The following is a 57671-nucleotide window of genomic DNA, read 5'->3' as shown; positions in this document are numbered from 1 at the left end:
GGCGGGTGGGCCGAGGCCCGTGTCGGGGAGGGTCTGAACACCCTCCCTGACGAGCGAGCCGAGGGCCCGTGCGGGCAGCGAGGGGGAAACCCGGCGCCCCTCCGGCGGATGAGCCGAAGGGGCGCCGGGGGAGGGCCTGGTACCCCTGGCTGGTGAGTCGGGGGCCGCGTCGGGGAGGGGCTGCGCACCCTCCGGCGAGTGAGCCGAAGGGGCGCGCGGGTGTCGAAAGGGAGAACGCGCGGAGGTCCCGAGGAACGAGGGACCGAGCACGATCGACCGTCGACGCACGCTCACAGCGCCCCGGAGGCGAACCGAGCCCCCAAAAAAATCAGCCCAGGTCGCCCGCGCCGATGCGCTCCGCCAGCTTCACCAGGGTGCGGACCGAGGAGCCGGTGCCGCCCTTGGGCGTGTAGCCGTACGGCGCGCCCTCGTGGTACGCCGGGCCCGCGATGTCGAGGTGCGCCCAGGTGATGCCCTCGCCCACGAACTCCTGGAGGAAGAGGCCGGCGACCAGGCCGCCGCCCATCCGCTCGCCCATGTTGGCGATGTCGGCGGTCGGCGAGTCCATGCCCTTGCGCAGTTCGGCGGGGAGCGGCATCGGCCAGGACTGCTCGCCGACCTCCTCGGCGATCTCGTGCACGGCGGTGCGGAACGCGTCGTCGTTCGACATCACACCGAAGGTGCGGTTGCCGAGGGCGACCATCATGGCGCCGGTGAGCGTGGCGACGTCCACGATCGCGTCCGGCCGCTCCTCGGATGCCTTCCACAGGGCGTCGGCCAGGACGAGCCGGCCCTCGGCGTCGGTGTTGAGCACCTCGACCGTCTTGCCGCTGTACATCCGCAGGACGTCGCCGGGGCGGGTGGCCGAGCCGGACGGCATGTTCTCGGCGAGCGCGAGCCAGCCGGTGACATTGACCTCGGCACCGATCCGGGCGGCGGCGACGACGGCGGCGAACACCGCGGCGGCGCCGCTCATGTCGCACTTCATCGTCTCGTTGTGGCCGGCCGGCTTGAGCGAGATGCCGCCCGAGTCGTAGGTGATGCCCTTGCCCACCAGGGCGAGCGTCTTGGCCGCCTTGGAGTGCGTGTAGGTGAGCTTCACCAGGCGCGGCGCGTTCTCCGAGCCCTGGCCGACGCCGAGGATGCCGCCGAAGCCGCCCTTGAGGAGGGCCTTCTCGTCAAGGATCTGGACCTTGACGCCGGTCTCCTTGCCCGCGGCGGCGACCACCGCGGCGAACGCCTCGGGGGTGAGGTCGTTCGGCGGGGTGTTGATCAGGTCGCGCGCGCGGTTGATCTCCTCGGTGAGCACGACGGCGCGCTCGGCCGCGGCCTTGTACGCCTTGTCGCGCGGCTTGGCGCCGAGCAGGGCGACCTCGGCCAGCGGCAGCTTGGGTCCGGACTTGCCGTCCTTCTTGTCGAGGCCCTGGTAGGCGGTGAAGGCGTACGCGCCGAGGAGCGCGCCCTCGGCGATGGCCTCGGCGTCCTCGGACGCCTCGATCGGCAGCGCGAACGCGGCCTTCTTCGCACCGGCGAGGGTGCGGGAGGCGTTGCCGGCCGCGCGGCGCAGCGTCTCGGCGGCGTACGCCTCGTCCTTCTCCGGGACCGATCCGAGGCCGACCGCGATGACGACCGGCGCCTTGAGCCCGGACGGGGAGGGCAGCTTGGTCACCTCGCCCTCGGCGCCGGTGGCGCCGAGGGTCTCCAGGACGGCAGCGAGCTTTCCGTCGAACGCCTTGTCCACGGCCTCCGCGCCGGGCGCGACCACCGGGCCCTTGGCGCCCTTCGCGACCCCGACGACAAGGGCGTCGGCGCGCAGCGTCGCGGCACCGGCAGTGCTGAGAGTGAGAGCAGTCACGGTGGTGAAATCTCGCTTCCGTTGAGTTCGATGGCCTTTGAGGGGCCTTCAGGGGCCTTGGGGGGACAGGTCGACATCCGCCCGGGAAAAGCCTACGCGCGGTCACTTCGCTCGCTCACGGCGGCGGTGGTTCACCCGACCGGGGGGATCGGCCGGCCGCGCGGGCGTGCGAGCCGGTCGTACGGGCCGTCGGTATCGGCCGCGCGCGCCGGGGGTCACAACCGACCTTTGTGGACAGAACAGTTACCCCCATGTCAGTGCCACGAGGGACACCGTCGCCGCCGTCTCGGCGAGGGCTCCGAACACGTCACCGGTCACCCCGCCGAAGCGGCGGACACAGTGCCGCAGGAGTAGCTGGGCCGCCAGCAGACCGGCGATGACGGCGAGCCCGTGCTGGAGGGCCCCGTACCCGCCCCAGGCCGCTCCGACGCCCGCGCAGGCCGCCGTGACCAGTGCGGTGAGTGCCAGGGCCGTGGGTACGGGGATGACCTGGGCGACGGCGGCGCCGAGGCCCTCGGGGCGGGCGGCGGGGACTCCGGTGCGCGAGGCGAGGGTGAGGGCGAGCCGGGCGGTGACGCCGGAGACGACCGCGGCCACCGCCCCGTACGCCCAGCCTTCGTCGTACAGCGCGGCGACCGCAGCGATCTGGGCCAACAGGACGAAGAGCAGGGTGATGACGCCGAACGGGCCGATGTCCGAGCGCTTCATGATCCGCAACGCGTCTTCGGCGGGTTTCGCGCTGCCCAGTCCGTCGGCGGTGTCGGCGAGCCCGTCCAGGTGGAGTCCGCGGGTGAGGACGGCCGGTACGGCGACGGTGGCCACGGCGGCGAGTGCCGGCCCGGAGCCGAGGAGGAGGAGTGCGCCACCCGCCGCAGCGGCGGAGCCGCCCACGACCAGACCGACCAGCGGGGCGCACATCATGCCGGCGCGGGCCGCCTCCCGGTCCCAGCGGGCGACCCGGACGGGAAGGGCGGTCAGGGTGCCGAAGGCGAAGCGCGGACCGGCCGCGCCGCTCGGTTCGTTCTCCCCGGTCACATCGCTCCCCGCCCGTATCGTCGATCGGTACCGCACTCCGCCGTACCGCCCCCGGCCGGGGAGGTCTTCGGCGAGCCCCCCGACCGGCCGGTGCGTGAACGCGTCGGCCGACCGCTCACCCGCGGGGCTCCGGCGCGGCGTTCACCGGCGAAGGTTAGACCGTGTCTGATGGATCTTGCTGGGTCTAGCCCGCCAGCCCGCCTCCGGATCGCCCACGGCGGGGGAGGGGTGGCGGCCGTTCCGGGCGGTAAGTTGCGTATACCGTGCGAATCGGGAGCAACTTACATGGGTCATTGGTTCTCTGCCAATATCGTCGAGCCGGGGAAGCTGCCCACGCTTCTCGCCCTCGCCTCGTTCGTGCTCACCTTCCTCATCACCCGCACCGTCACCCGGCTGATCCGCGCGGGCCGCGGCCCCTTCCGTGACGTCACCCCCGGCGGGGTGCACATCCACCACGTCGTCCCGGGGGTCGTCCTCACCGTCGTCGGCGGTTTCGGCGCGGTCGGCAGCGGTCGGCACGGGCTCACCGCGGCCGTCTGCGCGATCCTCTTCGGCATCGGCGCCGGGCTGGTCCTGGACGAGTTCGCGCTCATCGTCCACATCGACGACGTCTACTGGACCGAGGAGGGCCGTCAGAGCGTCGAGGTCGTCATCGTCGCCGCCGCCCTCGCGCTGCTGGTCCTCAGCGGCTTCTCCCCGCTCGGCGTGGACACGCTCACCCCCGACGAACGGCAGGACCGGGCCACCTTCCTGGGCACCCTGGTGCTGAACTTCGTCCTCGTCCTGGTCACCCTCCTCAAGGGCAAGCTGAGGATGGCCCTCATCGGCACGCTCGTCCCCTTCGTGGCGGTCTTCGGAGCGGTACGGCTGGCCCGGCCCGGATCGCCCTGGGCCCGGCGCTGCTACCGCGGCCGACCGAAGGCGCGGGCCCGCGCCAGACTGCGTTCCTACCGCCACGACCGCCGCTGGGACCGGCCCCGGCGCAGGTTCCAGGACCTGATCGGCGGTACGCCCGACCGGCCGCCGGCCCCCCGGAGCTGATGCCGCCACAGCGCGGGAAGCGCACAGAGCGCCATCGCCGCGGCGATGGCCGCCAGATGCTCCTTGCCCGCGAGATTGGGCTTGACGATCACCTCGACCACCATCGCGGCGACCACCAGCGCTCCGGTCCACCGGGCCCCGAACCGCCAGCAGACACAGATCGCGAGCCCGACGACCGCCGCCGACGGGCCGGTGTCGACCACCCGGGCGTCCGCGGCCGGCAGCCCGAGCGGGCCGCCTGGGCCGAGCGCGATCCCGATCCGCGCGTACAACGTCCCCGCCAGCGTGCAGACATAGACGACGATCAGTGTCCGGGCCCGCCCGAGCGTGATCTCCGCGATGCCGAAGACCAGCAGTACCTGGGCGAGCGCGCCCCACACCGGCAGATGGAGCGCGGGCACGAAGACGGAGAGGGGGGTGCGGAGCAGGGCGAGCCAGAGCGGGTCCTCGGCCCGTACGGAGCCGAGTGCGCTGACGGCTCCGTATCCCCATCCCAAGGTCTGGTTCTGCGCCAGGTGGCAGAGGGCGGTCAGGGCGACCGCCGCCAGCGTCAGTGGGACCGCCCGCCACCGCCGGGTGATCAGGGCCGCGCGGACGGTCGCGTACAGCGGCCCCCACTCGCGCCGCGCGAACCCCCGTACGCCGCGCATCGCCGGGGGGCTCGTCATCGCCGGCTCGCCAGATGCCTGCGGTGCAGCCACTTCGGCAGCCCGGGCGCCTCCAGGAACCCTTCGGCGCGGCCCGCGGCGATCCCGATGCGCAGCAGATCGGCGCTCTCCTCGAAGAGCAGGAAACGGGGCTCCCAGATCGGCCGGTACTTGGCGTTGGCGCGGTACAGGGACTCGATCTGCCACCAGCGGGAGAAGAAGCTCAGCAGCGACCGCCAGAGCCGCAGGACCGGACCGGCGCCGAGCCGTGCACCGCGTTCGAAGACCGAGCGGAACATCGCGAAGTTCAGTGACACCTGGGTGACGCCGATCTCCTTCGCGCGCTGGAGGAGTTCGATGACCATGAACTCCATCAGTCCGTTCTCGGAGTCCCGGTCACGTCGCATCAGATCGAGGGAGAGCCCCTCCGGGCCCCAGGGCACGAAGCTCAGCACCGCCCGCAGCCGTCCGTCGCCGTCGGTGCATTCGAGCATCACGCACCGGCCGTCGCCGGGGTCGCCGAGCCGGCCCAGCGCCATGGAGAAGCCCCGTTCGGTGGCTCCGTCGCGCCAGTCGTCGGCATGCCGGAGCAGGATCGCCAGCTCCTCGGCCGGAATCTCCTCGTGGCGGCGGATCCGGACCTCGTACCCGGCGCGGTTGACCCGGTTGTACGCCTGGCGCACGGTCCGCATCGCGCGCCCCTCCAGGGTGAAGTCAGCGGTCTCCACGATCGCCTCGTCGCCCAGTTCCAGGGCGTCCAGACCATGCCGGGCGTAGACCGTGCCGGCCTCCTCGCTCGCGCCCATGACGGCGGGGATCCAGCCGTGCTCGCGAGCCTGCGTGAGCCACGGGACGATGGCGCCGGGCCAGGACTCCGGGTCGCCGATGGGGTCGCCGGAGGCCAGCGCCACTCCGCCGACGACCCGGTAGGCGATGGCGGCCTTGCCGGTGGGGGACCAGACGACGCTCTTCTCGCGCCGCAGCGCGAAGTAGCCCAGCGAATCGCGGTCACCGTGGCGCAGCAGCAGGGCGCGCAGCCGCTCCTCGTCGTCCTCGGTGAGCGGGTCGACGGTGCGCCGGGAACGGAAGGCCGCGTAGAGCACGGCGAGCAGCAGCAGGGTGGAGAGGACGTTGATGACGACATCGACCCAGTGCGGCGGTGCGATGTCGGCGAAGCGGGTGTCGGCGTCGGCGAGCGAGACGAGCCGCATCAGCCCGTACCGCCAGCGCTCCAGGAAGGTGGAGCCGGCGGTGGCCGTGTTGGTGGCGGTCACGAGCAGCGCGGCCACCAGGGAGGTGACGAGCAGTCCGCCGACGGCGACGGCCGCGGCCAGCCGGGGGTTGGAGCGGTCGCCGATCGCGTAGAACTCCCACCGCCCCAGCAGCAGCGCGCCGACGAAAGCGGCGGAGAGGGTCAGCGACACCCAGTTCTGGGCGTGGGCGCGGACTCCGGCGTCGACGGCGATGGCGAGGGTGAGGAGCAGGAGGAAGAGCCCGCCGAGCACGAGGTTGAGGATCCAGGCGGCCCGTTTGCGGCGGCGCATGGTGATGGCGAGGAAGAGGGTGAAGACACCGGAGGCGAAGCCCGCGGTCAGCAGATAGGGCGTGAAGTAGTCGTCGACGTTGTGCCGGTGGAGGTTCTGGCCGAGGGAGACCCAGACGGCGCTCAGGAGGTTGATGAACGTCACGGCCCGCAGGTACCAGACGGCGAACGCGGCAGCCCGCCGCGAGCGGGCGGTGCTCCGGTCCCCGCCCTGGGACGAGCCCCGGTCCCCGCCCCGGCCCCCGCCCTGGGACGAGCCCCGGCCCCCGCTCGATCCCGATCCTGAGCCTGAGCCGGGGCGCGACCCGGATCCCGAGCCGGAGCCCGAGTCGGGTCTTGGTCTGGAGGTGGAGCTGGTGCTGAACAAGCGGACCTCTCCCATGAAAAGCGATGATATGGGGCATCGCTCTCCATGGCGGCTGCCGGTGTGGCCGCCCTGGTCGATGGCGGTCGCACCGGCGCGTCCGTCAGTCCTTGTCGCTCCCCGTCGGGTCCGCCGTCACGGGCCGTGCCGCCACGGGGCCGGCCGTCGTGCTGGCGGCCGGTTCGACATCCGGTCCGGCTGTCGGTTCGGCTACGGGGCCGACTTCCGGCTCCGTCACCGACTCGGCTTCCGGCTCCGGATGCTCCGGCAGTTCGGCCGCGAACGCCGCCGCTGCCTGAACGAGGGGGAGTGCGAGCAATGCCCCGGTTCCTTCCCCCACAGTGACGCCGTGATCGAGCAACGGGTTGAGCGCCATCCGATCGAGCGCCTTGCTCTGCGCCGGTTCGCCGGTCATCTGACCGGCCAGCCACCAGTCCGGCGCGCGGAACGCCGCCCGCTGTCCGACCAGCGCGCACGCCGCCGAGACGACCCCGTCCAGGATCACCGGCATCCGGCGCACCGCGCTCTGCAGCAGGAACCCGGTCATCGCGGCCAGATCCGCACCGCCCACCGCCGCCAGCAGCTCCACCTGGTCGCCGAGGACCGGCCGGGCCCGCCGCAGCGCGTCCCGGACCGCCGCGCACTTGCGCATCCAGGCCAGATCGTCGATGCCCGCGCCACCGCGCCCGGTCACCACCGAGGCGTCCGTACCGCACAGCGCGGCGATCAGTGTCGCGGCTGCCGTGGTGCCGCCCACGCTCAGATCACCGAGGACGACCAGGTCGGTGCCGGAGTCGGCCTCCTCGTCGGCGATGGCGATGCCCAGCCGTACGGCCTGCTCCGCCTCCTCGATCGTCAGCGCGTCCTCGATGTCGATCCGTCCGCTGCCGCGCCGCACCCGGTGCCGTACGACATCGTCGGGCAGCAGCTCCGGGTCGCAGTCGAGACCGGCGTCGACGATCCGCACGGGGACGCCCATCCGGCGGGCGAGCACGCCCACCGGGCTCTCGCCCTCCAGCACGGACCGCACCAACCGGTGGGCGGCACCGGCCTCACGGCCCGATACGCCGAGCGCGGCGACCCCGTGGTCACCGGCGAACAGCAGGACGCGCGGGCGTTCGATCGCCTTCACCGGGACGGAAGCCTGGGCGATCGACAGCCACTCGCCCAGCTCGTCGAGCCGGCCCAGGGCGTTCGGCGGGACGGCCAGCCGTTCCCTGCGTTCCTCGGCGTCGCGGCGGACGCCGCTGTCGGGGCGCTCGATCAGATCGGAGAAGTCATCGAGATTCAGCCTGCTCATTCGCCGAACAGTACCGGGTGGGTGACGCAGGGGGTCCCGGGGCGTCGGGCCCCCTGCCGGAGAAGCCCCCGGCAGGACCTGCCTCGGTTCCGCGGCTCGCCCCGCCTGGCACTGCGGTCCGACAGCTCGGTCCGGCACCCCGGCCGGTTCCGCGGCTCGCCCCGCCTGGCACTGCGGTCCGGCACCCCGGCCCCGGTACCTCGGTCCGGCACCCCGGTCCGGCACCCCGGCCCGGCAGCTCGGTCCGGCAGCCCCGCCTGGTTCCGCGGCTCGCCCCGCCTGGCACTGCGGTCCGGCACCCCGGCCCCGGTACCTCGGTCCGGCACCCCGGTCCGGCACCCCGGCCCGGCAGCTCGGTCCGGCAGCCCCGCCTGGTTCCGCGGCTCGGCTTGCCTGGCACCCCGGCCCCGGTACCCCGGCCCCGGTACCCCGGTTCGGTACCCCGGTTCGGTACCTCGGTCCGGCAGCCCCGCCCGGTTCCGCGGCTCGCCCCGCCCGGTACCCCGGCCCGGCAGCCCCGCCCGGTACCCCCGCCTGGCACTTCGGTCCGGCACCCCCGCCCGGCACCCCGGTCCGACAGCCCGCCTGGTGTCGCCCCGGCGCGCCCCGTCCGGCCCGACGGGCCACCCGGCCCCCGTCCGCGCGGCTCAGTTCCGCAGCACCAGCGCCTGTCCGGCGACCACGAGCACCACCTGCTCGCACTCGGCGGCGAAGGCCGCGTTGAGCCGCCCCAGCTCATCGCGGAAGCGCCGCCCCGAAGACGTCGCCGGCACCACCCCGGACCCCGTCTCGTTGGTCACCGCGACCAGCGTGCGCTGGGTCTGCCGTACGGCCCCGATCAGCTCGGTCACCCGCTCCCGCAACGCCCGCTCGCCGTCCGACCGCCAGGTCGCGTCGTCCCAGGCGCCCACCCGGTCCATCGCGTCCGTGAGCCAGAGCGCGAGACAGTCGATCAGCAGCGGCGGCCCGTCATCGACGAGCAGCGGGACGAGTTCGCAGGTCTCGGCGGTGCGCCAGGAGGTCGGTCGGCGCTCCCGGTGCAGACCGACCCGGTCCGCCCAGTCGGCGTCCCCCTCCCGGGTGCCGCCGGTCGCCACGTACAGCACATCGGGAAAGGTCTCCAGCCGGCGTTCGCCCTCCACCGACTTGCCGGAACGGGCCCCTCCGGTGATCAGGGTGCGGCGGGGCACGTCCGGTACGGCGTGGTACTCGCCGACGATCAGGGTGGTCCCGTCGGGCACGGCGCGGGCGCCGGCCGCCGCCAGCCGGCGATCCAGCTCCGGGCCCCCGGGCCCGTCGTGATCGAGATGGACCGCGATCACATCGGTGGTCGCGCCGATCGCCCCGGCCGCGCGCAGCCGGGCCACCGCGTCGGGCCGCCCCACCACATCGGCGACGACCATCTCGTACGCCGCGAGCCCCTCCGCGAGTCCGGCCGGTCCACCGCCGGGCGGCAGGTAGAGCAGCCGGTCGCCGTCGGGCGAGGTCACCTCGTACCCGGTGCCGGGGTGGTCCATCGGGACGGCGCGCACCCGGTGCCCGCTGATCAGCGTCAGCACCCGCCCGTCGGGCACCCGCCCGGCCGAGGGGAGCCCGGCCGGCACATCGACCGCCGGGCCGTCGTGGGGGTGGGTGAGCAGTACCTGCCGTACGCCCACGAGCGAATGCCCGGCCCGCGCGGCGGCGAGGGCCGCGCCGGGGGTGAGGTCGAGGAGCAGGGCCCCGTCGACGAGCAGCGCGGTGGCGGCCCGGGCGCGGGGGCCACGGGACACGGCGCACACGGCGCACGGGCAGTCGGGGCGGGGCAGGCCGGCGGGGGCGCCGGTGCCGAGCAGAGTCAGTTCCACATGCCTGATCCTCCCGCGTCACCGCTGCCTGTGCGCGCCCGGCTACGCTGCGGGCAGGACAGAGATCATGTGATGGACCTTGGGAGGCGGACATGGCATGGACGTGGCGGTTCGAGAAGTCCGACGGGACGGAGGTCGAGCCCGCGGTGACGCCGGAGGAGTTCACGACCCAGGGGGACGCCGAGTCATGGCTCGGTGAGGTCTGGAAGGAGCTGCGGGCGGGCGGTGCCGACCAGGTGGTGCTCTCGGAGGACACGACCAAGATCTACGGTCCGATGAGCCTGGACGCCCCGGAGTAGTCGCGCGCCGTCGGGGGCGCCTTCTCGCGTCGACAGGGCCTGGCTAGGCCCTGTCCGGGGAGGCGTCCTCCCTCTCCAGGCCGTCCGAGTGTCCGTTCGCAGGGGGTCGGACCTCACCAGGGTCGGATCTCGCCCATGCCGATCTCACTCAGGTCGGATGTCGTGCCGGGTCAGATCTCGCCCAGGGTCACCCGGGTGGTCTCCGGTTCGCCGTTCCGCACGTACGCGACCACGACCTTCTCCCCCGGACGCTCCGACGCCAGCGCCTCCGCCAGGGAGGTGATCGTCGTGATCTCCATCGAGCCCAGCTTGGTGATGATGTCCCCCTTCTGCAGCCCCGCCTTGTCCGCGGGGCCGCCCTTGACCACCTCCACCACCGCGGCCCCCGACGGCTGGTAGTTGTCGTCCAGCACGGTCCGCGCGGTGATGTCGAGCGCGGCCCGGCCGGAGTCGGTGACCTTGCCCTGGCTGATGATCTGGTCCGCCACCGTCCGCACCATGGAGACCGGGATGGCGAAGCCGATGCCTGGCGCGGCGCTGCCGCCGAGATCCGGATCGGTCGCCGCCAGCGTCGGGATGCCGATCACCTCGCTGTCCAGATTGACCAGCGCGCCCCCGCTGTTCCCCGGGTTGATCGCGGCCGAGGTCTGCACCATGTTGCCGATGGTCGCCCCCGTGCCCCCACCGGCCGCGCTCTCGCTCACCGTGCGGCCGATGCCGGAGACGATGCCCTGGGTGACGCTGCTGGAGAGTCCGAGGGGTGAGCCCATCGCCAGCACGATCTGTCCCACCGCCACCTTCGAGGAGTCGCCGAAGACCGCGGGGCGCAGCCCGGCCGGGACCCGCGCCAGCTTGATGACGGCCAGATCCTGCTGCGGATAGGAGGAGACCAGCTTCGCCGTCAGCGGCTCCTCGCCCGTCGCCACGGTGACCTCGAAGGACGTCTCGGAGCCCACCACATGGGCGTTGGTGATCACATGGCCCTTGGAGTCGTACACGATCCCCGACCCGAGGGAGTCACCCGCCTCGATCTGGACGACCGACGGCAGGACGTCCTTGATGACGGTCTCGTAGTCGTTCTGGAGGTCGTTGTTGTTGGTGTCGTCCACCTTGGGAGCCACCGCCCGCGTCGTGGTCTCCGGTGCCGATGAGACGGCGCTCGAACAGCCGCCGACCAGGGCGAGCGCGCAGATCACCGCGGCGGCCGTGGCCACCGTCCGGCGAACGTGCCGGTGCGGGCCGCGGGACGCGGGGGCAGGGGAGAGATCCATGTCCGGAGTATCCCTTTTGCGCCGGCGGTCGGGCATGTCGTACGCCGCCGATCAGGTGGCCCCCGCCCGGCCCGCACGCCCCGCCCCGCCCGGCCTCTCCCCGGCCTCTGCCCGGCCCGCCGTACGGGAGCGCCCGGCCCCGGCCCGTCCCCGCGCGTACGGAAGGCCCTGGAGCGGCCGGCCGGGGGCGGCCCCGGACCGTACGGGAGTGCCCCTCCCGGCCCGTACCCACGCTCCCGTTCAGATGCTCTCCGGCACCGTCGCCAGGAACTGGGTCGCCGCCAGCTCTCCGTAGAGGGGATCCCCGGCCACCAGCTCCGCGTGGGTGCCGACCGCCCGGACCCGCCCCGCGTCCATCACCACGATCCGGTCCGCCAGGGTCACCGTCGACAGCCGGTGCGCCACCACCAGCACCGTCACCTCGCGGGACACCTCCGTGACGACGTCCCGCAGCGCCAGTTCGTTGACCGCGTCCAACTGCGACGTCGCCTCGTCGAGCAGCAGCAGCCGGGGCCGCCGCAGCAGGGCGCGCGCTATCGCCACCCGCTGACGCTCACCGCCCGACAGCTTGGAGCCCCGGTGCCCCACCAGCGTCTCCAGCCCCTCCGGCAGCCGGTCGACGAGGGCGTCGAGCCTGGCCCGTACGAGCACCTCCTGGATCCGCTCCTCCGTCGCGTCCGGCGCGGCGAAGACGAGGTTCTCGCGCAGCGTCCCCGCCAGCACCGGCGCGTCCTGTTCCACATAGCCGATGGCGGCGCGCAGCTCGGGGAGCGGCCAGTCGCGGACGTCCCTGCCGTCCACCAGGATCCGGCCGCCGGTCGTCTCGTAGAACCGCTCGATCAGCCCGAACACGGTGGTCTTCCCCGCGCCCGACGGCCCGACGAAGGCGGTCATCCCCGGACCCGGCACGGTGAAGGAGACTCCGTGGTGGACGGGGGGCAGATCGTCCCGGTAGCGGAAGACGACGTCCTCGAAGGCCACCGACGCGGGACCGGCCCCGGCCCCGTCGTTGGTCGCCGCGGTCGCCGCGGCCGGTCCCGACAGGGCGAGGGCCTCTGTCTCCAGGCGCTCGGCCTCCGTGATCCGGGCGATGGCCGCCGACCCCGCCTGGTACTCCGTTGCCGCCTCCACCAGCCGCGACACCGGGTCGATCAGATAGAAGAGGAAGAGCAGGAACGCCACCAGGGTCGAGATCGAGATCGCGCCGGACGCCACCCGCGCCCCGCCGATGCCCAGCACCGCCAGGAACGACACCTGGACCGAGAGGCCCACCGACGACGACGCCACGGACTGCCACTTCGCCGACCGGGTGCCGTGCCGCCATGCCTCCAGCGACGCCGCGTCCACGATGGCGGTCTCCCGCTCCTCCGCGCCGGACGCCTTGAGGGTGCGGAACGCTCCGAAGGCCCGTTCCAGCACCGTGGAGATCTCGGCCACCGACTCCTGGGCCTGTCGGGTGGCCTGCGAGATCTTGGGCAGTACCAGCACCATGGCGCCGCCGATGAGGACGATCACGCCCAGGGTGACGCCGAGCAGCACCACGTCCATCACGGCCATCATCACCAGGGTGGCGATGAAGGCGAGGCCGCCGGTCGCGGCGGAGACGATCGAACGGGTGGTGACCGCGCGCAGCAGGGTGGTGTCCGACGTGACCCGGGACATCAGATCGCCCGGCTGGGTCCGGTCCATCTCCGGCACCCGCAGCCGCAGCAGCCGTCCGATCAGGGTGCGGCGGGCGGCCAGCACCACGGACTCTGCCGTGCGTTCCAGGATGTACGCGCCCACCGCCTCGACCACCGTCCCGAGGACCACCAGCGCGGTCAGCGCGATCAGGATCCCGGTGATCGACTCATCGGCGCCGAGCCGGTCGACCAGCTCCTTCGCCGCGAGCGGCTGGAGCAGCGCGGTGACCGCTCCGAAGAGTGCGAACACCGCGCCGAGCGCCACGAGCCAGCGGTGTGGCCGGAAGTGCTTGTACAGCGCGCGCCAGGTCTCGCCGGCCGACAGTTTGAGGGCCGGCCGGTCGCTCTTCTCGGTGGAATCGGGGGTGGTCACATGACAGGGGACGCGAAAGGCGCGTTCGTGCCTGTCCAGGAGCCGCGCGCGCCGACGTGACCTGCGACACGCGGCGCGGGCGCGGTCGGCCGCCCCACCGGCCGCCCGTGCCGATCAGCCGCGCACCTTCACCGGCCGCGCACCTTCACCGGCCGTGTGCGTTCATCGACCGCGCACCTTCACCGGCCGTGTGCGTTCATCGACCGCGTACGGTCACCGGTCGCGTACATCACCGACCGCGCGCGGACCCCGCCGGTGGTTCAGGAGACGGCCCCGCGGCGATTCAGCCGCGTACGCCGCAGAGGTGCAGGAGCGCCGCGAGACCGCGGTAGGGATCGACCCGTCCCGCCCGGTCCTCCGCCGTCAGCAGCCGGGCCAGCTCGTCGGCGTCCGGCATCCCGGTGTCGGGACCCCACTCGGTGAAGACCTGCACGCCGTACCAGGTGTGCAGCGGCGCCGCGATCCCCGCCAGCGCTGAGGTCAGCGCGTCGAGCCGGTCGGCCCGTACGGTCCGCCCGCGCCGGTCGGTGTAGACCTCCGACTCCAGGGCACCCAGCGCCCCGGTCCAGTCGCCGGCCAGCCCCGGCCCCATGGCCAGCGCGCCCGCGTTCCGGACGAGGAGGGAGAGCAGGCCGCCGGGGGCCAGCATCCGGGCCAGGCCCGCGAGCATCGCGTCGGGGTCCTGCTCGGACATCAGCACCCCGTGGCAGAGCACCACGTCGAAGCTGCCCGGCAGGAAGTGGACCCCGGTCTCCCGGCAGTCCCCCTCGATCAACTGGACCCGCTCCCGAATGCCCTCCGGCTCGCCGGCCAGCGACTCGTGCGCGGTCCGCAGCAGTGCCGGGTCCGACTCAAGGCCGGTGACGGCGTGCCCGGCGCGTGCCAGTCGCAGCGCCTGGACGCCGTCGCCCATGCCGACGTCGAGGATCCGCAGCCGCTGCCCGACCGGGTAGCGGCCGGCTATCTGCTCATCGAGCTGCCGCGCGACCAGTTCCTGCCGGACGGTCTCGCGCAGCCCGATGGAGGTATCGGGGCCGCGCGTGCCGTCCGCCCGGGGACCGGGCACGGTCGTGGCGGCCGTGGGCACCGGCGCCCCCGACGGCGCGGACGCCACCGGCCCGTCAGGGGCCGGCACCGCGACGCCGGGACTCTCCGTACTCAGGGTCGCTCTCCGCGCTTGACCTGCGGCTTCGGCAGCCGCAGTCGGCGCATCTGCAACGTGCGCATCAGGGCGTACGCGATGGCACCCCGCTTGGGCTCGTCCGGGAAGCGCTCCCTGAGCTGCTTCTTCAGTCGGAACGCGAGTCCGATCGAGTCCACGACGATCATGACGATGACGCCGAGCCAGATGAGCAGCGCGATGTTCTGCAGCTGCCCCACCCGGATCATGCTCAGCACCAGGATGATCACGGCGAGCGGGAGGAAGAACTCCGCGACGCAGAAGCGGGAGTCGACGAAGTCACGCGCGAACCGGCGCACCGGGCCCTTGTCACGGGCCGGCAAATACCGCTCGTCACCGCTGGCGAGGGCCTCCCGCTGCTTGGCCAGATCGGCGCGGCGGGCTTCCCGCTGGCGCTTCATGGCCTCCTTGCGGTTCACCGGTGTGGTGGCGGCTCGACGGCGCTGACTCTGGGCCACACTCCGCTTGGGAGTGGGACGGCCCTTGGGAGCCTCGGGGTTACGGGTCTGCTGGGAGAGGTCCGCCGTCACCTGATCGGTGGGGGCCTTCTCTGTCTTGGCACGGCTACGGAACACAAAGCCCAAGGGTACGGGGTGCCGCGCATGGACCCAACGCCGGAGGGGAACGATCCCGCAACACCCTGCGTCCGTACGGGCAACACCCTGCGTCTGTACGGAATGGAAACCGTGCCTCCGTACCGGACATACCGTGCCTCTGTACGGGACAGAAGGGGCACACACCCGCGGTCGCCCGAGGGTCTCCCTGACGGTCATCTACTCCTTGCGCCGGATCGGAAGCCCTCCGCAGTCGTCCTTGGGGATGAGCGCATCCGTGCTGGAACAGTGCGGTAATGGATGCAGGGCCCGTACTGTGGGTTCTGTTGGAGTGCTGGAGCTGTAGTCCGTCAGAAGGGGGCGCGCGAAGCCCATGAGCGGTGTCATGAAGCGTATGGGGATGATCTTCCGCGCGAAGGCAAACAAGGCCCTTGACCGGGCCGAGGATCCGCGCGAGACCCTCGATTACTCGTACCAGAAGCAGCTTGAGCTGCTCCAGAAGGTGCGCAGGGGAGTCGCCGATGTGGCGACCTCCCGCAAGCGGCTGGAGTTGCAGCTCAATCAGTTGCAGGGGCAGTCCTCCAAGCTGGAGGACCAGGGCCGCAAGGCGCTGGCGCTCGGCCGGGAGGATCTGGCCCGTGAGGCGCTCTCCCGTCGCGCCGCCCTGCAGCAGCAGGTCAGCGATTTGGAGACGCAGCACCAGACCTTGCAGGGTGAGGAGGAGAAGCTCACCCTCGCGGCCCAGCGGCTTCAGGCCAAGGTCGACGCCTTCCGAACGAAGAAGGAGACCATCAAGGCCACCTACACCGCCGCGCAGGCCCAGACCCGCATCGGAGAGGCGTTCTCCGGCATCTCGGAGGAGATGGGCGATGTCGGCCTCGCGATCCAGCGGGCCGAGGACAAGACGGCCCAGCTCCAGGCCAGGGCCGGTGCCCTCGACGAGCTGCTCGCCTCCGGAGCGCTGGACGACCCGTCCGGCATGGCGAAGGACGATATCGCCGCCGAGCTGGACCGGATCTCCGGTGGTACTGATGTAGAGCTGGAGCTCCAGCGGATGAAGGCCGAGCTGGCGGGTGGTCCCACCGCATCCCAGCCGGCCATCGAGGGCGGCAACGCCGCGCCGGGGCAGAACCACTCCCGCCCCAATTTCGACAAGTAGTGACCACCAGCAGGCCGGACGGACAACGGAGTGGTAGGGATTCGTCATGATCGTACGGATCATGGGGGAGGGTCAGGTGAAGCTGGCGGACAGCCACTTCGCCGGCCTGAACAAGCTCGACGACGAACTGCTCGCCGAGATGGAGCGGGGTGACGAAGCCGGCTTCCGCCGGACCCTCGGCACCCTTCTGGAGCGGGTTCGCGACCTCGGCGAGCCGCTTCCGGACGACTCCCTGGAGCCGTCCGAGCTGATTCTCCCGGCTCCGGACGCGAGTCTGGAGGATGTCCGGGAGATGCTCGGCGACAACGGCCTGATCCCGGAAGCCCCCGCCTGACCACGCACTCCAACACCACCGCCGCCCCGCCCGGGAACCTCCGGGCGGGGCGGCGGTGCGTCCGGATGGCGTCATGACGCCGGACCCCGGCCGTCCGGGCGCGACACGCCGTAACCTTGCCCGACGTGACCACACTCGCCTCCGGGTTCGCCCGCACCCAGAGCTGGCTCCGCGAGCACCCCCTGGCGCTCGACGGCGCCCTCGCCGTGACGGTACTGGTCAGCATGACCGTCGGATCCTTCGCCGATCCGAACGGCCCGCACGGACCGGAGTTCGGCACCCGCACCCCCGACGCCCGCAGTGTGGTGCTGATGGTCCTGGTCGCCGCCGCGCTCGTCTTCCGCCGCCGCAACGCGATGGCCGTCCTGGTCTTCACCAGCGTGCTCGCCGTCATCGAGCTGAGCTTCGGCGACCCGTCGGCCCCGGTGGCGATGGGCTCCGTGATCGCCCTCTACACCGTCGCGTCCCGCACCGACCGGCCCACCACCTGGCGGGTCGGCCTGCTCACCATGACCGGTCTCACCGGCACCGCGATGTTCTTCGGCGCCACCCCCTGGTACACCCAGGAGAACCTCGGCATCTTCGCCTGGACCGGCATGGCAGCCGCCGCGGGGGACGCCGTCCGGAGCCGCCGCGCCTTCGTCGACGCCATCAGGGAGCGCGCCGACCGCGCCGAGCGGACCCGTGACGAGGAGGCCAGGCGCCGGGTGGCCGAGGAGCGGCTGCGGATCGCCCGCGATCTCCACGATGTGGTCGCCCACCACATCGCCCTGGTCAATGTGCAGGCCGGGGTCGCGGCCCACGTCATGGACAAACGGCCCGACCAGGCCAAGGAGGCCCTCGCGCACGTCCGCGAGGCCAGCCGCTCGGCGCTCAACGAGCTACGGGCCACGGTCGGACTGCTGCGCCAGTCCGGCGACCCGGAGGCCCCCACCGAACCGGCCCCCGGCCTCGATGTGCTCGATGAACTGGTCACCACCTTCCGGCAGGCGGGCCTGCCGGTCGAGGTGGCCCGCGCCGACGCGGGCTCCCGGCCGCCCGCCGCCGTCGACCTCGCCGCGTACCGGATCATCCAGGAGGCGCTGACCAATGTGCGCAAGCACGCCGGCCAGGACGCCAAGGCCGAGGTGAGCGTGATCCGCGTCGGCCGGACCCTGGAGGTCACGGTCATCGACAACGGCGTGGAACCGGAACCCTGCGCCGCCCTGCCGGACGCCCCCGCCGGCGGCCGGCCCGCCGAACCGGAGGGCGGCCACGGTCTGCTCGGGATGCGCGAACGGGTCGGTGCGCTCGGCGGCCGGCTCAGCGCGGGCCCCCGATACGGAGGCGGCTTCCGGGTGCAGGCGATACTGCCCCTCACGGCACGTACGGGGGAGGACAGATGACGATCAGGGTGCTGCTCGCCGACGACCAGACACTGCTGCGGAGCGCGTTCCGGGTCCTGGTGGACTCCGAGCTCGATATGCAGGTGGTCGGCGAGGCGGCGGACGGCGCCGAGGCGGTCGCGCTCGCCCGCTCGGAGCGGGCCGACGTGGTCCTGATGGACATCCGGATGCCCGGTACGGACGGGCTCGCCGCCACCCGCATGATCAGCGCCGATCCGGAACTCGCGCATGTACGGGTGGTCATGCTGACCACCTTCGAGGTGGACGAGTACGTCGTCCAGTCGCTGCGCGCGGGCGCCTCCGGGTTCCTCGGCAAGGGCGCCGAACCGGAGGAACTGCTCAACGCCATCCGGATCGCCGCAGCCGGCGAGGCCCTGCTCTCACCCGTCGCCACCAAGGGCCTGATCGCCACCTTCCTCGCCCAGGGCGGGGATCCGGACGCGAGCGGTCGCGCCGCCGGGTACTCCGAACGGCTCGCCGCCCTCACCGTTCGCGAACGCGAGGTCCTCGTCCTCGTCGCCGGGGGCCACTCCAACGACGAGATCGCCGAACGGCTGGAAGTCAGCCCGCTCACCGTCAAGACCCATGTGAACCGGGCGATGGCGAAACTGGGCGCCCGCGACCGCGCCCAACTGGTCGTCACCGCCTATGAATCCGGGCTGGTACGCCCACGGGTGGAGTGAGCCCGTCGGCACGCCTACTCCAGACGCGGTATGCGTGAGATAAGGAAACGGGACCTGGGGGCGACGGGCCGCCCCTCCGCATGGTTGATCGTATAAGCGGGCACCGGACTCAGCCCTCCGGCGAGGCGGACGCCGGCCTCCCGGCCAGGGGGTCGCCATCCGGCTTGCCGCACGCCACGCCTGCCGCGCAAGCCATACGAAGAGAGACCCCATGTCCTGGCTGTCGAAATTCAGCCTGTCGCAACGTGCCCTGATAGCACTGATCTCGATCGTGGCGATCGTCTTCGGCGCGATCGCCATCCCCCAACTGAAGCAGCAGTTGCTGCCCACCATCGAACTCCCGATGGTGTCGGTGATCGCCCCCTACGAGGGCGCCTCCCCCGAGGTGATCGAGAAGCAGGTCATCGAGCCCCTCGAAAGCTCCATCGAGAACGTCGACGGCATCGACGGCATCACCTCCACGGCGAGCGAGGGCAACGCCGTCATCATGGCCAGCTTCACCTACGGCGAGGGCACCAAGCAGCTCGTCGCCGATGTGCAGCAGGCCGTGAACCGTTCCCGCGCGTGGCTCCCCGACGACGTCGACCCGGAGGTCGTCTTCGGCTCGACGGACGACATCCCCACCGTCGTCCTCGCCGTCACCTCCGACAAGGACCAGCAGACGCTCGCCGACGAGCTGGAGCGCACCGTCGTCCCCACCCTGGAGGGCATCGACGGCGTCAACCAGGTCAACATCGACGGGGTACGCGACGTCCAGGTCTCCGTCACCCCCGACGACAAGAAGCTGGCCGACGCGGGGCTGAACGCCGCGGCCCTCGCCGAGGCGCTCAAGGCGGGCGGCGCGACCGTACCGGCCGGCTCCTTCAGCGAGGACGGCAAGAGCCGTACGGTCCAGGTCGGCGGCGGCTGGACCAGCCTGAAGCAGATCGAGGAACTGCGGGTCGCCCCGGCACCGCCCGCCACCGGCGCGCCCGTGCGCGTCGGTGACATCGCCACCGTGAAGCAGACGCCGGCCACCGCCGTCTCCCTCACCCGTACCAACGGCAAGCCGAGCCTCGCCGTCGTCGCCACGATGGACAACGACGGCAGCGCCGTGACCATCTCCAAGGCGGTCCAGGACGAGCTGTCCGACATGCGCAAGGACCTCGGCGAAGGCGCCGACGTGACCGTCGTCTCCGACCAGGGACCGGCCGTAGAGAAGTCGATCTCCGGTCTGACCACCGAGGGCGCGCTCGGTCTGCTCTTCGCCGTGATCGTGATCCTGGTCTTCCTGGCCTCCCTGCGCTCCACCCTGGTCACCGCGGTCTCCATCCCCCTCTCGGTCGTCCTCGCGCTGATCGTGCTCTGGACCCGCGACCTGTCGCTCAACATGCTCACGCTGGGCGCGCTCACCATCGCCATCGGACGGGTCGTGGACGACTCGATCGTGGTGCTGGAGAACATCAAGCGGCACCTCGGCTACGGCGAGGAGCGGAAGAGCGCGATCCTCACCGCGGTCAAGGAGGTGGCCGGGGCGGTCACCGCGTCGACGCTGACGACCGTCGCCGTGTTCCTGCCGATCGGCCTGGTCGGCGGCATGATCGGCGAGCTGTTCGGCTCGTTCTCGCTGACCGTCACCGCCGCCCTGCTGGCCTCGCTGCTCGTCTCGCTCACCGTGGTCCCGGTGCTCTCGTTCTGGTTCCTGCACCCGCCGAAGGCGGTCCGTGGACTGGACCCGGCGCAGGCGCGCCGCATCGCGGAGGAGAAGGAGGAGCGCAGTCCCCTCCAGCGTATGTACGTCCCGGTGCTCCGCTTCGCCACCCGGCGACGGATCACCAGTGTCGTCCTCGCGGTCGTCGTGCTCGCCGGCACCGTCGGCATGGCCGGACTGCTGAAGACGAACTTCTTCGACCAGGGCGAGCAGGACGTCATGTCCATCAAGCAGGAGCTGCCCGCCGGCACCAGCCTGGAGGCCGCCGACGCCGCCGCGCGGAAGGTCGAGAAGGTGCTCGACGGCGTGGACGAGGTCAAGAACTACCAGGTCACCGTGGGCTCCACCGGCTTCATGGCGGCCTTCGGCGGTGGCACGGGCGCCAACCAGGCGTCGTACCAGCTCACCCTGAAGAACTCCGCGGACTACGAGAAGACGCGCGACCGGATCGACGACGAACTGGAGAAGCTCGACGGCGTCGGCGACACCAGCATCGCCGCGGGCGACGGCTTCGGCGGCCAGGACCTGAGCGTCGTGGTCAAGGCGGCCGACCCGGCCGTCCTGCGCCAGGCGGCCGAGGCGGTCCGTAAGGAGGTCGCCGGTCTGGACGACGTCACCGACGTCCAGAGCGACCTCGCGCAGAGCATCCCGCGGATCTCCGTCAAGGCGAACACCAAGGCCGCCGCGGCCGGCTTCAACGAGAGCACGCTGGGCATGGCCGTCGGCCAGGCCGTCCGGGGCACCCCCTCCGGCAAGGCGATCCTCGGTGACACCGAGCGTGATGTGCTGGTCACCCCCGCCAAGCCCGCCAAGACCCTGGCGGAGCTGCGGAACCTGACCGTGGGCGGGTCCAAGCTCACCGATATCGCCGATGTGCGGCTGGCCCCGGCGCCGGTCTCCATGACCCGGATCGACGGTTCCCGGGCCGCCACGGTGACCGCCAAGCCGATCGGTGACAACACCGGCGCGGTCAGCTCGGACCTCCAGTCCAAGATCAAGTCGCTGGATCTGCCGGACGGCGCCACCGCCTCCATCGGCGGTGTGTCGGAGGACCAGGACGAGGCGTTCGGCTCGTTGGCGCTGGCCATGCTGGCCGCCATCGCACTGGTCTTCATGCTGCTGGTCGCCACCTTCCGCTCGCTGGTGCAGCCGCTGATCCTGCTGGTCTCCATCCCGTTCGCGGCGACCGGCGCGATCGGTCTGCTGGTCGCCACGGACACCGCGATGGGTGTCCCGGCGATGATCGGCATGCTGATGCTCATCGGCATCGTGGTCACCAACGCGATCGTGCTGATCGACCTGATCAACCAGTACCGCGCACAGGGCCTCGGGGTGATCGAGTCGGTGATCGAGGGCGGTCGTCACCGGCTGCGCCCGATCCTGATGACGGCCCTGGCGACGATCTTCGCCCTGCTCCCGATGGCCCTGGGCATCACGGGCCAGGGCGGTTTCATCGCCAAACCGCTGGCCGTGGTGGTGATCGGCGGTCTGATCTCCTCGACGCTGCTGACGCTGCTGCTGGTGCCGACGCTGTACGCGATGGTGGAGCTGCGCAAGGAGCGCCGCGCGGCCAAGAAGGCGGCGAAGCGCGCCCGGAAGGCGGGCGGCGGGGTCGGCCCGCAGGGCTCGGGCCGCCAGGCCCCGGCCAGCGTCTGATCCGTCCGGCTCCGGCCGACCCGTGCCACCGCACGGAACACGCCCGGCCCGGGGACCCTTCGGGGGCCCCGGGCCGGGCGTTCGTGCGTCACGACGAAGCCTGTCCTCCGGGGGCCCAGGGCGGCGGGCGGAGTCCCGCCGTGCTGTGCCCCTCCGTCCCGTACGGCACGGTCCGCGCACCGGGCGCCGGCCCGCCAGCACCGCGAGGCCCGCGCACAAGGGGCGCCCCGGTCGTGGTGACCGGGGCGCCCCGAGGAGCCCGAAGAGCCCGCAGAGAGGGATTCCGCCGCTACGGCAGCGCGAGCATCCGCTCCAGTGCCAGCTTGGCGAAGCTCTCCGTCTCCGAGTCGACCTGGATGCGGTTGACCAGATTGCCCTCGGCCAGCGACTCCAGCGTCCACACCAGGTGCGGCAGGTCGATCCGATTCATGGTGGAACAGAAGCAGACCGTCTTGTCGAGGAAGACGACCTCCTTGTCGGGGTGTGCCTTGGCGAGGCGGCGCACCAGATTCAGCTCGGTGCCGATCGCCCACTTCGAACCGGCCGGAGCCGCGTCGAGGGCCTTGATGATGTACTCGGTCGAGCCGACCTGGTCCGCCGCGGCGACGACCTCGTGCTTGCACTCGGGGTGCACCAGGACGTTGACACCCGGAATGCGGGCCCGTACGTCGTCCACGGACTCCACCGAGAAGCGGCCGTGCACCGAGCAGTGCCCGCGCCAGAGGATCATCTTGGCGGCGCGTAGCTGTTCGACGGTGAGTCCGCCGCCCGGCTTGTGCGGGTTGTAGAGCACACAGTCGTCGAGCGACATGCCCAGGTCCCGTACGGCGGTGTTGCGGCCGAGGTGCTGGTCCGGCAGGAAGAGCACCTGCTCGCCCTGTTCGAAGGCCCAGTCCAGCGCCCGCTTGGCGTTGGACGAGGTGCAGATGGTGCCACCGTGCTTGCCGGTGAACGCCTTGATGTCGGCGGAGGAGTTCATGTACGAGACGGGGACGACCCGCTCGGCTATGCCCGCCTCGGTCAGCACGTCCCAGCACTCGGCGACCTGCTCGGCGGTGGCCATATCGGCCATTGAGCAGCCGGCCGCGAGGTCGGGCAGGACGACCCGCTGGTCGTCCGAGGTGAGGATGTCCGCGGACTCCGCCATGAAGTGGACACCGCAGAAGACGATGTACTCGGCCTCCGGCCGGGCCGCCGCGTCCTTGGCCAGCTTGAAGGAGTCGCCGGTGACATCGGCGAACTGGATGACCTCGTCGCGCTGGTAGTGGTGGCCCAGGACGAAGACCTTGTTTCCGAGCTTCTCCTTGGCCGCGCGGGCGCGGGCCACGAGATTCGGGTCGGACGGGGACGGCAGATCGCCGGGGCACTCCACTCCGCGCTCGCTCCGGGGGTCGGCCTCGCGGCCGAGCAGCAGCAGGGCGAGCGGCGTCGGCTGTACGTCGAGCGACTCCGTAGGGGCTTGGGCGGTGGTCACGCCACACACACCCTTTCTTTCACCGGGGACCTTCTCGTCTATTTGACGTTATCTATGATAACCGGTTAATGTCACTTTGACGACGGCCATAGTGTCGATGTGACGCACCCCCCGATGGGTCGGGGCCCGTCCGACGGATCCCGTTGTCCCCCGGGGATCCGCCTTGTCCACAGCCCCGTGCCGCCACTCGGTGCGGTGTGCGAGCATGAAGGGGAAAGACTGCCCGGCGGTCCGGAATGAATCCGCGATCGTGCCGGTTGCAATGGTCGCCAAGCAGTCTCCGTACTTCCCCTGCCTCAGGTGGGGAGACCCCATCCCGGGAGTGATGAAGCAGATGTCCGTATCGGACGAGACCACCACCGTGAACGACGGCATCCTCCTTTCTGACGCCGCGGCGGGCAAGGTCAAGGCCCTGCTGGACCAGGAAGGCCGGGAAGACCTCGCGCTCCGCGTCGCCGTTCAGCCCGGTGGCTGCTCCGGCCTGCGGTACCAGCTCTTCTTCGACGAGCGTTCGCTCGACGGCGATGTCGTCAAGGACTTCGACGGCGTCAAGGTCGTCACCGACCGGATGAGCGCCCCCTACCTGGGCGGCGCCTCCATCGATTTCGTCGACACCATCGAGAAGCAGGGCTTCACCATCGACAACCCCAACGCCACGGGCTCCTGCGCCTGCGGCGACTCCTTCAACTGATCCCGGCCGGCGCCCGGCCGATCGGCGACGGATGACAGACGGAGGCGGCGGTCCCACGGGGGGATCGCCGCCTCCGTCGTACCCGCGTCCGTCCTGTCCGTTGTCGGTCCTGTCCGTTGTCGGTCCTGGGCATCCGCGCCCGCCCTACCCGTACCCGTACACCTGCGGGCGCCCGCCGCACCCGTCGCACGCCGGCCCACCGCACCCGTACACCCGCGCCGCCCGCCCGCCGCACCCGGGCGCGGAAGGTGTTCAGCTCCGGCTGAGCGGGACCGCCTCGCCCGTCCCCGCGTCGACGACCCCGCGGTCGCCCAGCGGCTTCCGGAGCGTCACCGTCTCCCGCAGCGTGAGCGCCACCGCGGCGCAGACCGTGTCCGGATCGGGGGCCGGTTCGATCACCCGGACCGACACCTCGTCGCCGCTCTCCGTCGCCGTCGCCCGGTAGTCGGAGCACCCGCCGCCCTCGAAGGTGAGCGTCACCGTCCTGCCGTCGGTGGCGTACGCGCGCACCCGGGGGCCGCCCGACGGCGCGGCCGGCTCCGTCGGCGGCACACTCGGCCGGAGTTTCTCCGGCGGCGGTGCCTGCTCCAGATGGGCCGGGTCGACCGCGATCTCGGGCAGGTGGAAGGCTGTCGGACTGTTGTCGGGGTCCACCCGGAACAGCCACGACGGTACGAGGGCCTGCGCCCCCTCCACCGTCATCGGGGCGAGCCCGAAGACCGCCTCGGTGATCACCATCCGGGCGGGCGGCGCCGGCTTGCCCGCCCCCTCGCCGGGTCCGCAGGGCGCGGGCTTGACCTCGCCCGCCAGCGGTACGGCGGTGGCACAGGCCGGCACCGGTGCGGTGCCGCTGATCCGGACGGCCTCGTTCTTCCGGTCGATCACCTCCCGGGCGGAGAGCACCGGGTAGGCGTGGCCCTTGGCGAAGGGCGCCAGTGTCCCCCGGCCGAGGGCGATCCGGCCGCCCTTGGCCACCTCGATGGACGTGTTCCAGCCGGCCACCGGCAGATCGTCCACCGTTAGATCGACCCGCACCGTACGGTTGCTGCCCCGCACCGTCCCGGTGTCCCGCGCGGCACCGGCCAGCCCGAGGTCCCTCAGCACGGGGGCGGCGGCCTGCGCCGCGTCGGCCGCGCTCACGGCGTCGGAGGCCGCGCCCGGCGGCGGGAAGAAGGGGAGGGCCTCGCCCGGGGGGCAGGTCGTGCCCTTCAGACAGTGATCGCCCGTCCGTGGCCCTCCGTACGCGCTGAACGTCCAGGCCCCGGGCGCCTGCCTGCTGACCCGCAGCACCGGGTCCGAGCCGTCCCCGCCGCCGCCGATCCGCCAGTACGCGCCGTCCGCCTCCGGGGCGCCCGGGAGGCCGAGCGCCTTCCCGAGCCGGGCCACCCGCGCCGCCGTGACCTCGCCCGCCGCCCGATACACGGCCGCCCGCTCCGGTGCGTCGGGCAGCTCGCCCCCGGCCACATAGACGGCGCCACCGGATGGCGCCGGTTCGCCGGGCGCGATGCCCCGCTCACCGGCCTTCTTCCACTCCACCGAGAGCCGCGGCGGCGGTGCGTCACCGTCCCGCGCGACGCTCTTGGCCGCCGCGCTCCCACCGTCTCCGTCGTCTCCGCCGCCCCCCGCCGTCGCGATCAGGGTCGCGCCGCCGCCCGCGATCACCGCGAACGCCACGACGCCGGCGATGAGTGGGATCCGTCGGCGGCGTGCGCCGTCGTGCGTGCTCTCCGTATCGCTCACCGCGTCGCTCCTTGTCGTCGGCACCCCCGTACGGGAGTACCGGTGGGACGGAGCGCGGGCGTACGCGGTTCCCCCTGGCGGGCGGTGTGCTCCCGGTCGCCCGGGTCAGCCGCCGTAGCTGGACATGCCGTCCACGAGCCGGGCGGAGGAGGCCGGCACCACCACGCCGTGAATGCGGGACGGCGGTACGGGGGAGGGGACGGAGGCCGCCGGCACCGACCAGTGCGGAGCCATCCGGACGCAGTCACCGCGGAGCTGGGCCAGGGTGAAATCGGACTCGCGCGGGGCGCGGGTGGTGCGGTTCTTCGTCATATCCGCACCGTACGCAGCAGGAAGCAAGTGGGAAAAGACCTACTATCGGGTAGTTTCTGGCTATCGGCTCGACGGTCCCGACCGTATAGCGTTAAGCGTCAACGCCCCCCTGCCACAGGAGCGCCTCGCCGTGCGAATCGCAGTCACCGGCTCCATCGCAACCGACCACCTGATGACCTTCCCGGGTCGTTTCGCCGATCAGCTGGTCGCGGACCAGTTGCACACGATCTCCCTCTCCTTCCTCGTGGACACCCTCAATGTGCGCAGGGGCGGTGTCGGGGCGAACATCTGCTTCGGTATGGGCCAGCTGGGCACCGGGCCGATCCTCGTGGGCGCGGCCGGAGCCGACTTCGACGAGTACCGCGCCTGGCTCGACCGCCACGGCGTGGACACCGAGTCGGTCCGGATCTCGGACGTCCTGCACACCGCGCGCTTCGTCTGCACCACCGACGCGGACCACAACCAGCTCGGCTCCTTCTACACCGGCGCGATGAGCGAGGCCCGGCTGATCGAGCTGCACTCCGTCGCCGAGCGCGTCGGTGGCCTGGACCTCGTCCTGATCGGCGCGGACGACCCGGAGGGGATGCTCCGGCACACCGAGGAGTGCCGCTCGCGCGGTATCCCGTTCGCCGCCGACTTCTCGCAGCAGATCGCGCGGATGAACGGCGACGAAATCCGGATACTCCTGGACGGCGCCACCTATCTGTTCTCCAACGAGTACGAGAAGGGGCTCATCGAGTCCAAGACGGGGTGGACGGACGAGGAGATCCTCGGCCGGGTCGGCCACCGGATCACCACGCTCGGGGCCCGCGGTGTCCGTATCGAGCGGACGGGCGAGGACCCGATCGAGGTCGGCTGCCCGGACGAGGAGGCGAAGGTCGACCCCACCGGCGTCGGCGACGCGTTCCGCGCGGGCTTCCTGTCGGGGCTGTCGTGGGGCGTGAGCCTGGAGCGCGCGGCGCAGGTGGGCTGCATGCTGGCGACCCTGGTGATCGAGACGCTCGGCACCCAGGAGTACACCCTCCGCAGGGCGCACTTCATGGAGCGCTTCACGAAGGCGTACGGCGACGAAGCGGGCGCCGAGGTCAAGACCCACCTCGCCTGACCACGCTCTCCCCCCAGCGCCGGGCGGGCCGGGAAACCCGCCTGCCCGGCGCTCCGGGCCGGAGCTCGCCGCCCGGTGCTCCCGGCCGGACCGCCTCGCCATGATCGGGGCCAGGCGGGGGCTACACCCGCCGCCGGACCGTGTACGCCACGCCCCCGGTGACCGCCTCCTCGCCCACGTACTCCTGCTCCCGCATCCCGCACCACGCCGGGATGTCCAGCCGGGCCGCCTCGTCGTCCGAGAGCACCCGCACGGTGCCGCCCACCGGGACGGTGCCGATCACCTTCGCCAGTTCGATCACCGGGATCGGACACCGCTTCCCCAGCGTGTCCACCACCAGGGACGACGGATCCCCGGCCGCGGCGGCCGGGACGGCGGCCGTCGGGGCGCCCAGCCGCTGCCGTACCGAGGACACCACCTCCGGCAGCAGCGCCAGGAAGCGGTCCACATCCGCGTCCGCGGTACCCACCGGCAGCGACACCCGTACGTTCCCCTCGCTCAGCACCCCCATCGCGCGCAGCACATGGCTGGGCGTCAGGGTGCTGGAGGTGCACGACGAGCCCGAGGAGACCGAGAAGCCCGCCCGGTCCAGCTCGTGCAGCAGCGATTCGCCGTCGACATAGAGACACGAGAAGGTGACCAGGTGGGGGAGGCGGTGCAGCGGGTCGCCCACCACCTCCACATCGGGGACCAGTTCCGGCACCCGGGCGCGGATCCGGTCGACCAGGCCGCGCAGCCGGGCCGCCTCGACGGCCGCGTCCGCGCGTACCGCCCGGAGGGAGGCCGCTGCCGCGACGATCGCCGGCAGGTTCTCGAACCCCGCTGACCGGCCCGACTCTCGCTCGTCCAGGGGACCTTGGGGGGCGAACCGCACGCCCTTGCGGACGGCCAGCAGCCCGACACCGGCCGGTCCGCCCCATTTATGGGCACTGGCGGTGAGGAGGGACCAGTCGCCGGACACCAGCCCCCAGCCGAGTGACTGCGCCGCGTCCACCAGCAGCGGCACCCCTGCCGCCCGGCAGGCCGCGGCGATCTCGGCGACCGGCTGTTCGGTGCCCACCTCGTGGTTGGCGGACTGGAGGCAGGCGAGCGCGGTGTCCGCGCGGAGCGCCTCCGCGAAGCCGGGGACGGCGACCCGGCCGAACCGGTCCACCGGCACCTCGGTCACCGCCGCCCCCGGCTCACCGGCGCCCGCACGGCTCCCGCCGCTCCCGCTGGGGCCGACCGCGCCCGCCACGCCGAACTCCGCCGCGTGCAGCACCGAGGAGTGCTCAACCGCCGACACGACCAGATGGCGGCCGACACGCCGGCGGCCCGCGAGCGCGCCCGCCACCCCGAGGTGCACCGCGCGCGTCCCCGAAGGGGTGAAGAAGAGTTCGTCGGGACGGCAGCCGACCGCCTCGGCCGCCGCCTCCCGTGCCGCGTCCAGGAGCAGCCTGGCGCGCCGGCCCTCGCGGTAGAGCCTGGCGGGGTCGGCCCACCCGTCATCCAGGGCGGCGTGCAGGGCCTGCTTGGCCACGGGGTGCAGGGGCGCAGTGGAAGCGGCGTCGAAGTAAGGCATCCCGCCACGTTAGGCCGTGTCCGCTCAGGGGAGCGCGCGAACCCCTCCCGTCCGCGCCGACTTCGGCCGGTCGCCGTTCTCGGGGGTGGCGCGAACGGCGGATCGCGGTGCGACGCGCCGCCGATTGCGCGCGGATTTCAGAACGGATTCCCGCTGGAAACCGGGTGTTTTCCAGGGGGATTCCACCCCTTCGGGGTGTCGGACGGCGCGTTGGGCACCCTCCCCGCGCGACCCCAAATAGCGTCCAGTAGGGTTTGGTCCGCATAAACATCCAAACCCCTGCCCGCGTCAGGGCCGGCGACCGACCAGCGAGACGGCCGCAGCCCGTCGCGCGGGCCGAGACTCTCGGGAAGGCGCTACGTGAGTCCCAACGGCTCCGACCGCTCGTCGCGGCGCCCGATGCGGCGGAAGCTGCCGCAGGTGCTGACTGCGGGACTGATCCTGGCGACCGCCACCGGTTGCGAATACACATACAAGGATTTCCCCCGCCTTGGTATGCCCACCCCCGTCACGGAGGAGGCGCCGAGGATTCTCTCCCTCTGGCAGGGCTCCTGGGCGGCCGCGCTCGTCACGGGCGTGCTGGTGTGGGGTCTGATCCTGTGGAGTGTCTTCTTCCACCGGCGCAGCCGCAGCAAGGTGGAGGTCCCTCCGCAGACCCGGTACAACATGCCCATCGAGGCCCTGTACACCGTGGTCCCTCTCATCATCGTTTCGGTGCTCTTCTACTTCACGGCCCGTGACGAGTCCAAGCTCCTCGCGCTCTCCGACAAGCCGACCCACACGATCAACGTGGTCGGCTACCAGTGGAGCTGGGGCTTCAACTACATCGAGAACGTCCCCGGTGTGAAGGGTGACGCGAAGACCGACAAGAACCTGCAGGCGATTCCGGACCGGTTCATCAAGAAGTTCCCGGCGAACGCCGGCGGCGTGTATGACGCCGGTATCCCCGGTACCCGGAATCCGCAGAACGGCAACCCCGGCCCCACGCTGTGGCTGCCGAAGGGGGAGAAGGTCCGCTTCATCCTGACCTCCCGGGACACGATCCACTCGTTCTGGGCGGTTCCCTTCCTCTTCAAGCAGGACGTCTTCCCGGCCCACACCAACGCCTTCGAGGTGACCCCCTCACGGGAGGGCACTTACATGGGCAAGTGCGCCGAGCTCTGCGGTGTCGACCACTCCCGGATGCTCTTCAACGTCAAGATCGTCTCCCCGGAGCGTTACCAGCAGCACCTGAAGGAGCTGGCCGAGAAGGGGCAGACCGGCTACATCCCGTCGGGCATCGCGCAGACGGACCCGGCCAGGAATGCGGAGAAGAACCAACTGTGAGCATCCTCAACGAATCCCAGGGTGCCGCCGCAGCAGCTGACGACTCGTACGAGAACGAGCTGCCGGTACGGCGCAAGCAGCCCGGCAATGTGGTGGTGAAGTGGCTGACCACCACCGACCACAAGACCATCGGCACGCTCTACCTGGTCACGTCGTTCGTCTTCTTCTGTATCGGCGGGGTGATGGCGCTCTTCATGCGCGCCGAGCTGGCCCGTCCGGGCACGCAGATCATGTCGAACGAGCAGTTCAACCAGGCGTTCACCATGCATGGCACGATCATGCTGCTGATGTTCGCCACCCCGCTGTTCGCCGGTTTCGCGAACTGGATCATGCCGCTTCAGATCGGCGCGCCCGATGTGGCGTTCCCGCGGCTGAACATGTTCGCCTACTGGCTCTACCTGTTCGGCTCGCTCATCGCGGTGGCCGGCTTCCTCACCCCGCAGGGCGCCGCCGACTTCGGCTGGTTCGCCTACTCCCCGCTGTCGGACGAGGTCCGCTCGCCGGGTGTCGGCGCCGATATGTGGATCATGGGCCTGGCCTTCTCCGGCTTCGGCACGATCCTCGGTTCGGTCAACTTCATCACCACGATCATCTGCATGCGCGCGCCCGGCATGACGATGTTCCGGATGCCGATCTTCACCTGGAACGTGCTGCTGACCGGTGTGCTGGTCCTGCTCGCCTTCCCGGTACTCGCCGCCGCGCTCTTCGCGCTGGAGGCGGATCGGAAATTCGGCGCACATATCTTCGACTCGGCCAACGGTGGCGCGCTGCTGTGGCAACACCTCTTCTGGTTCTTCGGCCATCCAGAGGTGTACATCATCGCCTTGCCGTTCTTCGGCATCGTCTCCGAGATCATCCCGGTCTTCAGCCGTAAGCCGATGTTCGGCTACATGGGCCTGGTCGGCGCGACGATCGCCATCGCCGGTCTCTCGGTGACGGTGTGGGCGCACCACATGTATGTCACCGGTGGCGTGCTACTGCCGTTCTTCTCCTTCATGACCTTCCTGATCGCGGTACCGACCGGTGTGAAGTTCTTCAACTGGATCGGCACCATGTGGAAGGGCTCACTGTCCTTCGAGACACCGATGCTCTGGACGATCGGCTTCTTGATCACCTTCACCTTCGGTGGTCTGACCGGTGTCATCCTGGCTTCGCCGCCGATGGACTTCCACGTCTCGGACTCGTACTTCGTCGTCGCCCACTTCCACTACGTCGTCTTCGGCACCGTGGTCTTCGCGATGTTCGCCGGTTTCCATTTCTGGTGGCCGAAGTTCACGGGCAAGATGCTGGACGAGCGGCTTGGCAAGATGACGTTCTGGACGCTGTTCGTCGGATTCCACGGCACATTCCTGGTGCAGCACTGGCTGGGTACCGAAGGTATGGCGCGTCGTTACGCGGACTATCTGGACGCCGACGGTTTCACCGCGCTGAACACCATCTCCACGATCAGTTCGTTCGTTCTCGGCGCTTCCGTACTGCCGTTCTTCTACAACGTCTGGAAGACCGCGAAGTACGGAAAGAAGATCGAGGTCGACGACCCGTGGGGTTATGGTCGTTCGCTCGAATGGGCGACGTCCTGCCCGCCGCCGCGGCATAACTTCCTCACCCTGCCGCGCATCCGCTCGGAATCCCCGGCCTTCGATCTGCACCACCCTGAGATCGCGGCCGTCGACCAGCTCGAAAACCGTGGCGAAGTCGACAAGTCCCTCACCCTTGGGAAGGAGGCCGGCAAGTGAAGATCCAGGGAAAGATGTTCCTCTGGCTGAGCTTCTTCATCCTCGTCGTGGCCATCCTCTACGGCGTGTGGTCGAAGGAGCCGGTCGGTACCACCGCGCTCTTCATGGCCTTCGGGCTGAGCATCATGGTCGGCTACTACCTGGCCTTCACGGCCAAGCGCGTGGACGCCATGGCCCAGGACGATCTGGAGGCCGATGTCGCGGACGAGGCCGGCGAGCTGGGGTTCTTCGCCCCGCACAGCTGGCAGCCGCTGCTGCTCGCCACCGGTGGAGCGTTGGCGTTCCTCGGTGTGGCGGTCGGCTGGTGGCTGATCTACTTCTCCGCGCCGCTCATCCTGATCGGAATCTTCGGTTGGGTGTTCGAGTACTACCGCGGTGAGAACCAGAACCAGTAGCACCACCCGCAGGACTCCAGCCGGGGGCTCATCTCCGGCACGGGCCCGGCTCCCCTCACCCCTGAGGTTCACTCAGGAGGGGGGAGCCGGGCCCCGCCCATTTGCAGTCGTCCAGCGCGCCATGATGAGCGGATCTTCATAGCGTGTGCTTATGAACCAGACGCCGCGCTACAGCACTGTTCTCCGCTGCACCCTGCTGGCCCTCGCCTTCGGGGCGGTCGCGACCGCGTGCGGCGAATCCGCCACCCATCCGCTCTCCACCCGTCCCTTCGACGCGGCCGAGCAGGTCGTCTTCAACACCCCCAAGGGCGCCGTGAAGGCCAATCCCGACAAGCCCCTGGAAGTCACCGTCAAGGGTGACGAGGGCCGGATCACCGATGTGACGGTCGTCGACGACTCGGGCCACCACCTGGGGGGTGAGCTGTCCGCCGACGGCAGCCTGTGGCGCTCCACGGGCTCACTGTCGGCCGGCGCGAAGTACACGGCACGGGTGGCCACGGAGAACAAGGACGGCGCCCCCGGCACCCGTACGCTGCTGTTCGAGACCGCCGCGGCCAAGAGGCTGCTGACGGTCGACTTCGGCCCGGAGGCGGGCACCTACGGCGTGGGCCAGCCCCTGATCGCGGTGCTCAGCATGCCCGTCGCCGACAAAAAGGCCAGGGCGGTCGTCGAACGCGCGCTCAAGGTGGACTCCAAACCCGGCGTCGAGGGCGCCTGGCACTGGGTCGACGACGAGAACCTGCACTTCCGGCCCAAGGACTACTGGCCGACCGGCGCGACCGTCCGCGCCTCCAGCAACCTCCAGGGCGTCAAGATCTCCAACCAGCTCTACGGCGGCGCGTCCAAGCCCCTGAGCGTCTCCATCGGCGACCGTGTCGAGGCCATCACCGACGCCTCTTCCCACTACATGACGGTCAAACGCAACGGAGAAGTGATCAATACCATTCCGGTGACCACCGGGAAGCCCGGCTTCTCCACCCGCAACGGCGTCAAGGTGGTGCTCGGCAAGGAGTACTTCGTGCGGATGCGGGGCTCCAGCGTCGGCATCGGCGGCTCGGAGGCGTACGACCTGCCGGTCTACTACGCCACCCGGGTCACCTGGAGCGGCGAGTACGTGCACGCCGCACCGTGGTCGATCGGCTCGCACGGGTACGCGAACGTCAGCCACGGCTGCACCGGCATGTCCACGGGCAACGCGGCCTGGTTCTACGAGACCGTGCGCGAGGGCGACCTCGTCCATGTCGTCAACAGCTACGGCGAGGACATGGACGCCTTCGGCAACGGCTACGGCGACTGGAACCTGTCCTGGGAGGACTGGCGCAAGGGCAGCGCGCTGGTGGCCGGGGTCAGGGACGGCAGCGGCCCCGCCGACGCGGCCCGACTGCGCCCCCGCTTCTAGGGCAACTGCCGGGCTCCGTACTCGTACCCGTACTGGTGAACCGCCGCCCGCCCCGGTCCACCGGGAGCACTGCAAACACCGCAAACACCGGAAACGCGCGTGTCCCCGGGGCGGGAAGGCCCCGGGGACACGCGCGCTCGTCCGTTCACCTGCGGCACAGGAGCCACTCAGGCCCCCACAGAGAGCCTCCCGCGCAGCAGGGTGGCCAGTGCCGCCGCGAAGTCCACCGGGTCCACCGGCAGCGTCACAGCGGCCTCCGCGCGGCTCCAGGTGGCGAGCCAGGCGTCCTGGGGTCGCCCGATCAGCAGCAACACGGGCGGGCAGTCGAAAATCTCGTCCTTGATCTGCCGGCAGACACCCATCCCACCAGCGGGCACCGTCTCGCCGTCCAGCACACAGACGTCCACACCGCCCTCCTCCAGCCGCTTCAGCACGGCAGGGAGGGTGGCGCACTCGATGAACTCGACCGGGGGCACATCGGCCGCTGGCCTGCGCCCGGAGGCCAGCCGCACCTGTTCGCGAGTGTTGGCGTCATCGCTGTAGACCAGCACGGTGGCGGTCGGCTGCATCGTTCCTCCGCGTCGTCGATCGGTCGTCGGATCAAGTACCGACGCGCCGGATGCTACTCGCTCCACCTGTCGGTAAACAGCGGTTCGGGCGCCCTGACGATGGGCCGTTCGGGCTGGACACAGGCCACTGACACACCGAACGGCACCCCCCGGAGTGAGGGCGGGATAAGCGACCGACATAATGTCGGTCGTGGCGACAGCAACGACAGTAGAAACCGGGCACGCGCACCCGTCGGTCAATCGGCCGAACCTCACCAGCGTCGGAACCATCATCTGGTTGAGTTCCGAGCTGATGTTCTTCGCGGCCCTCTTCGCGATGTACTTCACCCTGCGATCGGTAACGGGTGCCGAGTTCTGGTCAGAGAAGGCCGGCCTTCTGAACTTCCCGTTCTCGGCGACCAACACCACGATCCTGGTGCTCTCTTCCCTCACCTGTCAGCTCGGCGTATTCGCCGCCGAGCGCGGCGACGTGAAGAAGCTCCGTACGTGGTTCATCATCACGTTCATCATGGGCTCCGTGTTCGTCGGCGGCCAGGTGTACGAGTACACCGAACTGGTCCAGCACGGGCTCTCCATCTCGTCGGACCCGTACGGCTCGGTGTTCTACCTGACCACCGGCTTCCACGGACTGCACGTGGCGGGCGGTCTCATCGCCTTCCTCCTGGTCCTGGGCCGGACCTACGCGGCCAGGAGATTCACCCATGAGCAGGCAACCGCCGCCATCGTCGTGTCCTACTACTGGCACTTCGTCGATGTCGTCTGGATCGGCCTCTTCGCCACGATCTACATGATCAAGTAACGGCGCGGGCACCCCGTGCCCGAAGCAGACACAGTCCAGCAGCATCGACGCAGAAAATCCTGACACCGGGGTAATCCGTGAAAAAGCTCTCCGCACGACGACGCCATCCGCTGGCGGCGGTCGTCGTCCTACTTCTCGCGCTGGCGGCCACTGGGGGGCTGTACGCCGCGTTCGCACCCGCGGACAAGGCACAGGCCGAAGAAACCGCCCAGTCCCTCGCCATCGAGGAGGGCAAGAAGCTCTACACCGTCGGCTGCGCTAGCTGCCACGGAACCGGCGGTCAGGGAACCACTGACGGCCCGAGCGTGGTCGGTGTCGGCTCAGCCGCCGTCGACTTCCAGGTCGGCACCGGCCGTATGCCGGCCCAGCAGCCCGGCGCCCAGGTGCCGAAGAAGAAGAACATCTACACGAACGCCGAGATCGACCAGCTCGCCGCGTACGTCGCCTCGCTGGGCGCGGGTCCGATCACGCCGACCGAGGCCCAGTACAGCCCCAAGGGCGCGGACATCGCCAACGGCGGTGACCTGTTCCGTACCAACTGCGCCCAGTGCCACAACTTCACCGGTAAGGGCGGCGCCCTGACGAACGGCAAGTACGCCCCCACCCTGGAGGGCGTGAGCGCCAAGCACATCTACGAGGCCATGCAGACCGGCCCGCAGAACATGCCCTCCTACCCCGACGGCGTGATGCCGCAGCAGGAGAAGCGCGACATCATCGCCTACGTCGAGACCATGAACGACCCCAAGGTGGCGTCGAACCCCGGCGGTCTGAGGTTGGGCGGTCTCGGTCCCGTCAGTGAGGGTCTGTTCGCTTGGATCTTCGGCCTGGGGACGCTCATCGCAGTCGCCGTCTGGGTCGCGGCCCACACCGCTAAGGCCAAGAAGTCATGAGTAGCCAAGACATTCCAGAAGAGAACCTGCCGTCAGAGCAGGCCGCCGCGCACGGCGCGGCAGGGCACGGAAACACCGCCGTCGCCCAGCGTGCGGACGACGATCCGTTCGCCGACCCGGGACTGCCGGTCCACAAGCCGCGTATCCAGGACATCGACGAGCGGGCCGCCAAGCGCTCCGAGCGCACGGTCGCCTTCCTGTTCACGCTCTCGATGCTGTCCACGATCGCGTTCATCGCCTGCTTCGTGGCCTTCCCCGTCGAGAAGCTCGTCTACATCTGGCCCTTCGGCCGGGTGAGCGCGCTGAACTTCTCGCTGGGTCTCACGCTCGGCGCGGCCCTGTTCTTCATCGGCGCCGGCGCGGTCCACTGGGCCCGCACCCTGATGTCCGACCTGGAGATCGCCGACGAGCGGCACCCCATCGAGGCCGAGCCCGAGGTCAAGGCCAAGGTGCTCGCCGACTGGGCGGCCGGCAACGAGGAGTCCGGCTTCGGCCGGCGCAAGCTGGTCCGCAACACCATGTTCGGTGCGCTGGCGCTGGTCCCGCTCTCCGGTGTGGTGCTGCTGCGCGACCTCGGTCCGCTGCCCGAGAAGAAGCTCAGGACCACGCTCTGGGCCAAGGGCAAGATGCTCATCAACATGAACACCCAGGAGCCGCTCCGCCCGGAGGACATCACCGTCGGGTCGCTGGTCTTCGCCCAGCCCGAGGGCCTGAAGGGTGACGACCACGACTTCCAGTCGCAGATCGCCAAGGCGGCCCTGATGATCGTCCGGATCCGTCCGGACGACATCAAGGACAAGCGCGAGCTGGAGTGGTCGCACGAGGGGATCGTGGCCTTCTCGAAGATCTGCACCCACGTCGGCTGCCCGATCAGCCTGTACGAGCAGCAGACCCACCACGTGCTCTGCCCGTGCCACCAGTCCACCTTCGACCTCTCCGACGGCGCCCGCGTCATCTTCGGCCCCGCCGGTCACGCCCTGCCGCAGCTGCGGATCGGTGTGAACGCCGAGGGCAACCTCGAAGCGCTCGGCGACTTCGACGAGCCCGTCGGTCCTTCCTTCTGGGAGCGCGGATGAGCACTACGACCGAGACCAAGGGCGCCGACACCCGGCGCAAGGCACCCGCGGGTGAGAAGGTCGCCGACTGGGCGGACGGCCGGCTGGGGATCTACTCCCTGGCCAAGGCCAATATGCGGAAGATCTTCCCGGACCACTGGTCCTTCATGCTCGGTGAGATCTGCCTCTACAGCTTCATCATCATCATCCTCACGGGCGTCTATCTGACGATGTTCTTCAACCCGTCGATGACCGAGGTCGTTTACCACGGCAGCTACGTCCCGATGCAGGGCGTGCGGGTCTCGGAGGCGTACGCCTCGACGATGGACATCAGCTTCGACGTCCGTGGCGGTCTGCTGATCCGGCAGATCCACCACTGGGCCGCGCTGATCTTCGTCGCCGCGATGATGGTCCACATGATGCGCGTCTTCTTCACGGGCGCGTTCCGCAAGCCGCGCGAGGTCAACTGGCTGTTCGGCTTCCTGCTGCTCGTCCTGGGCATGTTCACCGGCTTCACCGGTTACTCGCTCCCGGACGACCTGCTCTCCGGCACCGGTGTCCGCTTCACCCAGGGCGCGATCCTGTCCGTACCCGTCGTCGGTACGTACATCTCGATGTTCCTGTTCGGCGGCGAGTTCCCCGGCCACGACTTCGTGGGCAGGTTCTACTCGATCCACATCCTGCTGCTGCCCGGCATCATGCTCGGCCTGCTGGTGGCCCACCTGATCCTGGTCTTCTACCACAAGCACACCCAGTTCGCGGGCCCCGGCCGGACGAACAAGAACGTCGTGGGTATGCCGCTGCTGCCGGTGTACATGGCCAAGGCCGGCGGCTTCTTCTTCCTGGTCTTCGGCGTCATCTCGGTGGTGGCCGCCATCGCCACGCTGAACCCGGTCTGGTCGATCGGCCCCTACCGGGCCGACCAGGTCTCCACCGGCGCACAACCCGACTGGTACATGGGCTTCGCCGAGGGTCTGGTCCGTGTGATGCCGGGCTGGGAGATCAACGCCTGGGGCCACACCCTGGCACTGGGTGTGATGATCCCGCTGGCGATCTTCCCGCTGGTGCTGGGCGCCATCGCGGTCTGGCCGTTCATCGAGTCCTGGGTCACCGGGGACAAGCGCGAGCACCACATCCTGGACCGCCCGCGCAACGCCCCGACCCGTACCGGCTTCGGTGTGGCCTGGCTGGTGGCGTACTTCGTCATGCTCATCGGTGGCGGTAACGACATCTGGGCGACGCACTTCAGTCTGTCGATCAACACGATCACCTGGTTCGTCCGGATCACGTTCTTCGCCGGACCGGTCATCGCCTTCATCGTCACCAAGCGGATCTGTCTGGGTCTCCAGCGCCGCGACCGGGACAAGGTGCTGCACGGACGCGAGACCGGCATCATCAAGCGCCTGCCGCACGGTGAGTTCGTCGAGGTCCACGAGCCGCTCAGCCAGGGCGAGCTGTACAAGCTCACGGCGCACGAGCAGTACCAGCCGCTGGAGCTCGGCCCCGCGGTCGACGAGAACGGTGTCAAGCGCAAGATCAGTCCGGTGCAGAAGCTCCGGGCCAAGCTCAGCAAGGGCTTCTACGGTCCGGGCAACCAGATCGCCAAGCCCACGGCGGAGGAGTACAAGGAGATCACCAGCGGCGACGGTCACCACTGACCGCCTGACCGCCTGATCACCCCGCCCTGTCGGGAGATCGCCACAGCGGGAGCCCCGTCCATTCGATGGACGGGGCTCTTCGCTGTCCGGTGCGCTGGATAGGGTGGGGTATCCCCCTCGTGGGGTTTTCCTACTCGCCTTGTGGACCCTGGAGCGGACCATGAACGTTGTGACCCCGGTTGGCGGCGACAGCGTGGCGGACCTCTCCTGGCCCGGCGTGCTGAACTCCCTGCTCGACAATCGCGACCAGAGCGCGGACGCCACCGCGTGGGCGATGGACCGCATCCTCAGCGGCGAGGCGACGAACGCGCAGATCGCCGGGTTCGCCGTCGCCCTGCGCGCCAAGGGCGAGACCGTGGCGGAGATCTCCGGTCTCGTACGGACCATGTACGCGCACGCGAACCTGATCGAGGTGCCCGGCCCCAGCGTCGACATCGTCGGCACCGGGGGAGACGGCGCGAAGACCGTGAACATCTCGACCATGTCCGCGATCGTCGTCGCCGGTACGGGGACGAAGGTGGTCAAGCACGGCAACCGCGCGGCCTCCAGCGCGTCGGGCGCCTCCGACGTCCTGGAGAAGCTCGGCGTCAATCTGGAGCTGACGCCGCAGCGGGTGACCGAGGTCGCGGAGGAGGCCGGGATCACCTTCTGCTTCGCCGTGAAGTTCCACCCGGCGCTGCGGCACGTGGCGGCGGCCCGGAAGGAACTCGGCATCCGCACCACCTTCAACTTCCTGGGCCCGCTCACCAACCCCGCCCGGGTGAAGGCCCAGGCCACCGGCGTCGCGGACGCCCGGATGGCGCCGATCCTGGCGGGGGTGCTGGCCGAGCGCGGCTCGTCGGCGCTGGTGTTCCGCGGGGATGACGGCCTGGACGAGCTGACGACCACGGCGACGTCCCGGGTCTGGGTGGTACGGGACGGCGCGGTACGGGAGGAGGCGTTCGACCCGAGGGACCTCGGCATCGACCTCGTCCCGGTGGCGGCCCTGCGGGGTGCGGACGCGTCCTACAACGCGGATGTGGCCCGCCGCCTGCTGAACGGCGAGCGGGGGCCGGTGCGGGACGCGGTCCTGCTGAACTCGGCGGCGGCGCTGGTGGCGCTGGAGCCGGCCGGCGGCACGCTGAACGAACGCCTGGCGGCGGGCATGGAGCGGGCGGCGGCCTCGATCGACTCGGGCGCGGCGGGGGCGGCGCTGACGCGATGGGTCGCCGCGAGCAACGCGTGACCCCCTCCGGGGTGGTTGGGGGTGCGGGCTTCCCGTAGCCCCGGCTCCCTTGGCCGAAGGGTCCGTCCTCAATCGCCGGACGGGCTGGGATGGTGCGCTGTCTCGTCGGCCCGGTTCTGGGGCGCCTCGGGTGGCGGAGGTGTGGCAAATTCCAGCCGGTCCGGCGTTTGAGGACGGACCCTCCGGCTCGGGAGGCAGTAGGAACAGGGGCCCCGGGCCGGGAGGCGCACACGGGGTACCCGGGCCGTGCTGTCTCGTCGGCCCGGTTCTGGGGCGCCTCGGGTGGCGGAGGTGTGGCAAATTCCAGCCGGTCCGGCGTTTGAGGACGGACCCTCCGGCTCGGGAGGCAGTAGGAACAGGGGCCCCGGGCCCGGAGGCGCTCACAGGCACCCGGGCCGGAGGCCACCCCGTTCCGGGATGCGGACGTGGTTGCGGCGACACCACCCCGTGGCATAACGTCGTCGCAGGTCATGAGTGACAGCGACTACGGCCCCGGCCCGCTGTCCGGCAACCCTCCGTCCGTGGCGGGGTGCCCCGGGTGAAGACCAGGCCGTGGGCAGCGAGGCCCGCGGCAAGCGCGGACCCCTGCAAGCCCTGGGGTCCTGGTCCTCAAGGGAGCAGTCTCGTGAGCAAGCGAATGCGATAGGGCTGAACGCCCCTTCTTCAGCACACCCTCCGTACGGCCACCGCCGTGCGTCCGAGGCATCCCCGTACCCTCCCACCCGTGTCAGCGGGTCGATGGCGTGCGGGTCCATGAAGTCATTTCGCCGCGTCCTGCCGGGAGATACCGCCATGTCCGCATACCCCCACGCCGCCGTCGACACCCTCGCCCCCCTGCCGGTCCTGGGCCGCGATGTGACCGTCCCGCTCGTCACCGGTGGTGAGGTCACCTACGCCGCCCTCGACTACGCCGCCAGCGCCCCCGCCCTCCAGCGCGTCTGGGACGATGTGGCCGCGTACGCCCCGTACTACGGCAGTGTCCACCGCGGTGCCGGCTATCTCTCGCAGCTCTCCACCGACCTCTTCGAGAACAGCCGGGAGACCGTCGCCGGGTTCCTCGACTGCCGCGACGGCGACCAGGTCGTCTTCACCCGCTCCACCACCGACTCGCTCAATCTGCTCGCCGCCTGTCTGCCCGCGGACTGCCAGGTCTTCGTCTTCGAGACCGAGCACCACGCCTCGCTGCTGCCGTGGCGGGACGCCCGGGTGACCTACCTCAACGCGCCGCGTACGCCCGCCGAAGCCGTCGCGACGCTGGAGCACGCACTCGCGGACCGTGACCCGTACGGCCCCGCGCTGGTCTGTGTGACCGGCGCGTCCAATGTGACCGGTGAGCTGTGGCCGGTGAAGGAGCTGGCCGCCGCCGCCCACGCCCATGGCGCCCGGATCGTGCTGGACGCCGCACAGCTCGCGCCGCACCACCCCGTCTCCGTACGGGAACTCGACGTCGACTGGGTCGCGTTCTCCGGGCACAAGCTGTACGCGCCGTTCGGTTCGGGTGTGCTCGCCGGGCGGGCGGACTGGCTCCAGGACGCGGAGCCGTACCTCGCCGGCGGCGGTGCCTCGCGGAAGGTCGCGCGCCGGGCGGACGGCGGGGTGGAGGTCGAGTGGCACAGCACCGCCGCCCGCCACGAGGCCGGTTCGCCCAATGTCATCGGCGTCTACGCCATCGCCGCCGCCTGCAAGGCGCTGACCGAGGCCGGCTTCGACGAGCTGGTCGCCCGTGAACAGCGGCTGGTCACCGCCGTCCGGCAGGGGCTCGCCGAGGTGCCCGAGGTCAGGGTGCTGTCGCTGTTCGGCGACGACGCCCCGCGCGTCGGAGTGATTTCCTTCGTGGTGGAGGGCTGGAACAGCTCGCACTTCGCGGCGGCGCTCTCGGCGGAGTACGGGATCGGGGTACGGGACGGGCTGTTCTGCGCCCACCCGCTGGTGCGCACCCTGCTGGGCAGCGACCCCGGGGACCCGGGCGAGTGCGGCGCCCCGGAGAGCGAGCCGGGCGAGAAGTCGCTGAACGCGATCCGGGTCAGCTTCGGCGCCGGGACCCCCGACGAGCACGTGGAGCGCTTCACCCAGGCCGTGAAGGAGCTGGTGGCCGATGGCGCGCGGTGGAACTACCGCACCCAGGACGGCCGCTGCGTCCCGGACACCAGCGCGTCCGTGTGACCCGCGGACCGGCTCACGCGTCGGCGTGCTCCCGCAGTCGGGTCCCGATCAGCACCATCCGCAGGGCGCGTTCGGTGGCGTCGGTGAGGAACTCGCCGCCCCGGCCGAGCGCTTCGGTGAGGCTGACCGGCGCCGGCAGGATCGAGCTGTAGGCGTCCACGCCCGCCGAGCGCACCTGGTGCGCCCCTTCGCCGATGGTGCCGGCGAGGGCGAGCACCGGGCGTCCGTACCGCTTGGCGCGGCGGGCCACCTCGGCGGGCACCTTGCCGCGCGGGGTCTGGTGGTCGATGGCGCCTTCGGCGGTGAGGACGAGGTCGGCGCGGGCGAGGCGGGCGTCCAGGTCGAGATGGTCGAGGAGGACGTCGAAGCGGGGGAGTAGTTCGGCGCCGAGGGCGGCGAGTCCCGCGCCCAGTCCGCCGGAGGCCCCGGTGCCGGAGCCGAGTCGGAGATCCGTCCGCACCCGGAGATCGCGGGTGAGTACGGCCGCCCAGTGCTCCAGGGCCGCCGCGAGCTGTTCGACCTGCGCCGGGGTCGCGCCCTTCTGCGGGCCGAAGACCCTGGCGACACCGCGGTCGCCGCACAGCACGTTGAAGGGGTTGCAGGCGACCCGGATCTCCGTGTCGGCCAGCCGCGGGTCGAGCCCCGAGGTGTCGATCCGGTCCAGTCGGACCAGCTCCCGCCCGCCGGTGGGCAGTTCCCGCCCCGCCACGTCGAGGAGGCGCGCGCCGAGCGCCTGGAGCGCGCCGGCACCGCCGTCCGACGTGCCGGAGTCGCCGCAGCCGACGAGGATCCGCCGGACGCCGGTGTCGAGCGCGGCGCGGATCAGTTCACCGACGCCGTACGTCGTGGTCACGGTGGGATCGCGGAGATCGCGCGGCACCAGGGAGAGCCCGGCGACCGCCGCCATCTCCACGACCGCGGTCTCGGCGCCGTCCCCCAGCAGCGCGAAGTGGGTTCCGATCGGTTCGCCGGTGGGTCCGGTGGCGCGCCGGGGGACCAGCCGTCCGCCGCTGGCGACGGCCAGCGCACGGGCGGTGCCTTCCCCGCCGTCCACCAGGGGTATCAGATCGATCTCCGCTTCCGGGACCACTCGTCGGACCCCCGTGGCGATGGCCTCGGCCGCGGACTGCGCGGAGAGGGACTCCTTGAAACCGCTGGGGGCGACGGCTATTCGGTTCAGCATGGTGCACTCCTGATACGGATGAGGGGTGGGGGGCCGTCAGCGGAGGGGCACGCCGACCAGCGGCCAGACGGCGACGGCGAAGAGGAGCACGAGCGCGGCGGTCAGCGGTGCCAGGACCGCGGACAGGCGCAGCAGGTCGCGCGGGGTGTAGGTGGGGACGCCGGGGATGTCGGCGAAGAGGGTGACCGGCTTCGCGGAGGCGGGCAGGGTGTGGCAGAAGCCGGCCGCGGCGGTGGAGGCGAGTGCGGCGGCGACCGGATTGACCCCGGCTCCCACGGCCGCCGCCACGACCAGGGGCACCAGCACCGACGAGCGGGCCGACCGGGACTGGAGGACCAGATGGGCGGCGGTGGAGATGCCCACCACGACGGTGAGGAACAGCCACGGCGGCAGGTCCAGCGGCACCCCGCCCACCAGCCATTTCGCCGCCCCGGAGTCGGAGAGCGCCAGACCCATGGCCATGGTGGCGGCCATGAACAGCAGCAGCGACCACGGCACGGTCTTCAACGCGTCCTTGAGCCGTACGGTGCCGATGGCGGGGGAGGCCGCGACGACCGCGCCGATCAGTGCGACGACGGCGGGCGGCACCCGGTGGAGCGGCTCGCTGCACCACAGCACGACGACGGTCCCGAGCAGCAGGGCACAGCGGGTCTCGGCCGCCGCCCAGGGGCCGGTGACGGGCTGCTCGCTGTGCTCCTGGATCTGTTCGGCGGTGATATGGACGGGCCCCTTCCGGTCTTCCCGGTTGGTCGTCGTGAACAGCACCACCTCCGCCGCCAGATGGGAGGAGACCACCGCCAGCGGCAGCCCGATCATCAACCACTCGGTGAAGCCGATCCGCTCCCCGGCCGTCTCCCAGAGCACCGACACCGTGATCAGGTGCGCGCCGGCGCCGATCAGGGTCGCCACCGCCGACAGCAGGATGACGGTGGGGAAGAGCAGCGCCAACATGACCACCAGCCGCTTGCGGTCCATCAGCACCTTGGCGAGGGCCAGGAACACCGGCATGGCGAGCGCGGCACGGCCGGAGGTCGCGGGCACCGCGAAGGCGGTGACGACGAGCGCGGCGGTCGTCAGATGGACGAGCTGTCTGACATTGCGGGCCCCGCCGACCAGGAAGGCGGCGGCCCGCCCGGCGAGGCCGGTCCGCGCCACCGCGGAGGCCAGCACGAAGGCGCAGATCAGCAGCCAGACCGTATCGTCCCCGAGGGTGCCGAAGAGGGCGTCGCTGCTGATCACTCCGGTCGCGGTGAGCGCGAGGCCCGCGCCCAGGGCGATGTAGGTGTCATCGATCGGCGTACCGATCCAGGCGCAGGTCGCGATGGCGAAGACGGCCAGGGTGATACGGGCGTCGCCGCTCAGTCCCGGGAAGTTGCCCGGGACGATCAGCAGGGCGCAGATGCTGAGGGCCACACACGCGGTCGCCGCTTGTCGGAGGTTCAAGGTCACATGAGAAAGGCTTCACCTCGGCGGTGAGCGTTCCATGAGCCCTTCATGAAAGGAACTTCACGCGACGACGGCCGTCGATCATCTCTTCGAAGGCCCGTCCGAACGCCGCGGCCCGTCGCCACCCGAAGTCCCGCCCGCGCCCGGGGTCCCGTCCGCGCCGCGAAGAGGCTCCCCGGACACGCCCTAGTCGGGCAGCCGGTACCCCATGCCCCGTACCGTCTCCACCCGGTCCGCGCCCAGCTTCTTGCGGAGCGCGCGGACATAGACGTCGACGATGTTGGAGCCCGGGTCGAAGTCGTACCCCCACACATGGGACAGGATCTGCTCACGGGCCAGCACCTGCCCCGGGTGGCGCAGGAAGAGTTCGAGCAGAACGAACTCGCGGGCCGTCAGATCCACCGTCCGGTCGCCCGACCGGGCCCGGCGGGTGCGCAGGTCCAGGGTCAGTTCGCCGCTGCGCAACACCGTCACCTCGGGCGCCCCGGCCGCCGTGCGCAGCCGCAGCCGTACCCGGGCGAGCAGTTCCTCGAACCGGAACGGTTTGGTCATCCAGTCGTCGGCGCCGCCCTCCAGCCCGGCCACCGTGTCCCGGACGGAGTCCCGCGCGGTCAGCACGATCACCGGCACCGACACCCGGGCCTCGCGCAGTTGGCGCAGCACGGTGAAGCCGTCCTTGCCGGGCAGTCCGATGTCCAGGATCACCAGATCGAAGCCGCCGGTGACGGCGTAGTCGTAGGCGGCGTCCCCGTCCCCGACGACGGTGGTGGTGAATCCATTGGCCCGGAGGCCCTTCTCGACGAAGGAGGCGATGCGTTCCTCGTCCTCGACGATGAGTATGCGGTTCACAGCTCTGTGTCCCTCTGCTCTTGGAGTATGAGGAGCTCTTGGAAGACGAGCACGAAAGTGGCGCCGCCGCCGTCGGTGGGACGGAGTTCGACCCGGCCGCCGTGGCCCTCGGCGATGGCCTTGACGATCGCGAGGCCGAGTCCGGCGCCGGTGGCGCGGGCCCCGCGCCGGGCGGTGCCGCGCCGGAAGCGTTCGAAGATGACCTGGGAGTCCTTGGGCTGGACCCCGGGTCCGCTGTCGGCGACATAGAGTTCGATCCGCCCGTCGGCGCTGCGTGAGCCGATGCTCACCCGCTGGCCGGGGATGGTGTGCTGGACGGCGTTCTGGGCGAGCTGGACCATCGCCTGGGTGATCCGCTGGGGGTCGAGCAGTACCTCGGCGTCGGCCACCTCGGCGAGCTTCCAGTCGCGTTCGCCGAGCGCCCGTGCCTTGACGAAGACATCGGCGGTGAGTTCGCCGAGCTGGACGGGTTCCGGGACGGCGAAGTCGGGCCGTTCGGCCTTGGCGAGCAGCAGCAGATCCTCCACGATCCTGCTCATCCGCTCCAGCTCCTCCATCACGATCCGTACGGTCTCCTCGCGTTCCGCCGGATCGTCGCCCATCAGCTCCAGATGGCCGCGGACGATGGTGATGGGGGTGCGCAGTTCGTGCCCGGCGTCGTCGACGAACTCGCGCTGCGCGGCGAACGCCCGCTCCAGCCGGTCCAGCATCGCGTTGAACGTTTCGGCGAGCGCCGCCATATCGTCGCGGCCCTGCACCGGTATGCGCCGGGTCAGATCCTGTTCGGTCAACTCCGCCGCGGTCGTCCGGATCAGCCGTACGGGTTTGAGTATCCGGCCCGCGACCGCCCAGCCGATACCGGTCGTCATCAGCAGTGCCACCCCGGATATCGCGAGCAGCATGGTGAAGACATCGCCGGCCTTGTCCTGCTCGGCGCCCGGGTGGATGGCGACGACGAAGGCGGCGGGCGGATGGCCGGGCCCGGAGCCTATCTCCACCTTCGCCCAGCGCACCTCGCCCCGCGAGCGGTGCAGGGTGCCGGTGGCGTCGGGGGAGTCGAAGACGGACACCAGGGCACCGGGGTCCTTGGCGAGCGGGTGTTCGAAGCCGAGCTCCCGGAACTGCACGATGGTGGCGGGGGTCTGGGGGGCGGGCCGGCCGATGAGACCGAGCAGTTCCTCGTCACGGTCGGCGTACTGCCGGGCGAGGAACAGCTTCAGCAGCGAGTTGGGGTCGGTGAACTTCTGCCCCGTATGGGGATCGATGCCCTGGCGTACGAAGTTGGCGAACTCGCCGGCCTCCTGTACGAGGAGGCCGTTGATGCGGTGGTCCACGTCACGCAGCAGCACGGAGCGGGTGGCGGTGGCGACGGCGCCGAGTGCCACCGCCATCACGAGGAGGAGCCAGAGGAGGATACGCAGCCGAGCGGAGACCCAGTGGCGTACCGGGTCAGCCGTCGTCACCGAAGTCGTCGCCGCCCGGGCCGTCGTCGCCCTGTCCGTTGTCGTCGTCGTCACCGGAGTTGACCGGGGGGCTGGTCGGGGGCTTCGGCGTGGGTGGCGCCGGGGTGTTGCCTCCGCCGGGGTTGGCGCCCGACGGCTGCACGCCGGAGGGGTTCTCGCTGACGGCCGGAGGTGCGACCGTCTCGTCCCGGGGTACGGGCGGTGGCGAGCTGGGCGGGCCCGTGGGCGAGCCGCTCTCCAGCTCGACCTTCGGCGGGACCTTGCGATCGTCGGGGCTGTCGGTGAGGGCATAACTCGTCACCGCGATACCGAGGGGTATCGCGACGACGGCGGCGAGGGCCGCTATGCGGTGCGAGAAGACCATGAGTTCGATGGTGACGACCGTAGCTGGGGCGGCGGATGAGACGGAGATGAGGAAGTCTTCATCTTCGCTCCGGAGGTTTGGCGGCGTCCAGTCCGATCTTCGGACCGTACGAGGTGGGGAAGGGCGCACGGGACCGGCCCGGGAGGCCGGGCGCGAGGAGCCGGAGGTGCCGGAGGTGGGGGATGCGGGGGCGAGGGCGGGCAGAGGGAAGAACCCGCCCCGGGAGGCGACCGGGGGCCCCGGAGTGGTGCGTCAGCCCGAGGGGATCGGGACGGCTCTGAGGAATCCGGACAGCCCGGAGGGATCCGGGCGTACCCCGAGAATCCAGAATCCGGACAGACTCGGGGAATCCGGGCGGGCGGTCTTTAGGAGTCCAGACCGATCGCGAACGCCGCCTCCAGATCGTGCTGCGAGTAGGTGCGGAACGCCACATGTGTGTCCGTCCCCTCCACGCCCTCGATCTTGCTGATGCGGCCGGGGATCACCTCGGCCAGATCGTCGTGTCGGGCCACCCGGACCATCGCGATCAGGTCGTACGTACCGGTGACGGAGAAGACCTCGCTGACGCTGTCGAGCGCGGCGATCGACTCGGCGATCTCGGGGATGCGGTCCACGCTGGTCTTGATGAGCACGATCGCGGTGATCACGGCTGGCTTTCTCCCTCGGTGGCCGCTGCTGGGACCTTCACTCTAGCCCGCTGCCGGAATCGTCCCCACGCGTAGAGGAAGCCGACCCCGAACCCCACCAGATGCGCCAGATACGCCACCCCGGCGCCCCCGGTGCCCGCGCCCGTCGCCGCCAGCCACTGGAGGACGAACCAGAAGATCAGCACCATCCAGGCGGGGAAGCGCAGCGGCAGGAAGAAGAGGAAGGGGAAGAGACTGGTGACCCTGGCCCGCGGGAAGAGGAAGAGGAAGGCGCCGAGCACCCCCGAGATCGCCCCGGAGGCCCCCACCAGGGTCTGCCCGGAGTCGGCGTTGACGGCCGCGTAGGCGAGCAGCGCCAGGTATCCGGTGCCCAGATAGAAGAGCGTGAACTCGAACTGCCCCATGCGCCCCTCGGCCATCGCGCCGAAGACGTAGAGAAAGAGCACATTGCCGAGTAGATGCAGCCAGTTTCCGTGGACGAACAGCGCGGTGAATGGCGTGGTCGCGGTGGTCGCGGTGGTCGCGCTGGCAGAGGCGGGGCTCATCAATTCGGCGGGGATCACTCCCCACCGCTCGAAGTACGCGGACTGTGCGGCGAGCAGCGTCTCCCCCGTCCCGTACCCGGGGTTCATCCCCGACACCGGGCTGACCAGGAAGATCGCGCAGCAGATGGCGATGGTGCCGTACGTCACCGTGGGGCCCGTCGTTGCCCCCCGGTACGCCCCGAGGGCAATCCGCCGCCAATCGACCATGGGCAGATCATGTCGTAGTCGGTCGGAACGGTACAGAGTGCCTCGCCGTGTCCTCGGAGACCCGCGAGGCCATAGAGTTACAGGGAGTACACCCGCAGTTCGACGGCGCACCGCGGTCCCCCGCATCCGTACGACGAAATGAGGACGGCACGATGACGACGGTTCCCCCGCCGACGGCCGGCACCCGCTGGCGCTGCGCACTCTGCGGCAATCTCACCCGCTTCGACGTCACGCGCTCCTCGAAGGTCGTCGAGTACGTCCATCTGGACCTGGCCGGAGAGCCGACGGTGGAGGAGCGCGAGGTGCTCAGTGAGACCATCGAGTCCGTGCGCTGCCGCTGGTGCAACGCCGTTGACAAGATCGAGCTGGTGGATAGGCCGGGCGCCGTCTCCTGAGGGAGTGGCGCGGCGGCCGGTACGGGTAATGGGGTGACGGATCGTGGAGCAGCCTGACAGCGGCGCCGAGCCGGCCGGTGCGGCCGGTGACGCCGCAGAGGCGCTCGACCGGCCGTTGCCGGAAGGAGTGCGGCGCCGCGTCGTCGCCCTGCTCTCGGACGCCTTCGGCGGGCTCACCGTCGCCGAACTCCCCGCCCAGCTACGGCAGTACGCCCGCTTCACGCCCTCCCGGCGCGCCAAGTTCGCGGGCAATGCGATGGCCGCGGCGCTGGAGAGCGATCCGGTCTTCCGTCAGCGCATCGGGGAACGCCTCGCGCAGGCGCAGCCCGAACTGTGCGCCGCGCTGACGGCCGGATCGCCGCCCGCCGCCGCCGACCCGCTCGATGTGGCCGCCGCCGCCTATGTGCTGCGCCCCACCGGATGGGTGAAACTCGTCGCCGCCGCGGGCGAGGAGGCCCTGCGCGCGGACGCCGAGCGTGCCGATGAGGCGGGGCGGCGCGAGCTGGAACGCCTGCGCGAGGAGCTGACCGAGGCCCGTGGTCTCACGAAGAGCGAGACCGAGCGGCTGCGGACCGAGCTGGAGATCTCCCGCAAGGAGGCCGAATCCCTCCGCCGCAAGGTGCGCAGCGCGCAGAGCGACATCAAGCGCGGTGAGGCCGCCCTGCGCCGGGCGAGCGCCGAGATCGAGACGGTGCGGTCGGAGACCGCCGCCCAGGTCTCGTCGGCCGAGAGCGAGACCCGGCGGCTGAAGGCCCGCCTCGGTGAGGCGGAGGCCGCCGTGGAGGCCGGGCGGCGGGCGGCCAGGGAGGGCCGTTCGATCGAGGACATGCGGCTGCGGCTGCTGCTGGACACGGTGCTGGAAGCGGCTCAGGGGCTCCGCCGCGAACTGGCGCTGCCGCCCGCGTCGATCCACCCCGCCGACACGGTCGACGCGGTCGAACCCGGCCGGATGTCGCCCAAGGACATCGCCGCCCGCGCGCTCTCCGAGACCGATCCGGCGCTGCTCGACCAGTTGCTGGCGCTGCCACAGGCGCATCTGGTGGTGGACGGCTACAACGTCACCAAGACGGGGTATCCGACGATGCCGCTGGAGAAGCAGCGGCTGCGGCTGCTGGGCGGTCTCTCCGTGCTCGCCGCGCAGAGCGGGGCGGAGATCACTTGTGTCTTCGACGGCGCCGAACTGGCGGCCCCGGTGCTGCTCGCGCCGCCGCGCGGGGTGCGGGTGCTGTTCTCGAAGGCGGGTGTGACGGCGGACGAGCTGATCCGTCAGCTCGTCCGGGCGGAGCCGCCGGGGCGGCCCGTGGTGGTGGTCTCCACCGACCGGGAGGTCGCTGACGGAGTGGCGAAGGTCGGCGCCCGGCCGGTCGCGTCCGCGATGCTGCTGAAGCGGCTGTCCCGGGTCTGACCCGTTCCGTACGCCCCGTTCCGTACGCCCCCGTCCCGTACGCCCGGCCGGCATCCCGCCGGCCCGAGCCGAGCCGCGTCCCGTCAACCCCCGCGCGTAATACCCGGATTCGAACCCTCATGACGGGACTGAGCGTCAAGTGGCCATTACTACGTGTGTGATGTGAGTAAAGAATGCGCTCGTGACCGATTTTTTTCCTGGGAGGATTTGAACTGATCACAAGAAGGTCACTAAGGTCAGGCGTCGAACCTTCGCGCGGTTGATCACCCATCCGGGGTGGCGGCGAAGGAACCGCCGAGTCCGTGTGCCCCAGCCGTTCTCCGGGGGAGCTGCGTGCGCGGAGCCGGGACTCGTCCCATGTGCCCGGTAGGCGGCTCTGAGGAAGAAGGAGCTGCCTTCGTGGCGTCCCACCGTCGTGCCAAGCAGCCGAGCCGCGCCCGCGTGACCGTCCTCACCGCGACCGCCGCCGCGGCCGTCGCGCTGACCTCGCAGACCGCTCAGGCCGACCCCAAGCCGAGCAAGAGCGAGGTCAAGGCGAAGGTCGACAAGCTCTACGACGAGGCCGCGCAGGCGACCGAGAAGCTCAACGGCGCCAAGGAGCAGCAGGACAAGCTCGACAAGCAGGTCGACGCCCTCCAGGACAAGGTCGCGCGGGGCCAGGACGAGCTGAACACGCTCCGGGACAACCTCGGTTCCGTCGCCAGCGCCCAGTACCGCTCGGGCGGCATGGACCCGGCCCTCCAGCTCTTCCTCTCCTCCAACCCGGAGAGCTATCTCGACCAGGCGTCCGCGCTGGATCAGATCGGCGCCAAGCAGACCGACGCCATCACCGAGATCCAGGCCAAGCAGCGCACCCTGGCGCAGCAGCGCAAGGAGGCCCAGCAGAAGCTCGGCGACCTCGCCGACACGCGCAAGCAGCTCGGCACCAAGAAGCAGGAGGTCCAGGCCAAGCTGGGCGAGGCGCAGAAGCTGCTGAACTCGCTGACCGCGCAGGAGCGGGCCCAGCTCAAGGCGGAGGAGGACCGGGCCAACCGGGCCGGCGCCCGCCCCGACCTCGGCAAGTCCGGCGAGACCGCGAAGCAGGGCGGCGAGACCACCAGCAAGCCCGGTTCGCAGCGCGCGTCGTCGGCCTACTCCGCCGCCCAGAGCAAGATCGGCACGCCGTATGTGTACGGCGCGTCCGGCCCCAACTCCTTCGACTGCTCAGGCTTCACCTCCTGGGCCTTCGCCCAGGCCGACATCTCCATACCGCGCACCTCGCAGGCGCAGTCCGGGATCGGCCAGCGGATCAACTCGCAGAGCGATCTCCGCGTGGGCGACCTGGTCTTCTTCTACAGCGATCTGCACCACGTCGGCTTCTACGCGGGCAACGGCCAGGTCCTGCACTCGCCGCGCACCGGTGCCGTGGTGCGGTACGAGTCCATGAACAACATGCCCTACCAGTTCGGCGTCCGGGTCTGACGGTCTCCGACACCCCGCTCCGCCGCCCGATCGGGCGAATTCCCGATCACCCCGCTGACGCCACGCCCTGCCGGTGACCTGTGATCTCCCGGCAGGGCGTACGTGTGTGCGCCCCCCGAGGTCTTTGGCCGCCGTGTGGTCCCCCGGCTACTGTCTGCCGCGCAACAGCCCTCGTACGGCCATGTCCCGTCGCCACGGCGCCGCGTACCGGCTCGTACCCTCTCGTACAGCGGAAGGGAGCGCGGCCCCGTGGCGTCCCATCGACGGCCCTCACCGCCCGGCCTCACCCACCATGCCCGGGTCACCGTCCTGTCCGCCGCCGTGGCCGCGACGGCCGCCGCGCTCGGGACCCTGCCGGCCGGCGCCGAGCCGCACGAGACGGCGGACGCCACCCGGGCCTCGGTGGACCGGCTGTTCCAGGAGGCCGAGAAGGCGACCGAACGGTTCAACGCGGCCGGTGAGCGGGTCGGCGACCTCCGCGACCGGGTGGCGCGGGCGCAGGACGGCGTGGCCCTGGGGCAGGAGCGGGTCAACCGGATGCGGGGCGCGCTGGGCGCGGTCGCGGGGGCGCAGTACCGCTCCGGGGGCATGGACCCCGCGCTCGATCTGCTGCTCTCCTCCGACCCCGACAGCTACCTCGGCAGGGCCGAGGTGCTGGGGCGCGTCGCCGACCGGCAGGCCACCGCCCTGCACGAGCTGCGGCACGCCCAGCGCCGACTCGGCCAGGAACGCGCCGAGGCCCACCACGACCTCGCCGAGCTGGAACGCAGCCGGGCCGCCGTCGCCCACCACAAGCGGACCGTCGAGGCCCGGCTCGCCGCCGCGCGGAAGCTGCTCAACTCCCTCCCCTCCGCCGACCGCGCCGCCTTCGACCGGGCCTCCCGCTCCGGCCGCGACGCCCCGCCCGGCCTCGCGGGCGACGAGTCCGTCTCCGGCCGGGCCGCCGCCGCCGTGCGGGCCGCCCGCGGGGTGGTGGGACGGCCCTATGTGTGGGGCGCCAACGGGCCCTCCGGCTTCGACTGTTCCGGTCTCACCCAGTGGGCGTACCGGCAGGCGGGCGTCGGACTGCCGCGCACCTCGCAGGCCCAGCGGTACGCCGGCCGTCAGGTACCGCTCGCCCAGGCCCGCCCAGGCGATCTGATCGCCTACCGCGACGACGCCAGCCATATCGGGATGTACGTGGGCGGCGGCCAGGTCGTCCACGCGCCCTACCCCGGGGCCGCCGTCCGCTATGACCCGGTCGGCATGATGCCGGTCTCCTCGGTCACCCGGGTCTGAGCCGGCCCGCTCGCCCCGATTCATTCCGTACGATCAGCGGCGTGGCAGATCATGGGCGCACGGCGCGCCGAAGGGTACGGATGGCGGGGCTCGCTCTCGCCGCGGTCCTGCTGACCCCCGTGCTGCTGGCCGGCTGTGCGGCCCCCGAGGCGTCCGACACGGTGGTACGGGACATCCGGCGCACCCTGGACGCCCGTGCCGACGCCGCCGTCGCCCGTGACGAGAAGGGCTATCTGGCGGCGCTGGCCCCCGACGCGGATGCGCTGCGGGTCGAGGAACGCCGGCAGTTCCGCCACCGGGCGAAGGTGCCGCTGGCCTCTTGGGAGTACCGGCTGGGGAAGGTGGAACGGCGGGGTGACACGGCCGTCGCCGACGCCGAACTCCGCTACCGACTCACCGGTTACGACACCGTGCCCGTCACCGCCGCGCGCACGCTGGAGCTGGGACGGTACGACGGCCGCTGGTACGTACGGGCCGACCGGGCGGCCAAGGGCGGTCCGCAACAGCTCTGGCAGCAGGGCGACGTCCAGGTCGTGCACGGCACCCGCAGTCTGGTGCTCGCGGTGGGCCAGGACGAGGACCGGCTCAGGGCCCTCGCGGCCCGCGCCGACCGGACCGTGCCCACGGTCTCGGCCGCCTGGCCGTCGCCCTGGGCCCGTAAGGTCGTCGTCCTCGTCCCGGAGTCACTGGAGGCGATGGGCGCGCTGCTCGGCGCCCCGGCCACTGGATACCGGGGCATCGCGGCGGTCACCACGGGCGAGACCGGGACGGCGGGCCGGGTGCCGGCCGACCGAGTGATCGTGAACCCCTCGGCGTACGGCGTCCTCGGCGACTTCGGCCAGGAGATCGTCCTCACCCATGAGACCGCCCACGTGGCGACGCGGGCGTACACCTCCGGGACGACCCCGATGTGGCTCTCCGAGGGCTTCGCCGACTGGGTCGCCTACCGCGACACCGGCCGCACCGCGGCCCAGACGGCACCCGGTCTGCACCGCGCGATCCGCGAGGGCGACGTCCCGGCGCGGCTCCCCGCGGACGACGACTTCGCCTTCGGGGGCGAACCGGATGCACTGGCGAAGGCGTACGAGGGCGGCTGGCTCGCCTGTGAACTGATCGCGGAACGCTGGGGCGAGGAACGGCTCACGGCGCTGTACCGGGCGGCGGGGGACGGAACACCGGAGCGCGCCATCCGGGAGGTCCTGGGCACGACGTCGGCCGCCTTCACCTCGGCCTGGCGGGAGTACCTCGGGACCCGGCTGGGCTGAGCGCCCCCCGCCTGCTGATCGCCGCCCCCGGTCAGGGGGAGAGGAGCCGTTCGTCGTGTGACGGCCGCACCCGGGGCGCGGGCGCGGGCCGCACTGCGCTCCGCCACAGCCGCGTGCACGCCACCGCCGCCGCTCCCACCAGCAGTCCGTTCCGCACCACCAGCAGCAGCACCCCCACCCCGTCGCTCGCCACCACCCGCGCGAACCAGATCGGGAACTCCAGCACCGTCACACCGGTCGCCGCCAGCACCAGCCACACCGGCAGCGTCATCCGGCTCGACCGGAGGGAGAGACAGACCGCACCCACGCCGACGAGCCACAGCAGGTACTGCGGGCTGATCACCCGGCTCGTCGTGGTGAACAGCAACAGCCCGCTGAAAGCGGCGTCGCACGGGGTGCTCGCGTCGAACTCCCGCGCCCGGAGCCGCCAGAGCACCAGCCAGCCCAGCGCGGCCACCGCCAGCGCGAGCGCGAGGGTCGAGACCAGGGGGACGTACGGGCCGAGGAATTCCACCGATCCGTAGTTCAGCAGCACCTGCCCCTCCCAGCCCAGGTGGCGCGCCAGATGGAAGACGAGGGCCCCCAGCGACTCCACCTCCGTGCCCCGGTCGCGCTGGAAGGTCAGGAAGGCGAGCGCGCCCGGCATCGTCATGAAGAAGAACAGGGTCAGTGCGGCGCCGGTGGCCGCCGCCGCACCCCAGGCGCGCCGGGTCGCCCGGCCGCGCGGCAGACCGGTCAGCAAGAGGACCGGCCAGACCTTGAGCAGCGCCCCGAGGCCCGCCAGCGCGCCCAGCACCCGGGGCCGGCGCGCGCCCGCCAGCAGCGCGGCGACCGCGACGGCCGTGACCATCAGGTCGTAGCGCGCATAGGCGGTGGGCCCGAGGAGGGGGACGCCGCAGGTCCACACCCAGGCACCGCGCGCGGACCGGCCGGGCCGCCCGCCCGCGTACCGCAGCAGCGCGAGTACGGCCGCGTCGCCGAGCAGGATCAGGGCGAAGAACGCGTGGGCGTAGTCGAGGAAGGGGAGGAGGGCGGGGGCGAGGATCGCGAGGGCCGCGCCGGGCGGGTACTGCCAGGTGACATCGGAGTGGGGGAAGGCGCCGCCGCGCAGCGTCGCGTACCAGTCCCGGTAGATGACGGAGACGTCGGCGGTCACGTCCGGGCCGGGGAAGGGGAGGACGGCGAGGACACAGAGGAGCAGGGCCGCCCTGGTGACGAGCCAGAGCGAGAGCTGGAGTCGTCCCAGGCGGTCGCCCGGTCGGCTGTCGGGCCCTGCACCGGTCCGGGTGCCGGGCCGTTCACCGGGCCCTTTGCCGGGCCGTTCAGCGGGTTGGCCGTCGGGTCGAGAGCCGCTACATCTGTCCGTCATGAGCGCCTCATCCCATTCGTACAGAATTGTGAAGTGCCCATGATGCCCGGGGAGGCCGTATCCGAGCGATGAGGCGGGGCCGTTCGGAGCGCACGGCGGACTTCGGTACTGTCGGCGGACCATGCACAAGACCTTGATCGTGACCAATGATTTCCCGCCCCGGCCCGGAGGCATCCAGGCGTTCCTGCACAACATGGCGCTGCGCCTGGACCCGGATCAGCTCGTCGTCTACGCCTCCACCTGGAAGCGCGGCCGTGAGGGCGCCGACGCGACCGCCGCCTTCGACGCCGAGCAGCCGTTCACCGTCGTGCGGGACCGTACGACGATGCTGCTGCCGACCCCCGCGGTCACCCGCCGCGCCACCGAACTGCTGCGCGAGCACGGCTGTGAATCCGTCTGGTTCGGGGCGGCGGCGCCGCTCGGGCTGATGGGACCTGCCCTGCGCCGGGCCGGCGCGCGGCGACTGGTCGCCACCTCGCACGGCCACGAGGCCGGCTGGGCGCAGCTCCCGGCCGCCCGGCGACTGCTGCGGCGGATCGGCGACGGCACGGACACGATCACCTATCTCGGCGAGTACACCCGCTCCCGGATCGCCGCCGCGCTGAGCCCGGAGGCGGCCCGGCGCATGGTCCAACTGCCGCCCGGCGTGGACGAGAAAACCTTCCACCCGGATTCGGGCGGGGACGCGGTGCGGCGGCGGCTGGGGTTCGCCGACCGCCCGGTGGTGGTCTGTGTCTCCCGGCTCGTGCCGCGGAAGGGTCAGGACACGCTGATCCGCGCGCTGCCCGCGATCCTGGCGCGGGTCCCGGACACGGTCCTGCTGATCGTCGGCGGCGGCCCGTACGAGAAGGAGCTACGGGGTCTCGCGGCCCGGACGGGGGTGGCGGACTCCGTCCACTTCACCGGCGCCGTGCCCTGGTCGGAGCTGCCCGCGCACTACGGCGCGGGTGATGTCTTCGCCATGCCGTGCCGGACCCGCCGCGGCGGTCTGGACGTGGAGGGCCTCGGCATCGTCTATCTGGAGGCGTCCGCGACCGGTCTGCCGGTCGTGGCGGGGGATTCCGGCGGGGCCCCCGACGCGGTGCTGGACGGCGAGACCGGCTGGGTGGTCCGCGGGGACTCCACCGAGGAGTCGGCCGAACGGATCGTGGCCCTGCTGGAGGACGCGGAGCTGCGGCGCCGGATGGGCGAGCGTGGCCGGCAGTGGGTCGAGGAGAAGTGGCGCTGGGATCTACTGGCCGAGAAGCTACGCGATCTCCTCTGAGTCCGCCGCGCCAACCGTCCGCATGACACTTCGGTGAACTGCGTAAAGTCATTTTTGACGGTGCGTCGGATTCTGCCCCGCTGAGTATGGGAAATCGGCCTGATGTCGCCGACCCTCTGGGCATGACCTCACATCTGACGCGCCGTCACATGCTGGCCGCCACCGCCCTGGGGACCGCCGCCGCACTCGGCTTCACCCGGATCGGGCTCTCCTCGGCCGCCGCCGTCGAACCGTCCGCCACCGACCGCGCCCCCGCCCTGGTCATCGGTTCCGGTTACGGGGCCGCGGTCGCCGCGCTGCGGCTCGGCCAGGCGGGTGTCCGCACGGTCGTCCTGGAGATGGGCCGGCTCTGGGACACCCCCGGGCCCGACGGCCGGATCTTCTGTCCCACCACCTCGCCCGACCAGCGCTCCATGTGGTTCCGCACCCGCACCGAGGCCCCGCTCTCCTGCTTCCTCTGGCTCGACGTCGTCAACCGGAACATCAGCCCCTACCCCGGCGTGCTCGACCGGGTCGGATACGGCGACATGTCTG

Annotated in this window: 47 protein-coding genes, 2 pseudogenes and 1 riboswitch (1 of these 50 only partly in view); of the genes and pseudogenes, 26 read left to right on the top strand and 23 right to left on the bottom strand. The window is 71.1% G+C overall.

Annotated elements, in window-relative coordinates; all coding sequences use genetic code 11:
• Nucleotides 1–328: 328 nt before the first annotated feature.
• Together ACH4S7_RS01995 and ACH4S7_RS01990 are read right to left on the bottom strand one after the other, a co-directional pair.
• The gene (locus tag ACH4S7_RS01995; RefSeq protein ID WP_398519094.1) at nucleotides 329–1855 is read right to left on the bottom strand and encodes a leucyl aminopeptidase; all 1527 of its coding nucleotides are present in this window, start codon (nucleotides 1853–1855) and stop codon (nucleotides 329–331) included.
• 243 nt (nucleotides 1856–2098) lie between these two features.
• Nucleotides 2099–2890, bottom strand: a complete 792-nt coding sequence (locus ACH4S7_RS01990; RefSeq protein WP_398519093.1) for an adenosylcobinamide-GDP ribazoletransferase — start codon at nucleotides 2888–2890, stop codon at nucleotides 2099–2101.
• A gap of 285 nt (nucleotides 2891–3175) precedes the next feature.
• Between ACH4S7_RS01990 and ACH4S7_RS01985 the strand changes: the two genes are divergently transcribed.
• A complete protein-coding gene (locus tag ACH4S7_RS01985) occupies nucleotides 3176–3931 on the top strand; it encodes a hypothetical protein (RefSeq protein WP_398519092.1) in 756 nt (251 codons plus the stop codon).
• Here the strand turns inward: ACH4S7_RS01985 and ACH4S7_RS01980 are convergent.
• The 4 genes and pseudogenes from ACH4S7_RS01980 to ACH4S7_RS01965 form a co-directional block, all read right to left on the bottom strand.
• Nucleotides 3838–4599: a hypothetical protein gene (locus tag ACH4S7_RS01980; RefSeq protein ID WP_398519091.1), complete on the bottom strand. Its 762-nt coding sequence runs from the start codon at nucleotides 4597–4599 to the stop codon at nucleotides 3838–3840. The two genes, ACH4S7_RS01985 and ACH4S7_RS01980, sit on opposite strands and share 94 nt — an antisense overlap.
• Nucleotides 4596–6320, bottom strand: a pseudogene (locus ACH4S7_RS01975) (phosphatidylglycerol lysyltransferase domain-containing protein); the annotation flags it as partial. The pseudogene ACH4S7_RS01975 and the gene ACH4S7_RS01980, both read right to left, overlap by 4 nt.
• 268 nt (nucleotides 6321–6588) lie before the next feature.
• Complete coding sequence (gene cobT / locus ACH4S7_RS01970; RefSeq protein WP_398519090.1) at nucleotides 6589–7785, bottom strand: nicotinate-nucleotide--dimethylbenzimidazole phosphoribosyltransferase; 1197 nt, start codon at nucleotides 7783–7785, stop codon at nucleotides 6589–6591.
• A gap of 647 nt (nucleotides 7786–8432) precedes the next feature.
• Nucleotides 8433–9632, bottom strand: a complete 1200-nt coding sequence (locus ACH4S7_RS01965) for a bifunctional adenosylcobinamide kinase/adenosylcobinamide-phosphate guanylyltransferase (protein WP_398519089.1) — start codon at nucleotides 9630–9632, stop codon at nucleotides 8433–8435.
• Nucleotides 9633–9724: 92 nt separating this feature from the next.
• Between ACH4S7_RS01965 and ACH4S7_RS01960 the strand changes: the two genes are divergently transcribed.
• Nucleotides 9725–9931, top strand: coding sequence for a hypothetical protein (locus ACH4S7_RS01960; protein ID WP_398519088.1), 207 nt, complete (start codon nucleotides 9725–9727; stop codon nucleotides 9929–9931).
• Between the two features lie 170 nt (nucleotides 9932–10101).
• On the opposite strand, the gene ACH4S7_RS01955 is transcribed toward ACH4S7_RS01960, so the two are convergent.
• The 4 genes from ACH4S7_RS01955 to ACH4S7_RS01940 all read right to left on the bottom strand — a co-directional run bounded on the left by ACH4S7_RS01955 (nucleotide 10102) and on the right by ACH4S7_RS01940 (nucleotide 15012).
• Nucleotides 10102–11202 carry a S1C family serine protease gene (locus ACH4S7_RS01955; RefSeq protein WP_398519087.1) on the bottom strand — a complete coding sequence of 367 codons (1101 nt, stop codon included), beginning with the start codon at nucleotides 11200–11202 and terminating at the stop codon, nucleotides 10102–10104.
• A 240-nt stretch (nucleotides 11203–11442) separates the two neighbouring features.
• Nucleotides 11443–13257, bottom strand: a complete 1815-nt coding sequence (locus ACH4S7_RS01950; protein WP_398519086.1) for an ABC transporter ATP-binding protein — start codon at nucleotides 13255–13257, stop codon at nucleotides 11443–11445.
• A gap of 283 nt (nucleotides 13258–13540) precedes the next feature.
• Nucleotides 13541–14278, bottom strand: a complete 738-nt coding sequence (locus ACH4S7_RS01945; protein ID WP_398519997.1) for a class I SAM-dependent methyltransferase — start codon at nucleotides 14276–14278, stop codon at nucleotides 13541–13543.
• 137 nt (nucleotides 14279–14415) lie between these two features.
• Nucleotides 14416–15012 (bottom strand): DUF3043 domain-containing protein, encoded by a 597-nt coding sequence (locus tag ACH4S7_RS01940; protein ID WP_398519085.1) that lies wholly within the window; start codon nucleotides 15010–15012, stop codon nucleotides 14416–14418.
• A gap of 352 nt (nucleotides 15013–15364) precedes the next feature.
• Here ACH4S7_RS01940 and ACH4S7_RS01935 point away from each other — a divergent pair, with 352 nt between their 5' ends.
• The 5 genes from ACH4S7_RS01935 (at nucleotide 15365) to ACH4S7_RS01915 (ending at nucleotide 21898) form a co-directional block, all read left to right on the top strand.
• Complete coding sequence (locus tag ACH4S7_RS01935) at nucleotides 15365–16150, top strand: PspA/IM30 family protein (RefSeq protein ID WP_398519084.1); 786 nt, start codon at nucleotides 15365–15367, stop codon at nucleotides 16148–16150.
• A gap of 46 nt (nucleotides 16151–16196) precedes the next feature.
• Nucleotides 16197–16484 (top strand): hypothetical protein, encoded by a 288-nt coding sequence (locus ACH4S7_RS01930; protein WP_398519083.1) that lies wholly within the window; start codon nucleotides 16197–16199, stop codon nucleotides 16482–16484.
• 125 nt (nucleotides 16485–16609) lie between these two features.
• Nucleotides 16610–17869 (top strand): sensor histidine kinase, encoded by a 1260-nt coding sequence (locus ACH4S7_RS01925; protein ID WP_398519082.1) that lies wholly within the window; start codon nucleotides 16610–16612, stop codon nucleotides 17867–17869.
• Nucleotides 17866–18552 (top strand): response regulator, encoded by a 687-nt coding sequence (locus ACH4S7_RS01920; protein ID WP_398519081.1) that lies wholly within the window; start codon nucleotides 17866–17868, stop codon nucleotides 18550–18552. The genes ACH4S7_RS01925 and ACH4S7_RS01920 overlap by 4 nt, the downstream gene beginning before the upstream one ends.
• 211 nt (nucleotides 18553–18763) lie before the next feature.
• Nucleotides 18764–21898: an efflux RND transporter permease subunit gene (locus ACH4S7_RS01915; RefSeq protein ID WP_398519080.1), complete on the top strand. Its 3135-nt coding sequence runs from the start codon at nucleotides 18764–18766 to the stop codon at nucleotides 21896–21898.
• A gap of 289 nt (nucleotides 21899–22187) precedes the next feature.
• Here the strand turns inward: ACH4S7_RS01915 and nadA are convergent, their stop codons facing one another.
• The gene (gene nadA / locus ACH4S7_RS01910) at nucleotides 22188–23372 is read right to left on the bottom strand and encodes a quinolinate synthase NadA (protein WP_398519079.1); all 1185 of its coding nucleotides are present in this window, start codon (nucleotides 23370–23372) and stop codon (nucleotides 22188–22190) included.
• Nucleotides 23373–23706: 334 nt separating this feature from the next.
• Here nadA and ACH4S7_RS01905 point away from each other — a divergent pair, with 334 nt between their 5' ends.
• On the top strand, nucleotides 23707–24063 hold the full coding sequence (locus ACH4S7_RS01905; protein WP_398519996.1) for a HesB/IscA family protein: 357 nt from the start codon (nucleotides 23707–23709) through the stop codon (nucleotides 24061–24063).
• 252 nt (nucleotides 24064–24315) lie between these two features.
• Here ACH4S7_RS01905 and ACH4S7_RS01900 read toward each other — a convergent pair whose 3' ends face one another.
• Together ACH4S7_RS01900 and ACH4S7_RS01895 are read right to left on the bottom strand one after the other, a co-directional pair.
• Nucleotides 24316–25803 (bottom strand): hypothetical protein, encoded by a 1488-nt coding sequence (locus ACH4S7_RS01900; protein WP_398519078.1) that lies wholly within the window; start codon nucleotides 25801–25803, stop codon nucleotides 24316–24318.
• A 105-nt stretch (nucleotides 25804–25908) separates the two neighbouring features.
• On the bottom strand, nucleotides 25909–26115 hold the full coding sequence (locus ACH4S7_RS01895; protein ID WP_398519077.1) for a hypothetical protein: 207 nt from the start codon (nucleotides 26113–26115) through the stop codon (nucleotides 25909–25911).
• A 130-nt stretch (nucleotides 26116–26245) separates the two neighbouring features.
• Between ACH4S7_RS01895 and ACH4S7_RS01890 the strand changes: the two genes are divergently transcribed.
• Nucleotides 26246–27220 (top strand): carbohydrate kinase family protein, encoded by a 975-nt coding sequence (locus ACH4S7_RS01890; protein WP_398519076.1) that lies wholly within the window; start codon nucleotides 26246–26248, stop codon nucleotides 27218–27220.
• Between the two features lie 121 nt (nucleotides 27221–27341).
• Here the strand turns inward: ACH4S7_RS01890 and ACH4S7_RS01885 are convergent, their stop codons facing one another.
• Complete coding sequence (locus ACH4S7_RS01885) at nucleotides 27342–28781, bottom strand: cysteine desulfurase/sulfurtransferase TusA family protein (protein WP_398519075.1); 1440 nt, start codon at nucleotides 28779–28781, stop codon at nucleotides 27342–27344.
• A 360-nt stretch (nucleotides 28782–29141) separates the two neighbouring features.
• Between ACH4S7_RS01885 and ACH4S7_RS01880 the strand changes: the two genes are divergently transcribed.
• The 4 genes from ACH4S7_RS01880 (at nucleotide 29142) to ACH4S7_RS01865 (ending at nucleotide 33637) form a co-directional block, all read left to right on the top strand.
• A complete protein-coding gene (locus ACH4S7_RS01880) occupies nucleotides 29142–30107 on the top strand; it encodes a cytochrome c oxidase subunit II (protein WP_398519074.1) in 966 nt (321 codons plus the stop codon).
• The gene (gene ctaD, locus ACH4S7_RS01875; protein WP_398519073.1) at nucleotides 30104–31843 is read left to right on the top strand and encodes a cytochrome c oxidase subunit I; all 1740 of its coding nucleotides are present in this window, start codon (nucleotides 30104–30106) and stop codon (nucleotides 31841–31843) included. The genes ACH4S7_RS01880 and ctaD overlap by 4 nt, the downstream gene beginning before the upstream one ends.
• Entirely contained in the window at nucleotides 31840–32238 is a 399-nt protein-coding gene (locus tag ACH4S7_RS01870) for a cytochrome c oxidase subunit 4 (RefSeq protein ID WP_398519072.1), read from the top strand. Before ctaD ends, ACH4S7_RS01870 begins: the two co-directional genes overlap by 4 nt.
• Nucleotides 32239–32389: 151 nt before the next feature.
• Nucleotides 32390–33637, top strand: a complete 1248-nt coding sequence (locus ACH4S7_RS01865) for an Ig-like domain-containing protein (protein ID WP_398519071.1) — start codon at nucleotides 32390–32392, stop codon at nucleotides 33635–33637.
• 167 nt (nucleotides 33638–33804) lie between these two features.
• On the opposite strand, the gene ACH4S7_RS01860 is transcribed toward ACH4S7_RS01865, so the two are convergent.
• Nucleotides 33805–34206, bottom strand: coding sequence for a hypothetical protein (locus ACH4S7_RS01860; protein ID WP_398519070.1), 402 nt, complete (start codon nucleotides 34204–34206; stop codon nucleotides 33805–33807).
• Between the two features lie 181 nt (nucleotides 34207–34387).
• Here ACH4S7_RS01860 and ACH4S7_RS01855 point away from each other — a divergent pair, with 181 nt between their 5' ends.
• From ACH4S7_RS01855 to ACH4S7_RS01830, 6 genes are all read left to right on the top strand, one after another.
• Nucleotides 34388–35005: a heme-copper oxidase subunit III gene (locus ACH4S7_RS01855; protein WP_398519069.1), complete on the top strand. Its 618-nt coding sequence runs from the start codon at nucleotides 34388–34390 to the stop codon at nucleotides 35003–35005.
• 77 nt (nucleotides 35006–35082) lie between these two features.
• A complete protein-coding gene (locus ACH4S7_RS01850) occupies nucleotides 35083–35895 on the top strand; it encodes a c-type cytochrome (protein WP_398519068.1) in 813 nt (270 codons plus the stop codon).
• Entirely contained in the window at nucleotides 35892–36971 is a 1080-nt protein-coding gene (locus tag ACH4S7_RS01845) for a Rieske 2Fe-2S domain-containing protein (protein WP_398519067.1), read from the top strand. Before ACH4S7_RS01850 ends, ACH4S7_RS01845 begins: the two co-directional genes overlap by 4 nt.
• Entirely contained in the window at nucleotides 36968–38608 is a 1641-nt protein-coding gene (locus ACH4S7_RS01840) for a cytochrome bc complex cytochrome b subunit (protein ID WP_398519066.1), read from the top strand. The genes ACH4S7_RS01845 and ACH4S7_RS01840 overlap by 4 nt, the downstream gene beginning before the upstream one ends.
• A gap of 160 nt (nucleotides 38609–38768) precedes the next feature.
• On the top strand, nucleotides 38769–39833 hold the full coding sequence (gene trpD, locus ACH4S7_RS01835; RefSeq protein ID WP_398519065.1) for an anthranilate phosphoribosyltransferase: 1065 nt from the start codon (nucleotides 38769–38771) through the stop codon (nucleotides 39831–39833).
• Nucleotides 39834–40299: 466 nt separating this feature from the next.
• Nucleotides 40300–40417, top strand: a riboswitch (SAM riboswitch).
• Nucleotides 40418–40625: 208 nt separating this feature from the next.
• Entirely contained in the window at nucleotides 40626–41996 is a 1371-nt protein-coding gene (locus ACH4S7_RS01830; protein WP_398519064.1) for an aminotransferase class V-fold PLP-dependent enzyme, read from the top strand.
• On the opposite strand, the pseudogene ACH4S7_RS01825 reads toward ACH4S7_RS01830, so the two are convergent.
• The 7 genes and pseudogenes from ACH4S7_RS01825 to ACH4S7_RS01795 form a co-directional block, all read right to left on the bottom strand.
• Nucleotides 41945–43179: pseudogene (locus tag ACH4S7_RS01825) on the bottom strand (glycerate kinase). The gene ACH4S7_RS01830 and the pseudogene ACH4S7_RS01825 sit on opposite strands and share 52 nt — an antisense overlap.
• Nucleotides 43180–43215: 36 nt before the next feature.
• Nucleotides 43216–44628, bottom strand: coding sequence for an SLC13 family permease (locus tag ACH4S7_RS01820; RefSeq protein WP_398519063.1), 1413 nt, complete (start codon nucleotides 44626–44628; stop codon nucleotides 43216–43218).
• 183 nt (nucleotides 44629–44811) lie between these two features.
• Entirely contained in the window at nucleotides 44812–45474 is a 663-nt protein-coding gene (locus ACH4S7_RS01815; protein WP_398519062.1) for a response regulator transcription factor, read from the bottom strand.
• Complete coding sequence (locus ACH4S7_RS01810) at nucleotides 45471–46937, bottom strand: sensor histidine kinase (protein WP_398519061.1); 1467 nt, start codon at nucleotides 46935–46937, stop codon at nucleotides 45471–45473. Before ACH4S7_RS01810 ends, ACH4S7_RS01815 begins: the two co-directional genes overlap by 4 nt.
• Entirely contained in the window at nucleotides 46924–47301 is a 378-nt protein-coding gene (locus ACH4S7_RS01805; RefSeq protein WP_398519060.1) for a small secreted hydrophilic protein, read from the bottom strand. Before ACH4S7_RS01805 ends, ACH4S7_RS01810 begins: the two co-directional genes overlap by 14 nt.
• A 365-nt stretch (nucleotides 47302–47666) precedes the next feature.
• Nucleotides 47667–47948, bottom strand: a complete 282-nt coding sequence (locus tag ACH4S7_RS01800; protein WP_398519059.1) for an Lrp/AsnC family transcriptional regulator — start codon at nucleotides 47946–47948, stop codon at nucleotides 47667–47669.
• Entirely contained in the window at nucleotides 47945–48700 is a 756-nt protein-coding gene (locus tag ACH4S7_RS01795; protein ID WP_398519058.1) for a rhomboid family intramembrane serine protease, read from the bottom strand. The genes ACH4S7_RS01800 and ACH4S7_RS01795 overlap by 4 nt, the downstream gene beginning before the upstream one ends.
• 152 nt (nucleotides 48701–48852) lie before the next feature.
• On the opposite strand from ACH4S7_RS01795, the gene ACH4S7_RS01790 reads away from it, so the two are divergent.
• From ACH4S7_RS01790 to ACH4S7_RS01770, 5 genes are all read left to right on the top strand, one after another.
• On the top strand, nucleotides 48853–49095 hold the full coding sequence (locus ACH4S7_RS01790) for a hypothetical protein (RefSeq protein ID WP_398519057.1): 243 nt from the start codon (nucleotides 48853–48855) through the stop codon (nucleotides 49093–49095).
• A gap of 43 nt (nucleotides 49096–49138) precedes the next feature.
• Complete coding sequence (locus ACH4S7_RS01785) at nucleotides 49139–50500, top strand: NYN domain-containing protein (RefSeq protein ID WP_398519056.1); 1362 nt, start codon at nucleotides 49139–49141, stop codon at nucleotides 50498–50500.
• 399 nt (nucleotides 50501–50899) lie between these two features.
• Nucleotides 50900–51961, top strand: coding sequence for an NlpC/P60 family protein (locus ACH4S7_RS01780; RefSeq protein WP_398519055.1), 1062 nt, complete (start codon nucleotides 50900–50902; stop codon nucleotides 51959–51961).
• Between the two features lie 249 nt (nucleotides 51962–52210).
• On the top strand, nucleotides 52211–53239 hold the full coding sequence (locus ACH4S7_RS01775) for an NlpC/P60 family protein (RefSeq protein WP_398519054.1): 1029 nt from the start codon (nucleotides 52211–52213) through the stop codon (nucleotides 53237–53239).
• A 41-nt stretch (nucleotides 53240–53280) separates the two neighbouring features.
• Nucleotides 53281–54504, top strand: coding sequence for a hypothetical protein (locus tag ACH4S7_RS01770; RefSeq protein ID WP_398519053.1), 1224 nt, complete (start codon nucleotides 53281–53283; stop codon nucleotides 54502–54504).
• A 31-nt stretch (nucleotides 54505–54535) separates the two neighbouring features.
• Here ACH4S7_RS01770 and ACH4S7_RS01765 read toward each other — a convergent pair whose 3' ends face one another.
• Nucleotides 54536–55873 carry a glycosyltransferase 87 family protein gene (locus tag ACH4S7_RS01765; RefSeq protein ID WP_398519052.1) on the bottom strand — a complete coding sequence of 446 codons (1338 nt, stop codon included), beginning with the start codon at nucleotides 55871–55873 and terminating at the stop codon, nucleotides 54536–54538.
• 121 nt (nucleotides 55874–55994) lie between these two features.
• On the opposite strand from ACH4S7_RS01765, the gene ACH4S7_RS01760 reads away from it, so the two are divergent.
• Together ACH4S7_RS01760 and ACH4S7_RS01755 are read left to right on the top strand one after the other, a co-directional pair.
• Complete coding sequence (locus tag ACH4S7_RS01760; protein WP_398519051.1) at nucleotides 55995–57137, top strand: glycosyltransferase family 4 protein; 1143 nt, start codon at nucleotides 55995–55997, stop codon at nucleotides 57135–57137.
• Nucleotides 57138–57259: 122 nt separating this feature from the next.
• Nucleotides 57260–57671, top strand: the start of a protein-coding gene (locus ACH4S7_RS01755) for a GMC oxidoreductase (RefSeq protein ID WP_398519050.1). It continues 1232 nt past the right edge of the window; the window shows 412 of its 1644 coding nt (coding positions 1–412); the start codon lies at nucleotides 57260–57262; the stop codon falls past the right edge of the window.

It is taken from the genome of Streptomyces sp. NPDC020965, assembly GCF_044333555.1.
Classification (GTDB): domain Bacteria; phylum Actinomycetota; class Actinomycetes; order Streptomycetales; family Streptomycetaceae; genus Streptomyces.
This window is presented reverse-complemented; position numbering and strand designations above follow the sequence as displayed.

Bases quoted from the DNA above. Each gene is read 5' to 3' on its own strand.
- ACH4S7_RS01985 (WP_398519092.1), top strand. From the start codon at position 3,176: ATGGGTCATTGGTTCTCTGCCAATATCGTCGAGCCGGGGAAGCTGCCC.
- ACH4S7_RS01980 (WP_398519091.1), bottom strand. From the start codon at position 4,599: ATGACGAGCCCCCCGGCGATGCGCGGCGTACGGGGGTTCGCGCGGCGC.
- cobT (WP_398519090.1), bottom strand. From the start codon at position 7,785: ATGAGCAGGCTGAATCTCGATGACTTCTCCGATCTGATCGAGCGCCCC.
- ACH4S7_RS01960 (WP_398519088.1), top strand. From the start codon at position 9,725: ATGGCATGGACGTGGCGGTTCGAGAAGTCCGACGGGACGGAGGTCGAG.
- ACH4S7_RS01955 (WP_398519087.1), bottom strand. From the start codon at position 11,202: ATGGATCTCTCCCCTGCCCCCGCGTCCCGCGGCCCGCACCGGCACGTT.
- ACH4S7_RS01935 (WP_398519084.1), top strand. From the start codon at position 15,365: ATGAGCGGTGTCATGAAGCGTATGGGGATGATCTTCCGCGCGAAGGCA.
- ACH4S7_RS01930 (WP_398519083.1), top strand. From the start codon at position 16,197: ATGATCGTACGGATCATGGGGGAGGGTCAGGTGAAGCTGGCGGACAGC.
- ACH4S7_RS01920 (WP_398519081.1), top strand. From the start codon at position 17,866: ATGACGATCAGGGTGCTGCTCGCCGACGACCAGACACTGCTGCGGAGC.
- ACH4S7_RS01915 (WP_398519080.1), top strand. From the start codon at position 18,764: ATGTCCTGGCTGTCGAAATTCAGCCTGTCGCAACGTGCCCTGATAGCA.
- ACH4S7_RS01905 (WP_398519996.1), top strand. From the start codon at position 23,707: ATGTCCGTATCGGACGAGACCACCACCGTGAACGACGGCATCCTCCTT.
- ACH4S7_RS01895 (WP_398519077.1), bottom strand. From the start codon at position 26,115: ATGACGAAGAACCGCACCACCCGCGCCCCGCGCGAGTCCGATTTCACC.
- ACH4S7_RS01885 (WP_398519075.1), bottom strand. From the start codon at position 28,781: ATGCCTTACTTCGACGCCGCTTCCACTGCGCCCCTGCACCCCGTGGCC.
- ACH4S7_RS01865 (WP_398519071.1), top strand. From the start codon at position 32,390: ATGAACCAGACGCCGCGCTACAGCACTGTTCTCCGCTGCACCCTGCTG.
- ACH4S7_RS01860 (WP_398519070.1), bottom strand. From the start codon at position 34,206: ATGCAGCCGACCGCCACCGTGCTGGTCTACAGCGATGACGCCAACACT.
- ACH4S7_RS01855 (WP_398519069.1), top strand. From the start codon at position 34,388: ATGTCGGTCGTGGCGACAGCAACGACAGTAGAAACCGGGCACGCGCAC.
- ACH4S7_RS01845 (WP_398519067.1), top strand. From the start codon at position 35,892: ATGAGTAGCCAAGACATTCCAGAAGAGAACCTGCCGTCAGAGCAGGCC.
- ACH4S7_RS01840 (WP_398519066.1), top strand. From the start codon at position 36,968: ATGAGCACTACGACCGAGACCAAGGGCGCCGACACCCGGCGCAAGGCA.
- trpD (WP_398519065.1), top strand. From the start codon at position 38,769: ATGAACGTTGTGACCCCGGTTGGCGGCGACAGCGTGGCGGACCTCTCC.
- ACH4S7_RS01830 (WP_398519064.1), top strand. From the start codon at position 40,626: ATGTCCGCATACCCCCACGCCGCCGTCGACACCCTCGCCCCCCTGCCG.
- ACH4S7_RS01805 (WP_398519060.1), bottom strand. From the start codon at position 47,301: ATGGTCTTCTCGCACCGCATAGCGGCCCTCGCCGCCGTCGTCGCGATA.
- ACH4S7_RS01795 (WP_398519058.1), bottom strand. From the start codon at position 48,700: ATGGTCGATTGGCGGCGGATTGCCCTCGGGGCGTACCGGGGGGCAACG.
- ACH4S7_RS01790 (WP_398519057.1), top strand. From the start codon at position 48,853: ATGACGACGGTTCCCCCGCCGACGGCCGGCACCCGCTGGCGCTGCGCA.
- ACH4S7_RS01765 (WP_398519052.1), bottom strand. From the start codon at position 55,873: ATGACGGACAGATGTAGCGGCTCTCGACCCGACGGCCAACCCGCTGAA.
- ACH4S7_RS01760 (WP_398519051.1), top strand. From the start codon at position 55,995: ATGCACAAGACCTTGATCGTGACCAATGATTTCCCGCCCCGGCCCGGA.